The following is a 57,075-nucleotide window of genomic DNA, read 5'->3' on the forward strand; positions in this document are numbered from 1 at the left end:
GTGGCCAACCCGGACGAGAACATCGCCGACGTCTGGGCGCAGACCCTGAGCATCCTCGAGGCGAGCCCGGACATCACCCCGCGACAGATCGCGTTCATCCGGCTGGCCAAGCCGCTCGCGATCCTCGACGACACGGTGTTCATCGCGGTGCCGCACGAGCAGACCCGCACCTACCTCGAGACCCGCGTGCGCGACGAGCTCGTGACGGCGATGTCCTCGTGCCTCGGACGCGACGTCCGCTTCGGCATCACGGTCGACCCGGAGCTCAGCTCGGACCCGGTCGTCGCCCCAGCCTCCCGCCCCGCCGTGGAGCGGCCGTACATCGAGCCGGACGACGGTCTTCCCGATCTCCCGCCCCCTCCCCCGCCGCGCCCCCAGGCCGAGCCGAGCCGGCTCAACCCCAAGTACGTCTTCGAGACGTTCGTCATCGGGTCGTCGAACAGGTTCGCGCACGCGGCGGCGGTCGCCGTCGCCGAGGCGCCCGCCAAGGCCTACAACCCGCTGTTCATCTACGGGGACTCGGGCCTCGGCAAGACGCACCTGCTGCACGCGATAGGCCACTACGCGCACAACCTCTACCCGAACGTCCGCGTGCGCTATGTGAACTCCGAGGAGTTCACCAACGACTTCATCAACTCGATCGGTGAGGGCAAGGCGGGCGCGTTCCAGCGCCGCTACCGGGACGTCGACGTCCTCCTCATCGACGACATCCAGTTCCTCCAGGGCAAGGAACAGACGATGGAGGAGTTCTTCCACACCTTCAACGCCCTCCACAACGCCAACAAGCAGGTCGTCATCACGTCCGACCTGCCGCCCAAGCAGCTCAACGGGTTCGAGGACCGGCTCCGCTCCCGGTTCGAGTGGGGTCTCATCACCGACGTCCAGCCGCCGGACCTCGAGACGCGCATCGCGATCCTCCGCAAGAAGGCGTCGAGCGAGCGGCTCGCGGCCCCGGACGACGTGCTCTCCTACATCGGCTCCCGTATCTCGACGAACATCCGCGAGCTCGAGGGCGCGCTGATCCGGGTGACGGCCTTCGCGAACCTCAACCGCCAGCAGGTCGACCTCCCGCTCGCCGAGATCGTCCTCAAGGACCTCATCACCGACGAGGACAGCGCGGAGATCACCCCCGCCGCGATCATCGCGCAGACGGCCGCGTACTTCGGCCTGACGATCGACGACCTCTGCGGGAGCTCTCGCTCGCGCGTCCTCGTCACCGCACGGCAGATCGCCATGTACCTGTGCCGTGAGCTGACCGATCTCTCGTTGCCGAAGATCGGCCAGCAGTTCGGCGGGCGCGACCACACGACGGTCATGCACGCGAACCGCAAGATCACCGAGCAGATGGCGGAGCGACGGTCCACCTACAACCAGGTCACCGAGCTGACGAGCAGGATCAAGCAGCAGCACCGGGGCTGAGGCGCGTCGCTGTGGGCCGGCTCGCGCAGGCCGCCAGCCACGCCGGGAGGTCCGGTCCGTCGTTCGGCGGCCGTCTCCACACCTCCCGCGCGGGCGGCCGCTCGCTTCCGGCCGCCGGCACGCTCCCCGTCACACGCCGACGCCGTCGGGTGTCGACGCGATCCACGCGTCTCGCCGTGCCGACCCTCCGTCCGCGGCGCGCTCCCCTCAACGGTCCATGCCGGACTCCGGCGCGGGCAAGGCCGTCGCACGTTCCCGCAGCAGCGGGCCTCGGGCGCCCACGTACCCGAATTGCCATGCCGACGGCGGCCAGTGCCCCCGACGCGCGGACTCCCGACGTCAACCGCCTCGTCCACACCCATCCACAGAGATGCCCACCGGAGTGCATCAACCTGTGGATACACCCCTCGCGAGCGTCCCGACGCGGCCGGGAGAGCGGAGGGAATCGCTTCGTACACAGCGTGTGGGTCAAGTTGTCCACAGTCATCCACAGGACACCTGTGAGTTGTGACATCCGCGTGATCTGGGGAGCCACGATCGACCACAGCACCCAGTGCCTCGTCACAATCCGCGGGGTACCGAGCGTTTTTCCCGGGAGGGCTGTGGAAAGGGTGCGTCGTGCACAGTCTGTGGACGGCGCTCGGAGCCGTCCGCTGTGCACGCGTCTGTGGATAACTGTGGACGACCGGCCCTACGTTGTGGACGGGGAGGCTCCCAACGGTGGACGGCGTGTGGGGACAGATCGGTCGCCCACAGGCCGTGCGACTTTCCCACAGCGAGAGCACGGGTTCGTCCACACGCGTTTTCGCCTTCTGACCTGCGCTGACACCCGTTTTCCACGCATTCCACAACCCCTATGACGACGACGAAGGTTTGATCAAGGGGGAATTCCACACGCCTTCATCAGGCTCCGGCGGCCGACCCGCGCCACCTGCTCCGACCACGATCCCGTACCGGCCGCGGACCGGCCACCGGCGTGCCGACGGAGGGGCAGGCCACACGGGTCGCCGCCATGGCGACATCGCTCCACAGGACCGTCCCCAGGCACCTCGTTCCAGTTCCTCCGGACCTGCTCCTCGCGTAGGGTTCATGCACGACACGTGTGCGCGGACCTGCGACCCGAGCTCCTCGCGTCCCCCGCCACGGGCTTTCGCTCCAGCGGCCAGGACGTGCTCAGCCCGAGGACGAGCCGTGCGCCGAGGCGCAGCCGGACGGCACATGTGAAGATCGAGTCCGATCAGGACGTTGGGACGAGAGGGTGTGGGATGAAGTTCCGGGTTGAGCGTGATGTCCTGGCCGACGCGGTGACCTGGACGGCGCGGACCCTGCCGACCCGTCCACCCGCCCCGGTGCTCGCCGGTGTGCGGCTCGAGGCCGACGCGTCCGGGACGATCGGGCTCTCGAGCTTCGACTACGAGGTCTCGGCCCGCTCGGAGATCCCCGCCGAGGTGAGCGAGCCCGGCACGGTGCTCGTCTCCGGCCGCCTGCTCGCCGAGATCTCGCGCGCGCTCCCGGCGAAGCCGGTCGACGTCGTCCTCGAGGGCAGCAAGGTCACCGTGACCTGTGGCGCGAGCCGCTTCACGCTCCTCACCATGCCTGTGGACGAGTACCCCGCCCTGCCCGCCATGCCCGAGCTCTCCGGGACGGTCTCCGGCGACGAGCTGACGAACGCCGTCGCGCAGGTCACGGTCGCGGCGAGCCGCGACGACACGCTCCCGCTGCTCACGGGGGTCCGGGTCGAGATCGAGGGCGAGAAGATCACGCTGCTCGCCACGGACCGCTACCGCCTGGCGCTCCGCGAGCTCACGTGGACCCCCGTCACCCCCAGCTACTCGGCGGTCGCGCTCGTCCGGGCCCGCACCCTCAACGACGTGGCCAAGTCGCTCGGCAGCTCGGGTCTCGTGAACGTCGGCCTGAACACCGGGGCCGGGGTAGACCTCGTCGGCTTCGAGGCGGGCGGCCGCCACACCACGTCGCAGCTCGTCGACGGCGACTACCCCGCCGTGCGTCGGCTGTTCCCCGACGAGACCCCGATCCACGCGGTCGTCCCCACGGCTCCGCTCATCGACGCGGCCAAGCGCGTCTCGCTCGTCGCGGAGCGCAACACCCCGATCCGGCTGTCGTTCACGGACGGGCAGGTCGTGCTCGACGCGGGGCAGGGCGACGACGCGCAGGCGTCCGAGGCGCTGGAGGCCGTGCTCGTGGGCGAGGACATCTCGGTGGCCTTCAACCCGCAGTTCCTCCTCGACGGTCTCGGGGCTCTCGGGACGGACTTCGTGCGCCTGAGCTTCACGCACCCGAACAAGCCCGTGGAGTTCACCGGGCAGGACTCGCTGGACGGCGAGGACTCCTCGCACTACCGCTACCTGCTCGTGCCGATCCGCTTCGCGGGCTGACCGCGCGGACGGCTCCGCCCCCGTCTCTCGACCGCATCACCGCACCCCGGAGGACTCGCATGGTCACGCGCATCGGACTCGTCGGCCTCGGCAAGATGGGCAACAACATGCGGGCGCGCGTCCGCGCCGCCGGCATCGAGGTCGTCGGCTACGACCCTCGCCCGGAGGTCTCCGACGTCGCGACCCTCGCTGATCTCGTCGCGGCCCTGCCCGACGACGGTCCGCGCATCGTGTGGGTCATGGTGCCCGCGGGCGAGCCGACGCGGGGCGTCGTCACCGAGCTGGGCGCCCTGCTCGGCGCCGGGGACTTCGTCATCGAGGGCGGCAACTCGTACTACGCGGAGGACCAGGCACGAGCCGCCGAGCTGGCCGAGAAGGGCGTGGGCTACCTCGACGTCGGCGTCTCGGGCGGAGTCTGGGGCCTTGAGAACGGTTACGGCCTCATGGTCGGCGGCGACCCGGTCCATGTCGAGGCCGCCATGCCGATCTTCGACGCGCTGCGGCCCGACGGGCCGCGCGAGGAGGGCTTCGTCCACGCGGGTGAGGTCGGTGCCGGCCACTTCGCCAAGATGGTCCACAACGGTATCGAGTACGGCCTCATGCAGGCGTACGCGGAGGGCTACGAGCTCCTCGCCGCGAAGAGCGGGCTCGTCAAGGACGTGCACGGCACGATGAAGGCGTGGACGCGCGGCACGGTCGTGCGGTCCTGGCTCCTCGACCTGTTCGTCAAGGCGCTCGAGGAGGACCCTCAGCTCGCCGAGATCGACGACTGGGTCGACGACTCCGGCGAGGGTCGCTGGACGGTCGACGAGGCCATCGACAACGCCGTCCCGCTGCCGGTCATCTCGGCCGCGCTCTTCGCGCGCTTCGCCTCCCGGCAGGAGCAGTCCCCGGCGCTCAAGGCCGTCGCCGCCCTGCGGCAGCAGTTCGGCGGGCACGCCGTCAAGGCAGCAGGCCCGGCCTCCCCGGGGGCCGGCCCGCTCGAGCCCCCGGCCTGACCGGGGCGTCCGCCCGCCTCGTCCCCGACCTCACGCCGGACCCATGTACGTCTCGCACCTGTCCCTCGTCGACTTCCGGTCGTACGAGTCCGTCGACGTCGAGCTCGTCCCGGGCGTGAACGCCCTCGTCGGGCAGAACGGCCAGGGCAAGACGAACCTCGTCGAGGCGATCGGGTACGTGGCGACGCTCGCGAGCCACCGGGTCGCGGGGGACGCGGCGCTCGTCCGCGCCGGCGCCACACGAGCCGTCGTCCGGACGCGGGTCGTCCGGGGCGACCGGGCGAGCACGGTCGAGCTGGAGATCGCCTCCGGCCGCGCGAACCGGGCCCGTGTCAACCGCTCGCCCGCGCAGCGGCCGCGCGACGTCCTCGGCATCGTGCGGACCGTCCTCTTCGCGCCGGAGGACCTCGCCCTGGTCAAGGGCGACCCGGACGGTCGCCGCCGGTTCCTCGACCAGCTCGCCGTCCTCCTGGTCCCCCGGGTCGCGGCGCTCCTCGCGGACTACGAGCGCGTCCTGCGGCAGCGTGGCGCGCTCCTCAAGTCCGCGACAGCGCTCCGGGGTCGGAGCCGCGGGACCCGGCGTCCCGTGGCCGCGGAGCCGCCGCCGGACGACGATTCGCCCGAGGGCGCATCGTCCCCCCTCGCGACGCTCGAGGTCTGGGACGCGCGGCTCGCGAGCCTCGGCGCCGAGATCACGGCTCTGCGTCTCCAGCTCGTGGCGGCCCTCACGCCGTACGTCGCGGAGGCGTACGAGCAGGTCAGCGCCGGGCAGGGCGAGGCGCGGATCGCGTACCGCTCGTCGGTCGACGAGGCGCTCGACCCGGACGGGGCCGACGCCGCCGCCCCTGCCCCGGGCGCCACGGTCCCCGACGGCGACGGTCCGACGTCGGGCCTCCCCGACGCGCCGACGCTCGAGAAGCGCATGCTGGATGCCATGCGGGTGGTGCGGGCGAAGGAGGTCGAGCGCGGGGTGAACCTCGTCGGGCCGCACCGCGACGACGTCGTGCTCACCCTCGGCGGCCTGCCGGCGAAGGGCTACGCGAGCCACGGCGAGTCGTGGTCGTTCGCGCTCGCCCTGCGCCTCGCGTCGTACCGGCTCCTCAAGGACGGGGCGCCGGCGGGGCTCGACTCCCTCCTGTGGGCGGACCAGTGGGGTCCCGACGGCGAGCCCGTCCTCGTGCTCGACGACGTGTTCGCGGAGCTCGACGTCCGGCGGCGCGAGCGGCTGGCCGAGCTCGTCGCGGGCGCCGGCCAGGTGATCATCACCGCGGCCGTGCCCGACGACGTCCCCGCCCTCCTGGACGGGGCGCGGTTCGCCGTCCACGAAGGGACGGTGACCCGTGTCGAACCGTGACGGGTCGCGCGGCGCCGCGTCGTCCGACGCCCCTGGGCCACCCTGGGAGGGGGAGAGGGCGGCGGCCTCGCCAGGCGGCCCCACGTCGGCGCACCCGACTGCCGAGGACCGGGACGAGGTGGGGCCTCGGGCGACGGGGGTGCCCGTCGGGGACGTCGTGGAGCTGACGCCGCCCGCGGAGGTGGCACGGCAGGCGCTCAACCGGGCGAAGGCGGCGGCCCGGGCGAAGGGACTGCGGCCGGGGCAGGAGCCTCGCCGCCGGATCCTGGCCGACCCACCCACGTCGGGCGCCCGGCCGGGCGGCCGCGACCCCCAGCTCCTGGGCGACGTCGTCGCGCACCTGCTGCGGGAGCGCGACTGGGTCGCCGACGTGTCGGTGGGCGGCGTCGTCGGACGGTGGCGCGAGGTGGTCGGCGACCAGGTGGCGGACCACTGCGAGCCCGAGACGTTCGAGGACAAGGTCCTCGTGGTGCGTGCGGACTCGACCGCGTGGGCGACGCAGGTGCGTCTGCTCGCACCGCAGCTCCTCGAACGGCTCGCGCACGAGGTCGGCGAGGGCGTGGTGGAGACGGTCACGGTCCTCGGGCCGGCGGGGCCGAGCTTCCGGCGCGGCAAGAAGTCGGTCCGCGGGCCCGGCCCGCGCGACACCTGGGGCTGAGGCTCGACGGCGCCGGCCGCGTCGACCACAGGCGCACCAGCGGCGGTGGCGACGGACGACGAGGCCCGCCGTGACCGGGTCACGGCGGGCCTCGCGGGTGTGGTGACCGGGGCGCTGGTCACCACGTCATGGGGTCAGGACTGCACGCGACGGCGCAGCCAGAACACCAGCGCGCCGCCACCGACGAGCAGCGCGGCGAACGCCGCGGCTCCGGCGACGGTCGCACCGGTCGTTGCGAGCTCGGGACCGCTCGCCCCTGCGGGTGCGGGGACGTCCTCGGCCGCGACGGGCGTGACGGGAGGGTTGGCGCACGCGCTGGTCGCCGGCGGGTAGGACACGACCGTCGAGTACTCCGGGTTGACCTCGAAGAGGACCTCGACGCCGTCACGCGTCCAGGCGTAGTTGCCCTCGGTCTCGGTGTACGACCCGTCCTCGTTGCGGACGAACCCGGGCCACTGCTTCGGCTCCTCTGCCGACGCGCCGGGCCACAGGAGCGTGCCGCTGAGCGGCTGTCCGGTCACCACGTAGTCCTCGCCCCCGTTGGGGTGCAGGAACGTGATGGTGAGCGGGTTCTCCTCGTCGACGGTCACGCCCTCGGGCAGGGCGACCTCGTAGCCGAGGTAGGGGACGTCGCCCTGGCAGACCGCCTCGATCGCGCCCGGGACGAGCGCGCACTCCTCCTGCGCGGGCAGCAGGTCCTCCACCGGGAACAGGGCGCTGCGCCCGTCCTCGGCGACGACGTATCCGAGCTGCGCCGTCTCCTCCGAGAACTCGACGGAGGCATCCTTCGGCTCCGCGACGACGCCCTCGGCCGTGGTGGTGTACCGGAACTGCGCCGACTCGGCCGGGAGGTTCTGCTCGGTGAGCTCAGCACCGCACACCTCGACCGCGGCCGGGACGACCGGCGTCGCCGGGGCGACGACGGGCTCGTCGACCGGCTCCGGCGTGTCGCACGCGCCCTCGGGGAACAGGTTCGCCAGGTCCTGGTGGTCCCAGGCGATCAGCGTGCCGGCGGGGAAGTCGCCGAGGTGCTTGCCGTCCGGCGAGTAGAGGATGTCCGTCGGGAGGGCGTCGAGCCCGCCGGGAAGGTCGACGAGATCCTGCTGGACGCCCCACGCGGTGCACAGATCCTCGGTGGTCACGTCGGGCTCGATCGTCTTCGCGACCTCGCGCACGGCCTCCAGGTCGAGCGGCGCCACGAGCCAGGTCTTGTCCCACGGCTTCTCGGGCAGCGCGACCTCGTTGCTCGTGACGATCTTCTGCGGGCCCGAGTTCTCCCAGGCGGCAGGGTTCTTCGGGTCGAGCTTGGGGTAGACGTAGACGCCGACCTGGACGGGGCTCTCCTCCTCGGGAGCCTCGCAGGCGGTCGTGGAGCCCTTCCAGGACTTGTCGTACCGGCTGTTGTCCGAGGCGTCGACGGCGACGCTCCAGGTGTGGTCCCGGGTCGGGTCCAGCTCGTAGGTCTTCTTGAAGTGCCCGTCGAAGCTGCGGGGCTCGAGCGTCGTGCCGTCGACGACGACGGTCAGGCCGTTCCCGGGCGCATAGGCCCAGAGGTCGACCTTCAGGCTCTGGCAGTCGGCGACGGGTCCGCCGCTGTGGGCGGAGGCGGGTGCCGCGGTGGCCACGAGCAGGCCACCGAGCGCGAGCGCTGTCGTCGCGACGCTCGCGAGGAGTCTCTTCACGAGGTGAGGGTCCCTTCGGGGGTGAGGCCGCCCGCACGCGGATCACTCCTGCGCGGGACGACGCGCGAATCATGATTGTGTGTGGTATTAGACCACTTTCCTCGTGAAATACCGATTCCCGACTTGTCCCGAAGGGAGCGTTCCCACGGTGCGGACGGCCTGCCCCGCGCGGACGGCTGCGACGCCCGCGCCGAGGCGGCTCCCCGACCGGTGGACAACGCCTGTGGACAACTTTGTGGAGGAGTCTCGACGACGGCGCGCGGATCGAGTCGTGAAAGCCGGGGACGCCGTCCCCAGGAGGGCCACAATCCGCGGAATTCGGCTCGTGGCGGGTAGACTGGGGAGGTCATTCCGGGTCTGTTCACCACCCGTGCGCGCAGCCCTTCCGAGGAGGCGCGGCCGGCCGTCCACGGCCGACCGTCCGCCGTCGCGGAGGAGGCGACGCCGACCGTGGTGCGGGCCCGGAACCCTTGAGCAGCAGCGACCGCTTCCGCACGAACGCGGGCGCAGCGTGCACGACGACGAGGAGCAGTCCTGCCCGTGGCAGACCACACCGACACCGCCATCTCCGACCCGACGGCGTCCGCGGAGGCGGCACCCTCGGCGGGCGGCGGCTACGACGCGAGCAACATCACCGTCCTCGAGGGCCTCGAGGCGGTCCGCAAGCGTCCGGGCATGTACATCGGCTCGACGGGTGAGCGAGGCCTCCACCACCTTGTGTACGAGGTTGTGGATAACTCTGTGGACGAGGCTCTCGCCGGCCACGCGGACACGATCGACGTGACGCTCCTCGCCGACGGGGGCGTGCGCGTCGTCGACAACGGGCGGGGCATCCCCGTCGCGATCCACCCCACCGAGGGCCGGCCCACGGTCGAGGTCGTCATGACGATCCTGCACGCGGGCGGCAAGTTCGGCGGCGGCGGGTACGCCGTCTCGGGCGGTCTGCACGGCGTCGGCATCTCGGTCGTCAACGCGCTCTCGTCCCGCGTGGTCACCGAGGTCCAGCGTGACGGCTACGCCTGGCGCCAGGAGTTCGCCGACGGCGGCAAGCCCGTGGGCGAGCTGCACCGCGGGGAGGCGACGCAGGCGACGGGAACGACGCAGACGTTCTGGGCCGACCCGACCATCTTCGAGACCACCGAGTACGACTTCGAGACCCTGCGCGCGCGGTTCCAGCAGTACGCGTTCCTCAACAAGGGCCTGCGGATCACGCTCACCGACGAGCGCCCCGCGCACCTCGACACCGGGGACGAGGTCACGGGCGAGGCCGAGGACGGCACGCCCGCGAGCGGCGACGAGACGTCGTCGGGCGCGGCGTCCGCTGCGCGCACGGTGAGCTACAAGTACGACGGCGGCCTCATCGACTACGTGAAGCACCTCAACGGCGCCAAGAAGGTCGAGCTCGTCCACCCCGACGTCATCGACATCGAGTCGGAGGACACCGAGAGGCGGATCTCCGTCGAGATCGCGATGCAGTGGACCAGCGCCTACTCGGAGTCCGTCCACACGTTCGCCAACACGATCTCCACGACCGAGGGCGGCACGCACGAGGAGGGCTTCCGCGCGGCGATGACCTCGCTGGTCAACCGCTACGCGCGCGACAAGGGCATCCTCAAGGAGAAGGACGACAACCTCACGGGCGACGACATCCGCGAGGGCCTGACGGCGGTCATCTCCGTCAAGCTGGGCGAGCCGCAGTTCGAGGGGCAGACGAAGACGAAGCTCGGCAACACCGAGGCGAAGACGTTCGTCCAGCGCGTCGTCAACGAGCGTCTCAACGACTGGTTCGACTCGCACCCGAACGAGGCCCGCGACGTCCTGCGCAAGGCGATCCAGGCGTCGCAGGCCCGCCTCGCCGCGCGCAAGGCGCGCGAGGCGACGCGCCGCAAGGGCCTGCTGGAGTCGGGCGGCATGCCCGGCAAGCTGCGGGACTGCCAGTCGAACCGCGCCGAGGAGTGCGAGATCTTCATCGTGGAGGGTGACTCCGCCGGCGGCTCCGCCGTCCGCGGTCGCAACCCGCGGACGCAGGCGATCCTCCCGATCCGCGGCAAGATCCTCAACGTCGAGCGCGCGCGCCTCGACCGAGCCCTGTCCAACCAGGAGGTCCAGTCGATCATCACCGCGTTCGGCACGGGGATCGGCGAGGACTTCGACCTCACCAAGCTGCGGTACCACAAGATCGTCCTCATGGCAGATGCCGACGTCGACGGCCAGCACATCGCGACGCTCCTGCTCACGCTGCTCTTCCGGTACATGCGCCCCCTCATCGAGAACGGGCACGTCTACCTCGCGCAGCCGCCGCTGTACCGGCTCAAGTGGTCGAACGCCCCGCACGACTACGTCTACTCGGACAAGGAGCGCGACGCGTTCCTCGCGTCGGGGCAGGCCGCGGGCAAGCGGATCCCCAAGGAGAACGGGATCCAGCGCTACAAGGGTCTGGGCGAGATGGACTACTCGGAGCTGTGGGACACGACGATGGACCCCGAGCACCGCACGCTCAACCAGGTCACCCTGGACGACGCCGCCGCCGCGGACGAGATCTTCTCGGTCCTCATGGGCGAGGACGTCGAGTCCCGCCGCAGCTTCATCCAGCGGAACGCGAAGGACGTGCGGTTCCTTGACATCTGACCGGCCGGCGCCCGCCCCGCGCGGGCGACCGGCCCGCGAACGCGCCCCGGCGGCGCGGACCGCGGCAGACGACGAGCGCAGCGAGCACGCAGGAACGAACGAACGAGGTAGACCGTGACCGACGAGCAGAACCCCGAGACCGAGCCCACGGCTCCCGGCGACGGGGCCGAGGAGATCGTGCACGCCGACGGTACGGCGGTCGCCGTGCACCACGGGCGCATCGAGCAGGTCGACCTCCAGCTCGAGATGCAGCGGTCGTACCTCGACTACGCGATGAGCGTCATCGTCGGGCGTGCGCTGCCGGACGTGCGCGACGGCCTCAAGCCCGTGCACCGCCGCGTGCTGTACGCGATGTACGACGGCGGCTACCGTCCGGACCGTTCGTACTCGAAGTGCTCGCGCGTCGTCGGCGACGTCATGGGCAAGTTCCACCCGCACGGCGACAGCGCGATCTACGACGCGCTCGTGCGCCTCGTGCAGGACTGGTCGCTGCGCTACCCGCTGGTCGCCGGCCAGGGGAACTTCGGCTCGCCCGGCAACGACCCGGCGGCCGCCCCGCGGTACACCGAGTGCCGCATGGCCCCGATCGCCATGGAGATGGTCCGGGACATCGACAAGGACACCGTCGACTTCCAGGACAACTACGACGGCCGCACGCAGGAGCCGGCGGTCCTGCCGTCGCGGTTCCCGAACCTGCTGGTCAACGGCTCGGCGGGCATCGCGGTCGGCATGGCGACGAACATCCCGCCGCACAACCTGCGCGAGGTGGCCGAGGGCGTCCAGTGGCACCTGGACCACCCCGAGGCGAGCCGTGAGGAGCTTCTCGCGGCACTCCTGCTGCGCATCAAGGGTCCGGACTTCCCGACCGGCGCGACGATCCTCGGCCACAAGGGCATCGAGGAGGCGTACCGGACCGGCCGCGGCTCGATCACCATGCGTGCGGTGGTCAACGTCGAGGAGATCCAGGGCCGCGTCTGCCTGGTCGTCACCGAGCTCCCCTACCAGGTGAACCCCGACAACCTCGCGGCGAAGATCGCCGACCTCGTCAAGGACGGCCGCGTCCAGGGCATCGCGGACATCCGCGACGAGACGTCGGGCCGCACGGGCCAGCGACTCGTGGTCGTGCTCAAGCGCGACGCCGTGGCGAAGGTCGTGCTCAACAACCTGTACAAGCACACGCAGCTCCAGGACACGTTCGGTGCGAACATGCTCGCGCTGGTCGACGGCGTCCCGCGCACGCTGAGCCTCGACGCGTTCGTCCGGCACTGGACGACCCACCAGCTCGACGTCGTCGTGCGTCGCACGCGCTACCTGCTCTCCGAGGCGGAGCGCAGCATCCACATCCTGCGCGGCTACCTCAAGGCGCTGGACGCGCTCGACGAGGTCATCGCCCTCATCCGGCGCTCCCCCGACGTCGAGGTGGCGCGCTCGGGCCTCATGGAGCTGCTGGGCGTGGACGAGGTCCAGGCGACGGCGATCCTCAACCTCCAGCTCCGCCGTCTGGCCGCGCTGGAGCGGCAGAAGATCCTCGACGAGCACGACGAGCTCGAGCGCAAGATCCTCGACTACGAGGACATCCTCGCCAAGCCGGAGCGCCAGCGGACGATCGTCGGCGAGGAGATGGGCGAGATCGTCGCCAAGTACGGCGACGAGCGCCGCACGACGATCCTCCCCTTCGACGGCGAGGTCTCGATCGAGGACCTCATCGCCGAGGAGGAGATGGTCGTCACGATCACGCGCGGCGGCTACGTGAAGCGGACGCGCAGCGACAACTACCGCGCGCAGAAGCGTGGCGGCAAGGGCGTGCGCGGCGCGCAGCTGCGCGAGGACGACATCGTCGACCACTTCTTCGTGACGACGACGCACCACTGGCTGCTGTTCTTCACGAACCTCGGGCGGGTCTACCGCGCCAAGGCGTACGAGCTCCCCGAGGGCGGCCGCGACGCCAAGGGGCAGCACGTGGCCAACCTGCTCGCGTTCCAGCCCGGCGAGAAGATCGCGCAGGTGCTCGACCTGCGCGACTACGACGCCGCGGAGTACCTGGTCCTGGCGACCCGCCGCGGCCTCGTCAAGAAGACGCGGCTGTCCGAGTACGACTCGCCGCGCTCGGGCGGGCTCATCGCGATCAACCTGCGCGAGGACGAGGCGGGCACGCCGGACGAGCTCGTCGCGGCGCTGCTCGTGGACGCCGACGACGACCTCATCCTCGTCTCGCGCAAGGGCCAGTCGATCCGCTTCCCGGCGGGCGACGACACGATGCGGCCGCTGGGGCGCGCGACGTCGGGCGTGACGGGCATGAAGTTCCGCGAGGGCGACGAGCTGCTCTCGGCGGACGTGGTCGAGGAGGGTTCCGACCTCTTCGTCGTGACGGAGGGCGGGTTCGCCAAGCGCACGCGGATCGACGAGTACCGGGTCCAGGGGCGCGGCGGGCTGGGCATCAAGGTCGCGAACCTGGTGGAGGCTCGTGGAGATCTCGTGGGGGCTCTGGTGACAGAGGCCGACGACGAGGTGCTGGTGATCATGGAACGCGGGAAGATCGTGCGGTCCGCGGTCGACGAGGTGAACCTCACGGGCCGTAACACGCAGGGGGTGACGTTCGCGAAGCCCGACAAGGGCGACCGCATCATCGCGGTCGCGCGGAACGTCGAGCGTCGCCTCGGAGAGGATCGGGATACCGTGGAGGGCGAGGACGGGACCGGCACGGCCCCGGTCGGCACCGACACGAGCAGCGCACCGATCACCGACCCGACCGCCTCGTCCGACGGGGCGAGCGGGACCGAGCCGGCCCCCGGAACCACCGAGGAAACCAGATGAGCAGCGAGAACAACGCACCGCCGACGATCACGCCCCGGCTGACCGTGCCGCGCCCGGACACGGACACGACCTCGCGCGCCGGGGGTGCGTCCACGGCGAGCAAGCACGCGGAGTCGAACGGCGCGTCGAACGGTACGGCGTCCGGCGCCGTTCCCCCGCCGCCCCCGCCCCCGCCGCCGAGCCAGTCCGGGGGCCAGGCAGCGCCGGAGCGTGGCGTCGACGACGACGGGATGGAGCGCGCGTCGGGCGAGAGCCGCGTCGCCGTCGCCCGCGCCGGCGCCGTGAAGGCGGCCGCTGCGGCCATCGCCGCGGCGAAGACCGCGGCCAAGAAGGTCTCTGCCGCGGTCCCGGCCGCGCCGGCGGAGTCCGACCCGCAGCAGCCCGGTCACGACGAGATCGACGACGAGACGGTGAGGCGCGTGCCCACGACCACCTCGGCGGCCCCCAGCGCCTCGGCGGCTCCGGCCGCGACGACCGCCGCGGCGGCAGCCTCGCTGCACTACTCCGCGGCCGGCGTGTCCGGTTCCGCCACCCCGCTCACCGGCGCCACGCCCGCCGCGGGCCCGGCGACGGGCGCCACGCCCACGGTCCGGCACGACGGCGGCCCGCGCCGCGTCCGGCTCGCGGTCTCGCGCATCGACCCCTGGTCCGCGATGAAGCTCGGCTTCCTGCTCGCCGTCGCGATCGGCATCATGACCGTCGTCGCGACGGCCGTGGTCTGGTACGTCCTCGACGGCATGATGGTCTTCGCCAAGATCGAGGACCTGTTCACGCAGATCGTCGGCACCGAGACGGACGTGGACATCCAGCAGTACGTCGCGTTCGGCCGCGTGATCTCCATCGCCACGCTGCTCGGCGTGGTGAACGTGGTGATCATCACCGCGCTGTCGACGATCATGGCGTTCCTGTACAACATCGTCGCCGCGCTCGTGGGCGGCGTGCACCTCACGCTCACGGACGACTGACCCGGAGCGGCTCCCGGTCCGGGGGTCACAGGCCCCTCGGTTTGGGTCTGCGGCTCCCGGTGGGGTAACCTCAATCGCTGCCTGCGAGCGGAGCGGCCCCCCGGGGCTGTCCGGCGAGGCGCGTACGGGCCTATAGCTCAGACGGTTAGAGCGCTTCCCTGATAAGGAAGAGGTCAGAGGTTCAAGTCCTCTTAGGCCCACTGCCGAACCCACTCGAGGGGGAACGTCATGAAGAAGCTTCTCGTCCTGCTCCTCGCCGCCGGCGCCGGATATCTCCTGTGGCGCAAGTACACGGAGGACAACGCCGAGCGTGACCTCTGGGCAGAGGTCACCGACACCTTCGAGTGAGCACGTCTCACTCCTGACCGGCCCCGGCCGCGTCACCCGGGGCCATGGCGCAATTGGTAGCGCACCTGCTTTGCAAGCAGGGGGTTGGGGGTTCGAGTCCCCCTGGCTCCACCACCGAAGGGCCTCCGACGTCTGCCGTCGGGGGTCCTTCGCGCTGTCCGAGGACGACCGCCCAGATCTCCCCCGAGGACGGCGCGCGCAAGGGTGCCGCGTCGAGCGTGCGGCTACGCTCTCTCCTACTCCGCCGCTCGAGGTGGGGAAGGGGGCGAGGGCGTGACCCAGGCACAGCCTCGACGGACTCCGCGCTGGATCGTGCTGGGCTTCCTGCTGGCCAGCTTCGCGTGGGCGCCGATCATCGCGATGTCGTTCACCGAGCCGCCGACGCCTCTGCTCACGGTGGCCTTCGTCGGTGGTCTGGCGCTCCTCGGCCTCGCGCTGCTGCTCGTCCTTCTCGACGCCGTCGCTCCCGCCCCGGACCGGGCGTCGCGGAGGTGGAAGGTCGCCCTGCTGGTCGCGCTCAGCGTGGCGCTCTGGGCCCCGACGTTCTCGTGGGCCGAGCCGGGTGAGCAACCCTGGGCGTGGCTCGCGGGCTTCGTCGTCGCCGCCTCGGGCCTGGGCGGCTGGCGCAGCGGCGTCGTGGTGGCCGTCGTCCTGGGTGGTGCTGCCGCGGCCGGCGGCGCCGTCTTCGACGGTGCGCCCCTCCCCGGCGTCGTCACGACTCTCGGCGTCGCCCTCACCGTGTGGGCGATGTGCCAGGCGCTGGTGTGGTTGCACCGGCTGTGGTGGTCCGCGCAGGACGGCCGGGAAGCACAGGCACGCCTCGCGGTGGCCGAGGAACGGCTGCGCGTCGGCCGGGAGCTGCACGACGTGCTCGGGCGACGCCTCGCCGTGATCGCGCTCAAGGCCGAGCGTGCCGCCGACCTGGCCGCGCTGGACCCCGACGCGGCCGCGGGCGAGAGCCGGAGCATCCGCGACCTCGCGGCCGGCGCGCTCCGGGAGGCCCGGCGCACGATCCACGGAGAGGCCGTGACGGATCTCCCGTCGCAGCTGCGGTCGGCGGACCTCGTGCTCCGCTCGGCAGGGATCACCCCGTCGGTCGCCGCCGATCCCCAGATGCTCGCGGCCGTGCCGCCCTCGCTCGCCGGGCTCTTCGCGACGGTCGTCCGCGAGGCCGTCACGAACGTCCTGCGGCACAGCGACGCCCGCACGGCATCGATCCGCCTCGTGGTGCAGGGACCGGTGACGACGCTGAGCGTGGAGAACGACGGCGTCCGCACCGCAGCGGGGACCGACGCGGCCGGCGGGACCGGTCTGGCGGCCCTCGCAGCACGGGCCGGTGCCGTGGGTGCGGAGCTCGTCGCGGGCCCGGACGGGGACGACCGCTTCGTGGTGCGGGTGAGACACCCGACGCCGTCGGGGAGGTCGTGATGAGCGGACGGATCCGGGTGCTCCTCGCCGAGGACGACGAGCTGATCCGGGAGGCCCTGGTCGGACTTCTGGAGCGGGAGCCGGACGTGGACGTCGTCGCCACCGCCCGCGACGGCCGCCAGGCGATCGATCGTGCGCTGCTCCACGCGCCCGACGTCGCCGTCGTCGACCTGCACATGCCCGAGGTGGACGGGCTCGGCGTCATCGCGGAGCTGGCTCGGGCGCTCCCCCGGTGCGCGGGCGTGATCCTCACCGGGCACGGCCACCCGCACGTGCTGCGCGAGGCCCTCGCCTCGGGGGCGCGGGGGTTCCTCGCAAAAGGGGCGCCGGGCACGGCGCTGGCGGACGTCGTCCGGCGGGTCCACGAGGGGCAGCGCTACGTCGATCCCGTGCTGGCCGCGGACGCCCTGACCGTGGCCCCGTCGCCGCTGACCGTCCGAGAGACCGCCGTGCTGGCGGCCGCGCAGCAGGACCGTGCCGTGCGCGACGTGGCTCGAGAGCTGTTCCTCTCGCCGGCCACGGTGCGCAACTACCTGGCATCGGTCAGCCGCAAGCTCGGGGCGGACAACAGGTCCCAGGCCTACCGCATCGCCCGCGAGAACGGCTGGGTCTGACGAGCCCCGGTCAGCGTGTGCACGGGCGTTCCGTGCGGGAATCACGGGTCCGTCGTGCGAGGACCCGGCCCAGACTCACGACCATGGACACACAGCAGCCCCGTCTCGATCGCGCACAGCACGACGGCGCCCACCGTGAGCACGGTCCGGGCCGCCATCTGCTGGAACGGTGGCCGTCCCTCGTGGGACTGCTCGCTCTCCTCCTCAACGTCACGAACGGCGCCGACGCGCACGTGACCGCGATGATCATCGTCATCGCCTCGGCGTGCTACCTGGCGACGAGCGTGATCGGGTCACGGCGGAGCGGCTGGATCGTGGTCGGAGGTGCGATCGTCGCCGTCGTCCTCGCTCGCGTCACCGGGCTCGACCCCACCGTGACGGTGCTCGTCCTGGGCGCGGTGCTCGCGGTGCTGGGTCTCCTCCGGGGTGCCGACGTCGACCGCCGCGAGCTGGGCACCCAGGCCCTGGGGTTCCTGGGCTTTAGCGCGGTCGCGCTCACGGCCATGATGGTGGGTCCGCTCCCCGCTCTCTACCTCGCGGCGCTGGCCGCCGTCGGGCACGCCGCGTGGGACGTCGTCCACCTCGTCGGGGACCGGGTCGTGCCGCGCTCCCTCGCGGAGGCGTGCTTCGTGCTCGACCTCGGCCTCGGCGTCGCGATGCTGTGCCTCGCCGCCTTCGCATAGAGGAAGGTCGGCAGAATGGTGGGGACAGCACACCGGACGCGGAGGTCGGTCATGGGGCACGTCGTCGTCGCGAACTTCATCAGCATCGACGGCGTCATCCAGTCGCCGCTCTCTGCGACCGAGGACCCCGAGGGTGGGTTCAGGCACGGCGGGTGGGTGTCGGAGGGCAGCGACGACACCGTCGACGCGTTCATGCGTGACGTGACGCTCGGGGCAGCGGGGATGCTGCTCGGCCGACGCACCTACGACATCCTCAGGGACGCCTGGGCCGACGCCGACGAGTCCGAGCCCGCCGTCGCCGCGATGAACCGCATGCCGAAGCACGTGGTCTCCTCGTCCTCGCGAAACCTGGGATGGCAGGGGTCCCGACTGCTCGAGGGCGACCTCGCGGACGCGGTGCGAGACCTCCGGGAGCGCACCGACGGCACGCTCGTCGTCCTCGGGTCCGGCACCCTGGTCAGCAGCCTGGCCGAGCACGACCTCGTCGACGAGTACCGGCTCCTCGTCTTCCCCGGGTGCCCCGGGCCGCAGCTACCTGGTCGGCCGCACGTCCCCGGGACGACGAAGGGCCCCACCACGAGGTGGGGCCCTTCGGCTGCGCTCACGGCACGCTGTCCGAGAGGTCAGACGTCGTCGGCCTTCTTGGCGGCGTCCTCCGCGGCGGACTCGGCTGCCTCGCGGGCCTTCTTGCCGGCGTCGCCGAGGTCGTCCTTCGCGTCCGCGGCGGCGTCCTTGGCGGACGAGGCCGTGCTGCGGGTGGTGCTGCGCGCGCGGCTGGTGGCCTTCTTGGCGGCGTCCTTGGCGTCGGAGACGGCGTCGCTGACGCGGTCGCTGACGTCGTCGCGGACCTCGGCGGCGCGCTCGGCGAGCTTGTCGGTCGCCTCGCGACCCTTCGCCACGGCGGCTCCGGCGGCCTCGCCCAGCGACTCGGCGGCGTCCCCGACGGCGTGGCGGGCGTCGCCGACGACGTCGTCGAAGTGGACCTGCTGCTCCTCCTGCTCCCACGGCTCGGCCCAGGGGTCGGTCGTGGGCTGCGCGCGGCGGTAGAGCACGTAGCCGACGCCAGCCGCGGTGACGCCGCCGGCGATCCACCACAGGGTGCGGCCCTTGCCCTTCGAGGCGTCGGCCTCGGCGGCCTTCGCCGCTGCCTTGTCGGCCGCGGCGGCGAGCTTGGCTGCCGCCTTCTCCGCCGCCTTGTCCGCGTGCTTCGAGGCCTTCTTGCCAGCCTTGCCCGCGGCCTTCTGCGCCTGCTTCGCGGCCTCGGCGGCGGCCTTCTGCGCCTCCTTGGCGAGCTTGCGCGCCTTCTTGCCGGTCGCGACCGCCGTGGCCGTGGCCGCGGCGGCGGTCGCCTCGGCCGCGTTGTCGGCCGCGCGCTGGGCGGAGTCGGCGGCGCTGGCGGCAGCGGCGTTGAAGCTCGCGACGATCTTCGGCAGCACGTCGTCGACGAGCTTGTCGTGCGCGGTGTCGATGGCGGGCGCGGCCTTGCCCGCGGCCTTCTCGACGCGCGGCGCGGCGGCCTGGATGCTGTCCTGCCAGGCCTTCTCGACGCGCGGCTGGAGCCATTCGAGGAAGGCCTCGACCTTGGGTGAACCCCACTCCTTGGCCTGCACGGCGGCGTCCTTGGCCTGGTCCGCGAGCTGGCTCGCCGCGCTCTGCGCGGTCGCGGCGGCCTGCGCGGCCTGGTCCTTGAGCTTCTCGGTGTCGATCGACTCGAGCGTGTCCTTGACGGAGTCGCTCGCTGAGCGAGAACGGGTCATGCGTGCTCCCCGGGGTCGTCGTCCGACGGGACGAAAGGGCGGATGCGATGGGCGTTTCCGACCACTCTGCCACCACCGTGCCCGCCCCGCGAGACATCGCGTCGGACGGGTCGCGCGCGGGTCTCGTGGGAGGATGGTGCCCATGTTCGCAACCCTCCACACGACCGCAGGTGACATCCGGATCGAGCTCCTGCCGAACCACGCCCCGAAGACGGTGGCGAACTTCGTCGGGCTCGCCCAGGGCACCACGACGTGGTCCGACCCCCGCACCGGCGCAGAGCGCACCGAGCCCTTCTACGACGGCCTGATCTTCCACCGCGTGATCCAGGACTTCATGATCCAGGGCGGCTGCCCGCTGGGCACCGGGACCGGTGGCCCCGGCTACACGTTCAACGACGAGATCCACCCCGAGCTCCAGTTCGACCGCCCCTACCTCCTGGCGATGGCGAACGCGGGCCTGCGCCGCAACCCGGTCACGGGTGAGGTCGAGGGCACCAACGGGTCGCAGTTCTTCATCTCGACGGTCCCCACCACCTGGCTCAACGGCAAGCACACGATCTTCGGCGAGGTCGCGGACGACGCGTCCCGTGCGGTGGTCGACGCGATCAACACGACGCCGACCCGCCCGGGCGACCGCCCGCAGGAGGACATCGTCATCACGTCGGTCACCATCGAGGACTGACCATCTCGACCACACCTCCCGGGCCCCCCGGCCCGCCCGCGTACGGGACGGCCGGACCGCACGACGGTCCCGCCGTCCCGCCCGTGTGCCCGCGGCACCCGGACCGGGTGTCGTACGTGCGCTGCCAACGCTGCGGCCGCCCCGCGTGCCCCGAGTGCCAGCGACCGGCGGCCGTCGGCGTGCAGTGCGTCGACTGCGTGCGCGAGGCGGCCCGGCAGGCGCCGACGCAGCGCAGCGCGCTCGGCGGCAAGGTCCACGGCGGCCCGCCGGTCGTGACGTTCACGATCATCGGACTGTGCGTCGTGAGCTGGATCCTCCAGCTCGTCACGGGCGGGACGTGGACGAGCATGCTGGCGTTCGCCCCGTGGATCGGGGAGCTCCAGCCCTACCGCTTCCTCACGGCGGCGTTCCTGCACTCGACGAGCCCCGTCCACATCCTCTTCAACATGTACGCCCTGTGGGTGACGGGACCGTTCCTCGAGCAGCAGCTCGGGAGGCTGCGGTTCACGGCGCTGTACCTGCTGTCCGCGCTCGGCGGGTCGGTCGGGTACCTCGTCCTCGCGGGCGGCCCCACGTCGGACGCCTGGGTGACCCCGGTCGTCGGCGCCTCGGGCGCGGTGTTCGGGCTGTTCGGCGCGATCCTGCTCGTGCTGCGGCGCACCGGCCGCAACGCGATGCAGATCGTCGTGCTCATCGGTATCAACTTCGCGATCGGGCTGTTCTTCGCCAACATCGCGTGGCAGGCACACCTCGGTGGCCTCGTCACCGGCCTGGTGCTCGGCGCTGCGTACGCCTACGCGCCGAAGGATCGGCGCACGCTCGTGTCCGTGGGGGCGACGGTCGTCGTCGCGGTGGCCCTGGTCGCGGCAGCGTGGCTGACGTACGCCTCGGTGGACCAGTTCGGTCACCTCGTCGGCTGAGGCCAGCCGGACGAGTTATCCCCAGGGTTACTCACAGGTGTGGAACTACACCGGTGTCGTTCCTCGCACACCTCCGGGCGCGACGGCGGCCGGGAATCCCCGAACGCCGTCGTGCCCGCTACTTCCAGCGTGTGGTGAGCGCGAAGCCGGCGATGATGAACGCGAAGCCGACGCCGAGGTTCCAGGCGCCCAGCGCCGGGATCGGGAGCTGCGCGGACCCGCTGAGATAGAACAGCACGATCCACGCCAGCCCGACGAGCATGAGCCCGAGCATCGTGGGCACGAGCCAGCGCGGGTTGCCCGACTCGGGCTTGGGCACGCTCGGCGGACGCTGCGGCTTGGGCTTCTTGCGCGACTTCGACTCGGGCACGAGGGAGGGCTCCTGTCCTGGTGGGGTCCGCTGCCGACGGCGTCGGGACGCACCGCGGGAGCGGACGCCTGCCGTCGTCGTGCAGGAACCGTGCATGGCTCGGGCGAAGGTCGTCGACGCGCCGCGAGGCTCCGTAGGAGCACGGGTCCGTCACGATCGTGGACGACGTTCGTCGACTAGCGTAGTGGGCGCACACAATAGGCACGGACACCGCGCGCGGGCAACGCCCCTGTCGCGGCGACGACGACACGACAGACGCACGGCCAGGACACATCGGCGAGACGGTCGACGACCTCGTCCGCCCAGGAAGGAGACGGTCGCGTGAGCAGCACCGACCCCGCCTCCGCGACGCCGGACGAGCCCGCCGAGGCGGTCGCGGCCGGTCCCGCGCCGTCGCCCGCCGCTCCTGCCGCGCCCCCGCGCTCACGCAGGGTCCGGTCCGCCGTGACCGTCGCGCTCGTCCTCGCGCTCGCCGGCGTGATGTTCACGGCGAACGCGCGCCTCGCGCGGGGCGAGGACTCGCGTCACCCCGAGAACCTCGCGCAGCTCGTCGACCGTGAGTCGGACCGCGTGGCGAACCTCTCGGCCCAGGTCGACGCGCTCACGGAGGAGATCGCGGGACTGTCGCAGACCGGCGACGCGCCGGCCGGCGTCGACCCCGACCTCGCGTCGCGCACCGCGGTGGCGGCCGGCACGACGCCGGTCAGCGGCACGGGCCTGTCCGTCTCGCTCGACGACGCGCCCCCGGAGGGCAACTACCCGCCGCAGATCCGTCCGGACGACCTGGTCGTGCACCAGCAGGACATCCAGTCCGTCGTCAACGCGCTGTGGGCCGGCGGCGCGGAGGCGATGACGCTCCAGGGTCAGCGCGTCACCGCGACGTCGGCGTTCCGCTGCGCGGGCAACATCCTCCTGCTGCACGGCCGCGTGTACTCGCCGCCCTACGTCGTGGAGGCCGTGGGCGACCCCGACGCGCTGCGCGACGCCCTGGAGCGCTCACCCGGCGTGCAGGTCTACCAGGAGTACGTCGACGCCGTGAACCTGGGCTGGTCCGTCGAGGACAAGTCGGACCTCGAGCTCCCCGGCTACGAGGGCGCGCTCGAGCTCCGCTACGCCCGACCCTCCGACGCGGTGGCGTCGTGACGGCCACCGCCCCCGCGCCGGTGCGGCACGCGGGCCGCCGCTCCTCGGGGCGCGGCGCGGTCTCGACGGTCGTCGGCATCGTCGGGGAGCTGCTCATCACGCTCGGGATCCTGCTGGGCCTGTACGTCGTCTGGCAGCTCTGGTGGACGGACGTGCAGGCGGACCGCGTGCAGGCGCAGGTCCTGGAGGAGATGGACGCTCCGACGCCGGACGCCGCGGACGTCGCGACGGCCGTGCGCCGGGACGAGCCGCCGGTCATGGAGGCGCCCGCCCTCGGCGAGGTGTGGGGCACGCTCTACGTGCCGCGCTGGGACGGCAAGATGATGCCGATCGCCGAGGGGACGGACAAGCGCTCGATCCTCGACCAGGGCCAGGCGGGGCACTACCCGGAGACCGTCATGCCGGGTGACGTCGGCAACTTCTCGCTCGCGGGGCACCGGCAGACGTACGGCAAGATCTTCCACGACGTGGAGGAGCTCGAGATCGGCGACCCGATCGTCGTGGAGGCCGGCGGGGTCTGGTACGTGTACCGCGTGGACCACATGCAGGCCGTGAAGCCCGACCAGGTGGAAGCCGTGGCGCCCGTCCCGTGGCAGCCCGGCGTCGAGCCGACGGAGCGGTACCTCACCCTGACGACGTGCCACCCGATCGGGCTGAACTCGCTCGTGGCGCGGTTCATCGTCAACGCGAAGCTGGACTACTGGATGCCCGTCGAGGACGGCACACCGCCCGACCTGGTCGGCCAGGCGGCACCTGCGGCCGAAGGGAGCGCGTGATGTACGGGGCGCTGTGGCGCGTGCTGCCCGGGCCCGCGTGGGTCCGGGTGCTGATCCTGCTCGTCCTCGCGGCCGCCGTCGTGCTCGCGTGCTTCGAGTGGCTGTTCCCGATCGTGTCCGAGTACATGCCGTTCAACGACCCCAACATCCAGACCGACGCCGCCGGCGCAGTGTCCGTGGAGGCCCCGCGATGACCCACCAGACCCGCATCCTCGTCGTGGACAACTACGACTCGTTCGTCTACACGATCGTCGGCTACCTCGACCAGCTCGGCGCCCAGACCGTCGTCGTGCGCAACGACGCCGTGCCCGAGCCCGACGCCGAGGGGCGGTTCCACGACGCCGACGGGACCGTGTTCGACGGCGTGCTCGTCTCCCCCGGGCCGGGGACCCCGAAGGAGGCGGGCCAGAGCGAGCAGGTCATCCGTGCGTGCGCGGCGTCGCGCACGCCGATGCTCGGCGTGTGCCTGGGCCACCAGGCGCTCGCCGAGGTGTACGGCGCGACGGTCACGCACGCTCCCGAGCTCATGCACGGCAAGACGAGCCTCGTCGAGCACGAGGGCGAGGGCGTCCTGGCCGGGCTCCCCGCCCCGTTCACCGCGACGCGCTACCACTCGCTCGCCGTCGTGAGCGACACCGTGCCCGCCGAGCTCGAGGTGACCGCGTCGACCTCCGGCGGCGTCATCATGGGACTCCAGCACAAGGACCTGCCCCTGCACGGCGTCCAGTTCCACCCCGAGTCCGTGCTCACCGAGGGTGGCCACCGCCTGCTCGCGAACTGGCTCGAGGCCTGCGGGCTCGACGGCGCCGTCGCGCGTTCGGCGGGCATGGCGCCGCTCGTCCGGCAGTAGCCCGGCAAGACCCGGCGCCGCCTCTGCCAGCACGACGAACGGGCCCCCACCTCGCGAGGTGGGGGCCCGTTCGTCAGGGTGCTCGGGGCACGGCGACCGATCAGCCGTCGCCGTTGCCCCCGCCGTTGCCCCCGCCCGGTCCGCCGCCGCCGTTGTCTCCACCGGTCGACGGGCCGGGACCGGTCGAGACGATGAGCGACACCTCCGTGCCGACCTCGACCTCGGTGCCGCCCCCGGGGTCGGAGCCGATGACGACCCCGGCCGGCCACTGGTCGGACTCCTGGTTCTGCTGCGTCCCGGGGTTGAGCCCAGCACCTCCGAGGGCGTCCTGCGCCTGGTCCAGGGTCATGCCGACGAGGTTGTTCGGGACGTTCGTGGTCTCCGCTGCACGCGGGATCGCGACGTCGATGGTCACCTCCGAGCCCTGCGGCACGCTGCCGGCGTTGGGTCGCTGCGCGACGACCTGACCTTCGGGCTCGTCGGACTCCACCTCGTTGACGACCGGCTTGAGGCCGAGGTCCGTGATCTTCTGCTCGGCGCTCTGGCGCTGGTCGCCCACGAGCTCAGGAAGGGCGACGAGTCCGGACGAGACGTAGAGCGTGACGGTCGAGCCGCCGGCGACGGACTGACCGGCCGCGGGATCGGTGCGCGTCGCCGCGTCCTTCGGGACGTCCTTGGAGTCCTCGGAGCCGCCCGACGTGACGGTCAGCCCCTGTCCCTCGAGGATCTGGCGCGCCTCGTCCTGGGTCTTGCCCTTGACGTCCTGGATCACGACGGCGTCGGGACCGGCGGAGAAGAAGGCCGTGACGGTCGAGCCGAGGTCGGCCTCGGTGCCGCCCGCGGGATCGGTCTTCGTGAACGTCCCCTCGGCCTCGGTCGACTCCTGGTCGATCGCCTGGGCGTACTCGAAGCCGGCGTCGGTGATCGTCTTCTCGGCCTCCTCGGGCGTGACGCCCGCGGACAGGGTCGGGACCGTGGCGGTCGTCGGTTCCTCCTCGCCCTGGCTGTTGATGACGAGCATCGTGATGATCGCGGCGAGGGCGAGCACGCCGATCGCGATGAGGGTCCACATGAGGCCCTTGCGGCTCTTGGGCTCCTCCTCGTCCTCCCCCGGGACCTCGTCGCCGGGCGGGACGGCCGGGGCCACGCTCGTCGCCCACGGGTTCGGGGCGGCGGCCGTGGGGGCCATGACCTGCGTGGCGGACTCCACCATCGTGGGCTGGAGGTCCGCGGCCGCGGCGGCGGCACCGAGGCCGGCCGCGGCGGCGGCGACCCCGAGCGCGGGCGCCGTGATCGCCCCGCCGCGCACGGCGTTCTCGAGGTCGGCGCGGAACTCCGCCGCGTTCGAGTACCGGGCCGTGCGGTCCTTGGCGAGCGCCTTGAGCGTGATGCGGTCGAGGACCTCGGGCACGTCGGGCGCGACGGCGCTCGGCGTCGCCGGGGCCTCGCGCACGTGCTGGTAGGCCACCGCGACGGGCGAGTCGCCGATGAACGGCGGGCGGCCGGTGAGCAGCTCGTAGAGCAGGCAGCCGGTGGAGTACAGGTCGGAGCGCGCGTCGACGGTCTCCCCGCGCGCCTGCTCCGGCGAGAGGTACTGGGCGGTGCCGATCACGGCCTGGGTCTGCGTCATCGTCGCGGCCGAGTCCGCCATGGCGCGGGCGATGCCGAAGTCCATGACCTTGACGGCGCCCGTGGGCGTGATCATGACGTTCGCGGGCTTGATGTCGCGGTGCACGATGCCGGCGTGGTGCGAGTACTCGAGGGCCGCGAGCACGCCCGCCGTGATCTCGACCGCCTCGTCGATGGGGACGGCCTGGCCGTCGCGGAGGATGTCGCGGACGGTGTGGCCCTCGACGTACTCCATGACGATGAACGGGACGTGCACCGAGTTGCCGGTGGCGTCCGCGTGGACGTCCTCGCCGGTGTCGTACACCGCGACGATGGCCGGGTGGTTGAGGGACGCCGCCGCCTGGGCCTCGCGACGGAAGCGCGCGAGGAAGGTGGGGTCGCGGGCGAGGTCGGACCGCAGGATCTTGATCGCGACGGTGCGACCGAGGCGGTTGTCGTGCCCGATGTGCACCTCGGCCATGCCACCACGGCCGATGAGCTCACCGACCTGGTAGCGCCCGGCAAGCACTCGGGGAGCGTTGTCCACCACTCATTCGTCCTTCGGTGTCGTCGGAGCCGCGGGCGCGTCCGCGCGCGGCACATCTGGCGCAATCATCCCACTGGAGGGCGTCCGGGAAAGCCGGGAACACAACGATGTCGTCACGATGTCACCCGTCCGGAGGGAGGCGGGGTTCCTGGCGGTGCGGCGTCGGACACGGTCTCGACGACGGTCGCGGGAGCCGCGTCCGCATCGCCCCCGTCCCGGTCGCCCAGGGAGGCGATCGTCGCGACGACGAGCACGAGGAGCAGCCCCAGCAGGGCCACCAGGGGCCACGTGAGGCCGTTCGGCAGCCCGCCGAGGCGCCGCCCCGTCGTCGTGGACGTGCGGCGGCCGGCGGACGACCGCGACGGGGCCGCCTGGGACTGCCGTCGGGCCTCGGCCCGCGTGGCCGGAGCTGCTGACGGGGTGCTCGCGGCCGAGCCTGCGCCCGGCCGCGCGCCGCCGCGAGCGGGCTGCGGGCGTCGGGACGAGCGGGTGCCGCCGTGCATCTCGCGGCGCGGCGGGTAGGCGCGGGGACTGGCAGGGTCCTCGCCGGCCGGCGCGGGGACCGGGCGCTCCCATGGCAGGGCGGGCCCTGGGGCGGGCGGCGTGTCGGACGGCGGAGCGGCCGTCCGACCGACGGGCTCGGCACCGTCCCCGGCGGAGGGCCCGTCGGCGGGCTCCGCGGCGTGGGCACCGGGTCGCGGCTCGGGAGCGACCCAGGGCGTCGCCGGGTCCACGGGGTGCGGGTCGCGCACGGCGGCCGGGATGACGAGCGGCGTGATGACGGGAGCGGGGTCCGGCTCGGGCGCCGGAGGGGCGTCGTCCGCCGTCGCGCGCGCACGACGACCGCGCCGGGTGTTGGCGGCCGCGCCGGCACGGGCGGACCACGGGTCGGCTGCGAGGCGCCCCTGGATCTCCTCGAAGACCCGCGCGAGGGCGTCGGCCGGGTGCGGCCGCGCCAGCGGGTCCTTGGCGAGCATGATCATGACGAGCTCGGAGAGCTCCGGGTCGACCGACGACGGGAGCGGCGGCACGGGCTCGTTGACGTGCGCGACCGCGATGTCGACCGGGGTGGACCCGGTGAACGGCCGGTTCCCGATGATCGACTCGTACGCGACGATGCCCAGCGCGTAGATGTCCGACGCCCCCGTGGCCGCCTGCCCGACGGCCTGCTCGGGTGACAGGTACTGGGCGGTGCCCATCACCATGCCGGTCGCGGTCATCGGGACCTGGTTGGCCGCGAGCGAGACGCCGAAGTCGGTGATCTTCACCGTGCCGGATCGGTCGATGAGGATGTTGCCCGGCTTGACGTCGCGGTGCACGACGCCGGACAGGTGCGCCGCGTGGAGGGCGCGTGCCGTCTGGGCGAGGATCGGCAGGAGCCGGGCGGGCGGGAGCACGGGCTCGCGCTCCAGCAGGTCCGCCATGGGCTCGCCCACGACGAGCTCCATGACGAGGTACCCGGAGCCGTTGGTCTCGCCGTAGTCGTACATCTGGGCGATGTTGGGGTGCGAGAGCGCGGCGCTGTTGCGGGCCTCGGTCCGCAGCCGGTTGAGGAAGTCCTCGTTGCCCGCGTACTCGGTCCGCAGGACCTTGACGGCCACCTCGCGCCCGAGCGCGTCGTCGGCCGCGACCCACACCTCGCCCATGCCGCCGACGGCGATGCGCCGCACCAGGCGGTAGCGGTTGCCGAGCGTCAGCCCCCTCACGGGCTTCATCCGTTCAACACCGCCTCCATGACGGCGCGCGCGATCGGCGCGGCGATCGCGCCGCCGGTCGCCTCGTTGCCCAGCGAGCCGCCGTTCTCGACGATGACCGCGACCGCGACCTGCGGGTCGTCGGCGGGCGCGAAGCTCGTGAACCACGCGTGCGGTGCGGCCTCGCCGCCCGTCTCGGCGGTCCCGGTCTTCCCGGCGACCGCCACGCCCGGGATCTGCGCCGCCTTCCCGGAGCCGTTCTCGACGACGCCCCGCATCATCTGCGTGAGCTGGTCGGCCGTCGACGGCGACACCGAGGTGCGGAGGCGGCGCGGCTCGGACTGGCGGACGACGTCGAGGTCGGGGTTGCGGATCGTCTCGACCGTGTACGGGGCCATCTGCACGCCGTCGTTCGCGATCGCGGCGGCGACCATCGCCATCTGGAGCGGCGTGACCTTGACCTCGCCCTGCCCGATGCCCGCGCGCGCGATGCCGGCCGGGTCCGCGCCGGGGGTGCCCTCCGCGGGGAACTGGCTGGGGGTGACGTCCATCGGGATCTCGAGCGGCGCGTCGAAGCCGAAGTCCTCGGCCTGGTCCCGCATCGCGTCCTCCCCGAGCGTCATGGCCAGGTCGCCGAACGCGGTGTTGCAGGAGATGCGCAGCGCGTCCGCGAGGGTCATCTCGCCCGTCGGCGAGCAGCGGGTACCGCCGAAGTTCTTCATCGTCTGCGTCGACTGCGGGTAGGGGAGCTCGTCCGGGGCCGGGATCACGGTCTCGGCCGTGTACTGCCCGCTCTCGAGCGCCGCGGCGGACGTGACGATCTTGAACGTCGAGCCCGGCGGGTAGGTGTTGCCGCGGATCGCCCGGTTCGACATCGGGTTGCCGTCGGCGTTGAGGAGCTCCTGGTAGCGCTCGCGCGCGAGGGCGGTGTCGTGCGTCGCGAGCTCGTTGGGGTCGTAGCTCGGCTTGGACACGAGCGCGAGGACGCGGCCGGTCTTCGGCTCGATCGCGACGACGGCGCCGCGCTGGTCGCCCAGCGCGTCCCAGGCGGCCTGCTGCGCCGCGGGGTCGATCGTCAGCTCGACGGACGCGCCCTGGGGCTGCTTGCCGGTGAACAGCGCGCTGAGGCGGTCGAGCCACAGCGAGCTCGCCTCGCCGTTGAGGTAGTCGTTCTCCTTGTCCTCGATCTCCGTGCGCCCGTTGGTGAGCGAGAGGAAACCGGAGACCGGCGCGTAGAGCGGGCCGTTCGAGTACTGCCGCTGGAAGCCGAACGCGTCGTCCACCGGGGTCGAGGACGCGATCGCGTCGCCCGCGACGACGATCGGGCCACGGAACTTGTTGTACTCGCGGTAGATGGTGCGGGCGTTGCGCGAGTCGTTGTTGAGCGAGTCCGCCTGGACGAACTGGATGTACGTCGTCGACACCATGAGCGCGAGGAACATGACGAGGACGACCGTCGCGACGCGACGCAGGGGGACGTTCACCGGGCTCCTCCCCAGGGGTCGGTCTCGGGGTGGGTGCCGTCGGGACCGGGGCGCCGCACGACCTCCGTGCGCAGCTCGTCGGGGTGGGCGGAGACGTCGCCCGTCTGCCCGACGGCGGGCTGCACGCCCGTCGTCGCGCGCGTCGGACCGGTGGGCGGCCCGACGGCGGCGGGCGCGCCGACCGTGGTGGGCGCGTCGTCGGGCCGGGCACCGACGGCGGGAGCCCCGCTACCCACGACCTCGACCGGGTCGGAGTCGGGGCGCGTGCGCGCCCCGCCGGGGGCCACCTGTCCGCGCACGGGCAGGGACGAGGGCCGGCGCGCGTCGTCGGAGATGCGCAGCAGCAGGCCCACGACCAGCCAGTTCGCGAGGAGCGACGACCCGCCCTGGGCGACGAACGGCATGGTGAGCCCCGTGAGCGGGATGATCCGGGTGATCCCGCCGACAACGACGAAGAGCTGCCACGCCATGACGAACGCGAGCCCGCCGGCGAGCAGCTTGCCGAACCCGTCGCGCACGCCGATCGCGGTGCGCAGGCCGCGCTCCACGAGGATGAGGTAGGCGAGCAGGATGCCGATGAGGCCGGTGAGGCCGAGCTCCTCGCCGAGCGAGGCGTAGATGAAGTCGGAGAAGGCGTACGGCACCGTGCGCGGGTAGCCCGCGCCCCACCCGGTGCCGAACAGGCCGCCGTTGCCCAGGGAGAACAGGCCGCCCACGAGCTGGCCCGAGCCACCGGGGCTGCGGCCGAAGATCTCGGGGTCGAACGGGTGGAGCCACACGTCGACGCGCGCCTGCACGTGGCCGAACGTCGACGCCGCGAGGACCGCGCCGACCGCGATGAGCAGCAGACCGATGACGACCCAGCTCACGCGCTCGGTCGCGATGTACAGCATCGCGACGAACAGGCCGAAGAACAGGAGCGACGTGCCGAGGTCGCGCTCGAACACGAGGATCGCGAGCGAGACCAGCCAGACGATGATGATCGGCCCGAGGTCGCGCAGGCGCGGGAGCTGGAGCCCGAGCACCTTGGGCCCGGCGAGGGCGAGCGTGTCGCGGTTCGTCACGAGGTAGCCGGCGAAGAAGATCGCGAACGCGATCTTCGCGAACTCCGCGGGCTGGAGCGAGAAGCCGAAGACGTTGATCCAGATCTGCGCGCCGTTGATGCGCGTCCCGAGGCCCGGGACGAGCGGCAGCGCGACGAGCACGATGCCCGCGATCATCGCGGTGTACGTGTAGCGGCGCAGGGTCCGGTGGTCGCGCAGGAACCAGATCACCGCGAACGCGCAGAGGATGCCGAGCGCCGTCCACTGGAGCTGGCGCGGCGCGAGGTCCTGGGTGCCGCCCGTGACCTGCGAGCCGAGGTCGAGGCGGAAGATCATGGCGAGCCCGATGCCGTTGAGCGCGACGGCGATCGGCAGGATCACCGGGTCCGCGTACGGTGCCTTGAAGCGCAGCAGGAGGTGCGCGGCGCCCGCGAGCACCACGGTGCCGATGCTGTACACGTAGAAGCGGCCCGGGAGCTCGCCCGTGAGCTGGAGGCCCACGAGCGCGTACGCCCCGATCCCCAGCGCGAGCGCGAGGACGAGCAGACCGAGCTCAGCGCCCCGGCCGGGGCGCACCTCGGTGGTCTCCACCGTGGCCATCAGGCCCCCGAGCCGGCGCCGTCGGTGGGTGCCGGGGTCACGTCGGGCGCCCCGGCCTCCGGGGTCTCGGTCGCGCCCTCGGTGGGCGCCTCCGTGGTGCCGTCGGTCGCGGGGGCGTCGGTGGACTCCTCCGCGGCCTCGGCGACGAGGCGCTCGGCGCGCGCACGGGCATCCTCGAGCGACTGTGCGGGAATGGTGGTCTCCAGGCGGTCGACGACGTAGCCCGGCAGGTCCGCGACGCGCGTCCCGGTGAGCTCGATCGGCGTCGACAGCGTCACCGGGCCGGCGTTCTCCGGGATGCCGCGGAACACGGCCACCTGGCCGTCGGCGACCCCGACGTAGTACTGCGTCTGCGTCCAGCGGTAGCCCGCCCACCCGGCCACGCCCAGGCCGGCGACGACGAGGAGGATCGCGACGACGGTGATCCAGCGGCGCGGCGCACGGCCGGGTCGCACGTCGTCGTCGCCGTCCTCCGCGACGTCGCCCGGTGTCGCCTCGCCCTCGGCGGGCTCGGGTGCGCCGTCCGCGGCGGGCTCCTCGGTCGGGGCGGGGGCGTTCGCGCTGGCCATGAGGGCTGCCGCCCGCGCGGCGGGGCCGTCCGCGGCCGACGTCGGGGCGTCGCGGTCGATCGCCGCGGAGCCGACGACCTGCGCCCCGGTGCCGGGCGCCGTGCCGTCGGGCAGGACGTCGAGGTCCACGATGTCCGCGACCACGACCGTCACGTTGTCCGTGCTGCCGGCACGCAGCGCGAGCTGCAGAAGGTGGTCCGCGCACTCGTCGACGTCGGGGGTGTCCGTGAGCGTCTGGGCGATCGTCTCCGGGCTGACGAAGCCCGAGAGGCCGTCGGAGCACAGGAGCCAGCGGTCCCCCGGCTTCGCCTCCCGCACCGACATGTCCGGCGTGAGGTCGATGTCGAAGTCGCCGAGCACGCGCATGACGACGTTGCGCTGCGGGTGCGTCTCCGCCTCGTCGGGCGAGATGCGGCCCGTGTCCACGAGGTGCTGCACGAACGTGTGGTCGGTCGTGACCTGGGTGAGCTCGCCGTCGCGCAGCAGGTACGCGCGCGAGTCGCCGAGGTGCGCCATCGCGAGCTTGTTGCCCGCGCGCAGGATCGCGGTGACGGTCGTGCCCATGCCCACGAGCTCGGGGTCGGTCACGCTGCGGTCCACGAGGTCCTGGCGGGCGTGGTCGATCGAGCGCTCGAGCTCGGCGAGCGCGTCGTCCGGGCCGTGCGACTCGCCGTCGAGCGGTGCGAGCGCCGCGATGGCGATCGACGAGGCCACGTCCCCCCCGGCGTGGCCGCCCATGCCGTCGGCGACGACCAGCAGGTGCGGCCCGGCGTAGCCGGAGTCCTGGTTGTTGGAGCGCACGAGCCCGACGTCGGAGCGCGCGGCGTAGCGCAGGGCGATGTTCACTGCGGGCTACCTCTGCAGCTCGACGACGGACTGACCGATCCGCACCCGCGTGCCCGGACCCAGCGGCGTCACCTGGGCGATGCGCTGGTCCTCGACGTAGGTGCCGTTGGTGGAGCCGAGGTCCTCGACGAACCAGGACCCGTGCTGCGGGAAGATGCGCGCGTGGCGCGACGAGGAGTAGTCGTCGTCGAGCACGAGCGTGCAGCTCGGTGCGCGGCCGATGAGGATCGACGACGTCGTGAGGGGGATCGTCGTGCCCGTCAGCGGGCCGGCGGTGACGACGAGCCGGGACGGTCCGGCGGGTGCGGCGGGGCGCGCGGGCTCCGCCGCCGCGGCAGGCGTGGGGCCCGACGTCGGGCGCGCGGGCTGCGCAGCGCCCTTGCGGCCCCGGCGTGGCGTGATCTTGGTGCCGTACAGGTCCCGACGCAGCACCCCGATCGCGGAGAGCACGAACACCCAGAGCAGCACCAGGTAGCCCAGCCGCAGCAGGGTGAACGTGAGGTCGGTCATGCGGGCCGGATCACCACTCCTCGTTGTCGGACGCGCCGGTCCAGAACATGATGCGGGTACGGCCGATCGTCAGGGAGTTGCCGTCCAGCAGCGTCGCGGCCGGCACCTGGTGGCCCTCGACGAACAGGCCGTTGGTCGAGCCGAGGTCCGTCGCGATGACGCCCTCCGGCGTCACGCGGATCTCGAGGTGGCGGCGCGAGACGCCCGGGTCGTCGACGACGATGTCGGCCTCGGAGCCACGCCCGATGACGGTGACCGGACCCGTGAGCAGGTAGCGCTGCCCGTCGATGTCGACGAGCGGGTGCCGCGTGCTCGGGGACGCGGACGTCGCGGGGGCGACGTTGCCGCGCACGCTCGCGGAGCGGAGCTGGAAGCGGCCGACGTCGAGCGTGTCGTTCTGCTCGAAGCTCACGCTCACGGGGCCGACGAACGCGTAGTGCTGCGAGGCCGCGTACTGCGTGACGTTCGACGCCAGCTCGTCGGCGAGCGTCTCCGCTCCCCAGCCCTCGACCTGACCGAAGTCGTCCACCGACAGCTCGATGGTGAACTCGTTGGGCACGACCGTGCGCTCGCGGTCCACGACGGCGGCGCGGTCGTCGACCTCGCGCCGCAGCGCGCTCGCGAGCTCGACGGGCTTGACCTCGCTGCGACCGACCTTGGCGAACGCGTTGTTCACCACGCGCTCGACGCCCTTCTCGAAGCGGTCCAGGACTCCCATGCCACCTCCTCCCTCGTGCTCGCTCGTGCTGCGGCTCGTGCCGCGGTCCTCGTCTGCGTCTCCCGGACGTGCTCCGGTGGCTCGCTGGTGCACACCTGCGTCCCGGGCAGACTACCTAGATCGTATCGATCACGTCTGCGACGGAGGCCCGATTCGTCGCACGATCTCCGGACGGATGTGGCGCGTTCGTGGTGGACAGTGTGAACGTCGGGCGTGCAGCCGTCGGGTCACCTCGTCGGTGCGCGACGACCGGCACGTGGCGGCCGTCACGTCCGTCCGCGCGGTTCCAGGCGTCCTCGTGCGCCGTGCTAGTCTTCTGCGGCACGCGCGAGTGGCGGAATGGCAGACGCGCTGGCTTCAGGTGCCAGTGTCCGAAAGGGCGTGGGGGTTCAAGTCCCCCCTCGCGCACGTGAAGAGGGTTTCGACTTCTGAGTCGGACGACCTTCGGAAAGTCCCGGTCAGGTGATCCTGGCCGGGACTTTCTGCGTTACGGGGTCTGTGCCGAGCGGTGGACGACGGCGTTCGCCGGCTCTGGGCGTGGCCGGCCAGGCTCCAGGGGGTTCCTGGGGTGGGTCGGGCGGTGTGCGGAGCCGTCGGAGGGCACGTCAGAGCGTCGCGCGGGCCGTTGTTCGACGCCCGTTGCTGCGGCGTGTGCGCGAGGCTGTCATTGGTGTCTAGTGCGGAGCGGGTTGGTCCCCTTCGCCGGGTGGTCCGCGGCGGTGTCGCCGCAGTGACCGGGTGCTTCTGCCGAGGGGTCGGCTGTCCGCGGGTTCGTTCAGCTGTGTGGCCCAGGGGTCGGGTTCGTCGTGGCGGGTGTACCAGCGGCGGAGCTCGATGGTGTTGTGGGCGGCGAGGTAGATCGCGAGGAGCAGCGCGGTGGCATGCCGATCGAGGATCTGGATGAAGCCGCGGTTGAGGTTGGCATCGGTGAAGCGGATGTGGGCGTTGAAGGTCTCGGCGTAGGTGCGCCTGTTGGAGGAGATGGCCCAGGCTGTCGACTGCCAGGGCAAGGTCTGGCGGTCGCGCTCGTGGGTGGTGTCCGCGACGGTGACGGTGATCCGCCATGGCCACACGAGCGCGGTCCCGAGTTTCTCAGAGTTTCTATGTCGGGAGTGGCGGCAAGCGTGCTAGAAACTCTGTATGAAACTTGACCTGCTGGGCGACGCGTTGCAGCAGATTCACGCGGGTGCCACCGCGGACTCGCTCGAGACCGAGGCGCTCGATTTCAAGCGTGATCCACACACGGTGACGGGTCGCGGGGCGCCTGGCAACCCACAGGCGCGTCTGATCGAGGAGCTCGTGGACACCGTGGTCTGCTTCGCCAACGGGCGCGGAGGGCGCATCGTCCTTGGCATCGACGACCGGACTCCCGGACCCGGTGCGTTCTACGGCACGCAAGCGGACATGGGGTTCCTGCGCAACCGGATCTACGGCAACACCAGGCCCCAGCTCACGGTCCCCATCGATGAGATTGAGTTCCACGGCACCCGGATCCTGGTGATCACGGTCCCGGAAGGGCTGGACCTGATCACCGACAGCAAGGGCAAGGCGCTGGGACGGTCAGGTACATCATGCGCACCCCTGACGGAGGACGCGCGTCGAGCTTTGGCGCACCAGCGAAGGAACCCGGACCTGACAGCGCGACCCTCGGACCGCGCCCCGGAAGACGTGTCACCGGCCGCGATCAGCGAGGCGCGGCGTCTTCTGGGCCGGCTGGTGGACCTGCGTAGCCAGATGGCGGATCTCGACGATGCAAGTCTCCTGCGTGCACTGAACCTGGTTGATCGAGAGGGTCGTCTCTTGCTCGCCGGAGAGATCCTGCTCTGCACGCCCGAACAGGATGTGCTGGATATTCTTGGCCGTCCTGCGGCTGGGGCCGAGCCATCGGTGCGGCGGCTCAGGGAGCCGCTAGTTCAGCTCCTGCCGCACGCCCTCGATTCGATCCGTTCGACCATCGACCCAGAGGTTGCCCACATCGCCCTCGCCGGTGGGCAGGAGGTCGCCCTCCCCGATTTCTCACCGATTGCCGTCGACGAGGCGGTGACCAACGCGCTTGTCCACAGGGACTACTCCCGGCCAGAGCGGGTCGTGATCGACCACTCGCCGAACGCACTGCGCATCTGGTCGCCTGGTGGGCTCCCATTCGGTGTGACGGAAGACCGCTTGCTCAGCACGGTCTCGACACCCCGCAACACCACGTTGATGTCAGCCATGCAGCAGCTCGGGCTCGCTGAGCGTGCGTCTCGAGGGATTGACCGCATGTTCCGGGAACAGGTTCGAGTCGGTCAGCAGGTGCCGGGCATTCGGGCGGATGAGTTCTCGGTGGAGGTTTATTTCACGAGCGGCGCTCCGAACCGAGCTTTCGCCGGCTATGTCGCAACGCTGCCGCGTGCACTTCGAGAGAACGTGGATGCCATGCTCACCCTGGTGCACCTGTGCGAGCGGTCGACGCTCACGCTGGCGGACGGTGCGCAACTGCTTCAGGTGACCGAAGGCGAGGCGAAGGACCGACTTGACGCCCTCGGTGCAGGTGACGAGGCCTTGGTCGAGCGAGACGGAGACGCTCGTCGCGGTGTGCGGTGGCGACTCCGGCCATCTGTCGCCACCGCCCTTGGAACCGCCGTGAAGCATCGCACCCGTGCCGATTCCGCTCGCCCTCGAGTTGAGGCGCATCTCAAGGAGTACGGCTGGATCACGAACAAGACGATCCGGAACATGTTCGACCTCGATGTTCAGCAGGCAACTCAGATCCTGAACGAGCTTCGGTCGGCCAACGTTGTGGTGAAGGATCCAGATGGTCCCCAGCGCGGACCTTCGATCAGGTGGCTCCCCGCTGAGCAACATCAGGGGCGCGGGCCACGCCGGCCCTGATCCGCCATCACCGTCGGAACTCACGGTAGGGGCGAGGGTGTGCTTGGACGCCGCATCGGGGTGTGCGTGAGCCGCGACGGAGCGTGGGATTCCGCCTGGTGAGCGACTTTCCGGAACCACCCACGTGACGTGAGGGGTTTCCCGGGTGGTCGGGATCCCACATGACGGAAAGTCCCGGTCGAGTTCAGCTCGGCCGGGACTTTCGTCGTTTCCGAGGTCGACGACCGGCTCGACGCTTTCAGCGCAGGCTGCGGAAGAACCCGCGGATGTCGTCGACCAGCAGGTCGGGCGCGTCGTGCGCCGCGAAGTGGGAACCGGTGTCGTAGACGTTCCACGACACGATGTTCTTGTGGTCCCGCTCGGCGAACGCGCGGATCGAGTGGAAGTCCCAGGCGAAGTTGGCCAGCCCCAGCGGCACGGTGGTCGGCTCTGTCGGCTTGTCCGTGGCGTGGAAGTCCTCGTAGTAGAGGCGCGCGGACGACGCAGACGTGTTGGTGAGCCAGTAGATCATCGTGTTCGTGAGCACGTAGTCGGGGTCGAGGTTCGGGCCGAGCAGCTGCGCGTTCCAGCCGAGCTGTCCGACCGGCGAGTCCGCGAGAGCGTGCGACAGCGTCTGCGGGGCGGTCGACTGCAGCTTGTCGTACGCACCCCCGTTCTCCAGCCACCACCCCAGGAACTCGACGTTCTTCTGGTCCTCCGGCGACAGGTTCTCCAGCTCGGCCGGATCGCCGGACGGGAACGAGAAGACCTGGGTGACGTGCACCCCGATCACGTGCTCGGGGTCGCAGCGTCCGACCTCCGGCGAGATGAGGGAGCCGCCGTCGTTGCCGTGCGCGCCGTACCGCTCGTACCCGAGGCGGTGCATCAGCTCGGCCCACGCCTTCGCGATCCGGTATCGGCTCCAGCCCCGGTCGGTGGTGTGGCCTGAGAAGCCGAAGCCGGGCACCGAGGGGATCACGAGGTGGAACGCGTCGGCCGGGTCGCCGCCGTGGGCCCGCGGGTCGCTCAGGCGGTCGATCACGTCCAGGTACTCGACGACCGTCGTCGGCCAGCCGTGCGTCAGCAGCAGGGGAGTCGCACCCGGCTCGGGGGAGCGGACGTGCATGAAGTGCACGTTCTGCCCGTCGATGGTCGTGGTGAACTGCGGGTACCGGTTGAGCCGCGCCTCCCAGGCGCGCCAGTCGTACTCCTCGCGCCAGCGCCGGACGAGGCCCTGCAGGTACTCGAGCGAGACGCCGTAGTCGGCGCCGCCGTCGGGAAGCTCGTTGGTCCAGCGCACGCGGGAGAGGCGCTGGTCGAGGTCGTCGAGGTCGGCCTGGGGGATGTCGATGCGGTACTCGGTGATGTCCATAGAGCCCACCCTGGCCGCTTATTAGGAAGAGTGGCTTCCTCATGACGTGCGAATCTTGGGCCATGCTGGAAACCTCTGCGCGGCTCCTGCGCCTGCTCTCTCTCCTGCAGCTCCCGCGCGAGTGGGCAGGTGCCGAGCTGGCCGAGCGGCTGGGGGTGAGCGGACGGACCGTGCGCACCGACGTCCAGCGCCTGCGCGACCTCGGCTATCCGGTCACGGCCACTCGCGGGAACGTGGGCGGGTACCGTCTCGGCGCCGGTGCGGACCTGCCGCCTCTGCTGCTCGACGACGACGAGGCGGTCGCGATCACCGTCGGGCTCCGTACGGCGACGGGCGGCGCCATCGCGGGGATCGAGGAGGCGTCGCTCCGGGCGCTGGCCAAGCTGGAGCAGGTGCTGCCCTCCCGGCTGCGCCGCCGGGTCAGCACGCTGCAGGCCTATACGGTGCCCGTGCCCCGCGACGACACGGGGCCGACCGTCGACACGGAGGTCCTGACGGCGCTCGCCGCCGTCTGTCGCGACCGCGAGCGGCTCCGGTTCGACTACGCGGACCACTCCGGCGCGGCCACCGTGCGCGCCGTCGAGCCGTACCGGCTGGTGAGCTGGGGCCGCCGCTGGTACCTCTTCGCGTGGGACCTGGACCGGGACGACTGGCGGACCTTCCGCGTCGACCGGATCGCGCCGCGCATCCCTACCGGCCCGCGGTTCGCCCCGCGCGAGCTGCCCGACGACGTCGCGGCGTACGTGTCGAGCCGGGTCTCGGCCGCCGCCTGGCGATACCGTGCGCGGGTCACCGTGCACTCCCCCGCGGCGGTGGTGGCCGAACGGATCAGCCCGGCGGTGGGCGTCGTCGAACGTGTCGACGAGCGCACGTGCGTGCTGGACACCGGAGCCGACACCGTGGAGACGCTCGGCACGTACCTGGGGCTGCTCGACGCGGACTTCGAGGTCACCGGCCCGCCGGAGCTCGTCGCGCACCTCCGCCGCCTGACCGCGCGCTATGCGCGCTCGACCCCACCCACCCCCGACCGGTGAGTGCCGGACCAACCAGTCGACGCGGCAACCACCCCACGTGACCCGATCTCCTCACGCCAGGGCATGGAGCGCTCCCCCGCCCCCAGCACGACGGAGGTCAAGTACTGGTCAAGTACTGGTCAAGTATTTCGGGCTTGCGCAATGGGAAACCGGTATCCTACGATCGGGAAACCGGTTACCCAGATCTCGACCCCATCCGAGCGCCTCGACGAGCTCTTCCGAGGCGGGCTGCCCGACGTCGTCGTCGGTCGCCGCGCAGGGCGCACGACCCAGCACCCGCGCACCAGGACGAGGTCGTCGCGTCGACCGATGCGAACGCGGACCTGGAGCCGTGAGTCACCACGCACTGCCCCCAGTTCGATGACGAAAGGTGAGGCACCACGATGAGACGACCCGTCGCACGACGACTGCTCGCGGCCACCGCCGCGACGGCCCTGGCGGCCACGATGGGCGTGACCGCCCTGACCACGACCGCGAGCGCGGCCGTGGCCGGCAGCCCGACCGGCTACGCGACCCAGAACGGTGGGACGACCGGTGGCGCCGGCGGCCAGACCGTCCGCGCCACGACCGGCACCCAGATCCACGCGGCCCTGTGCAACAGGGCCAGCGACGACACCCCGATCGTCATCGAGGTCGAGGGCACCATCAACCACGGCAACACGGCCAAGGTCTCGGGCGACAGCTGCAACACGGCGGCCGGCGTGATCGAGCTCAAGCAGATCAGCAACGTGACGATCGTCGGCGTCGGCAACGGCGCGACGTTCGACCAGCTGGGCATCCACATCCGTGAGGCCAGCAACATCATCATCCAGAACGTCACCGTGAAGAACGTCAAGAAGTCCGGCTCGCCCACCTCGAACGGCGGCGACGCGATCGGCATGGAGAGCGGCGTCCGCAACGTGTGGGTGGACCACGTGACGCTCGAGGCGTCGGGCGGGGAGTCCGAGGGCTACGACGGCCTCTTCGACATGAAGGCGGGCGTCCAGTACGTGACGCTGTCCTACAGCATCTTGCGCAACTCCGGCCGCGGCGGCCTCATCGGCTCGAGCGAGAGCGACACGTCCAACGGGTTCGTGACGTTCCACCACAACAAGTACGAGAACCTCGACTCGCGCACGCCGCTGCTGCGCGGCGGCATCGCCCACATCTACAACAACCACTACGTGCAGCTCAACGAGTCCGGGATCAACTCGCGGGCCGGGGCGAAGGCGAAGGTCGAGAACAACTACTTCGAGGACTCCAAGGACGTCCTCGGCACGTTCTACACGGACCAGAAGGGCACCTGGCAGGTCGCCGGGAACGTCCTCGACAACGTCACGTGGTCCAGCCCGAGCGGTGACATCCAACCGGCCGGTCCGAACCTGACCTCCACGACGTCGGTCAGCATCCCGTACTCCTACACGCTCGACGGCGCGAGCTGCGTGCCGAACCTCGTGAACCAGACCGCGGGCGCGAACAAGGGCCTCAAGGTCTCGGACGGCTCGTGCACGCCGCAGACGCCGGACCCCGACCCCACCGACCCGACGGACCCGACCGACCCGACGGACCCGGGTCCCGTCGACCCGACGGACCCGACGGACCCGCCGGAGCCGGGAGCCGAGACGATCTACGTCGCGCCGAACGGCAGCGCGAGCGCGGCCGGCACGCTGTCGGCGCCGACGACGCTCCCCGTCGCGATCGAGCGCGTCGCCTCGGGCGGCGAGATCTTCCTGCGCGGTGGCACGTACAACCTGTCGTCGACCGTGACGATCGAGCCTGGCAACGACGGCACGTCGGGCGACCGCACCCTGCTGTCCGCGTACCCCGGGGAGCGGCCGGTGCTGAACTTCTCGGCGCAGGCCGAGAGCTCGGCGAACCGCGGTCTCGCGATCGGCGGCGACTGGTGGCACGTCTACGGCATCGTGGTCGAGCACGCGGGCGACAACGGCATCCTGCTCGGCGGCAGCAACAACGTCATCGAGCGCGTCGTGACCCGCTACAACCACGACACCGGCCTGCAGCTGTCCCGTCTCGTGGCGGGCGCCCCGGCGAGCGAGTGGCCGTCGAACAACCTCATCCTCAGCAGCGAGTCGCACGACAACGCGGACTCGGACGGCGAGGACGCGGACGGCTTCGCCGCCAAGCTCACGTCCGGCTCGGGGAACGTGTTCCGGAACACCGTGGCGCACAACAACATCGACGACGGCTGGGACCTGTACACGAAGTCCGACACCGGGCCCATCGGGCCCGTGACGATCGAGAGCTCGCTCGCCTACGAGAACGGCACGCTCTCCGACGGCGGCCAGGCCGGGGCGGGCGACCGCAACGGGTACAAGCTCGGCGGCGAGGACATCAAGGTCGACCACGTCGTGCGCAACTCGTTCGCCGTGGACAACGGCAAGCACGGGTTCACGTACAACTCGAACCCAGGCTCGATCACGGTCAGCGGCAACGTCGCGGTCGGCAACGAGGAGCGCAACTTCAGCTTCGACGCCGGGACCCACCGCTTCAGCGGCAACGTGTCCTGCGACTCCGGGGCGAACGACAAGACGGTCGGCACGGACGCGGGCGGCAACTCGTTCTGGTCCGGCTCGAACGGGTCGGCCTGCTCCGCGTACGACGGCGAGCTCGGCTGGTCGTTCGCGGCGGACGGCTCGCTCCGGGTCACCTTCGGCGGCGAGCCGACGAACCCGACCGACCCGACCGACCCCACGGACCCGACGGACCCGACGGACCCGACCGGCCCGCCGTCGGGCACCAACCTCAGCATCGGCGCCGGCGCGGACGGCTCGAGCAAGGGCAGCGGGACGAGCTACGGCAACGCGATCGACGGCAGCACCGCGACCTGGTGGTCGCCCAGCGGCTCGACGGGGACCATCTCCGTCAAGTGGGGCACCGCGACGACCGTGGGCCGGGTCGTCGTCAAGGAGGCCGCCGGCGGCGGCAGCATCGGGGCGTGGCGCCTCGTGAACAACGACACGGGCGCCGTCCTCAAGTCAGGGAGCGGTGCGGGGACCATCACGTTCACCGCGACGTCGCTCAAGAAGATCAACCTCGAGATCACCGGCGCCTCGGGGACTCCCCGCGTCGCCGAGCTCGAGACCTACGCCGGGTAGCCCGACCCTCCTCCGGGAGACCCGTGCACGACCCCGGGCGGGACCACTTGGTCCCGCCCGGGCTCGACGACGGCCCCGCCGCGCCGTCCGCGGCGGGGCCGTCCTTCTGCCGGGGCGTCGTCCGGTGCCCCGTAGCGTCGCGCGGTCGCGACGGCGCGGTCCCGCAGCAGGTCGCGCAGCGGTGCTGGGTCCAGCACCTCGGCGTCCGGCCCGAGCTGCCACACGGCCCAGACGGCGTGCCGGAGGTCCTGGAAGCTCACGTCGAGCACCATCAGGCCGTCGTCGGCGACGGACTCGGCGTGGACGGAGACCGCGGTGCCCACGAGCACTTCCCGTCGGTCCGGCGCGAGCCGGACGCGCGCGACGACCTGGCCGTCACCCGCCCGGAACCGGGCGCTGCGCTCGCGCCAGAGCTGCTCGAGGTCGACGACGTCGGGACGGTCCGCCGGTTCGGCGAGCGCCTCGGCAGCAAGGATCCGGGAGAGGCGGTAGGTGCGGTCCGCCCCGCCGGCCGTGGCGAGCAGGTATCCCGTGCCGCGGGCGGTGACCATGCCCACCGGGTCGACCTCGCGCGCGGTCGGCGTCCGGCCGACGGCGGCGTAGCGGATCCGGAGCTTCCGCCCGCGGAGCACGGCGCGCCGGACCTCGCGCAGGACTGCCACGGGGACCTCCTCGGCGGCCTGCCGGCGAGCGAGCAGGTCGATCTCCGGCTCGACGAGGATCCGCCGGGCCGCGTCGACGGCCGCGTCACGGTGAGCGTCGGGAAGCGCGTCGACGACCTTGCGGACGGCCGACGCGAGCGCGGGCCCGAGGCCGAGCACCTGCTCGCCCCGCCCCGACGTGGCGGCGAGCACGGCGAGCGCCTCGTCCGGATTGAGGCCAGTGAGCTCCGTGCGAAAGCCGGGCAGGAGCGCGAAGCCTCCATGCCGGCCGCGCTCGGCGTAGATCGGCACGCCTGCGGCGGAGAGCGCCTCGACGTCCCGCAGGACCGTCCGGGTCGACACCTCGAGCTCGCGCGCCAGGGCGGTCGCGGACAACCGGCCCCGCTGCCGGAGCAGCAGCACCAGGGAGACCAGCCGGTCGGCGCGCACCACAGAAACGTACCGGGATACATGACAGAGGGTGTCGTCATTCCCCGCGAGGCTCGAAGACGGGCGTGCGGGACGTCGGCCACGAGGGTCGACGCGCGCCCGGGCAGGACGAGTCGGACGGAGTCGGCATGGCAGCGGAACGAACGGCGATCAACCCCGTGACGTGGTCGCAGGAGCTGGGGTTCAACCAGGCAGAGCTGGTCTCCGGGCACACCCGGACGCTCTTCTGTTCCGGGCAGACGGCGATGTCCCCCGACGGCCGTCCCCAGCACGAGGGCGACCTCGCGGCGCAGCTGGCACTGAGCCTGGACAACCTGGAGGCGGTGCTGACGGAGGCGCGCATGACGCTCGCGGACGTCGTCCGGTTGAACGTCTACACGACGGACGTCGACGCGCTCCTCCAGCACTACGGGATGCTCGCCGCGCGGCTCGGGGCCGCGCGCGTGGCTCCGGCGACGACGATGCTGGGGGTGACCCGCCTGGCGGTCCCCGGACAGCTCGTCGAGCTGGAGGCGACCGCCGTCGCCTGACCGAGCGCGGCGCCGGCCCCTCCCGTCGTCCAGCGCCTCGAGCGGGCGCTCTCACGCGCTTCGCCCAGGCCGAGGGACAGGGCCGTCGGGTCAAGGCTCCAGCGCGAGCGGGACGCCGGTGCCGTACCCGTCGTGCCCCTCCACGCGGCCGGGGACGCGCGAGCGTCCCCGCGCCGCGGTGTCCCACACCTCGACGACCCACGCGGCGGCCGTGTCGACGACGAGGTCGCGCGCGTCGTAGACCGCGCGTCCAGGGGCGACGAGCGGCACGGCGGGGACCGGGCCGTCGGCGCCGTGCACGACCGCGAAGAGCGTGCGGAACGGCTCGACGGCGCGGTCGAGGACGAACGCGTCGGGACCGTCGAGCGAGACGACGACGTCGAGCGTGCCCTCGCCGTCCTGGTCGGGGAACACCGTCACGACGACCTCCTCGGAGGCGGCGGGCAGCGCGTCGACGACGGCGCGCAGGCGACGCACGGCGTCCGGCGTCGCGGCGTCGAGGTGGGCGCGCAGGCGGCGGGCGTGGGTCTCGGCGTCCATCGGGTCACCGTAGCGGCGGTGCGGAGCCCTGGGAGCCGAGGTCCTCGAGCTCGGCGACGAGCGTGCTGTGCTCGGCGTCGCGCCGGACCGCGTCGCCGAGCGCGGCGGCCCGGCGCGTGTACGCGGGGTCGTCGAGGACCTGCCGGACGGCGCGCGCGAGCCGCTCGGCGGAGGCCTTCCGCGAGAGCGCGACGCCCGCGCCGCGCAGCGTGACGCGCACGGCGTTGTCGCCCTGGTCGCGCCCGTGCGGCAGGACGACGACGGGGCAGCCCGCCGCGAACGCCTTGAGGAGCGTGCCGTGCCCGCCGTGCGTGACGACGAGCGCGGCGTCGCGCAGCACCTCGTGGTGGGGAGCGGAGGCGACCACGGCGACGTTCGCCGCGCCCGGCACGGCGTCGGGCGCGAGGCCCTGCCCGGTCGTGACGACCCCGCGCACGGGCAGCGTCGCGAGCGCCGCGACGATCCGCCGCAGGAGCGCGGCCTGGTCCTGGAACGTGGACGACAGCGCGACGAGGACGAGCGGGTCGTCGCCCGGCGGGGCGGCCCACGGGATGTCGTCCGCCCACGCCGGGTCGTCGAGCACGGGCCCCACGTACCGGGCGTTCGCCGGGAGCGGGCCGGGGAGGTCGAACGCGGGGCTCGTCATGACGAGCTGGCGCCGCGCGGCGCTCATCTGCTCCCACGAGCGCGCGAGCGGGTCGAGGCCCAGGTCGGCGCGCAGGGCGTTGAGCCGGTCGCGCGTGTAGCGGTCGAACACGCGCGTCGAGAGGCCGGTGATCGCGCGGTCGCGCAGCCGGCCGAGCGGACCGCGCGCGGGCTTCAGCCCTGCGCCGAACGGCGTGCGGCCGGGCGTGGGCAGGGCGTAGACGTTGGGGATCAGGACGTCGAACGGGATCCCGCGCGACTGCGCTGCGACCATCGCGCCGAACGCGAAGACGGACGTGACGACGAGGTCGGGCCGCTCGTCCTCGACCGCCGCGAGGACGTCCCGCGCGTAGTCCGGTGCCGGACCGGCGATCAGGTGGTCGCCCATGTCGCGCGCCTGCGCCAGGAGGCTCGGTGCGGCCCAGTCCTGGAGGGGGTCGTGCGCCGGGTCGCGGTCGGGCCGGTTCGGCGCGGTGGCCCACGGGACGAGAGTCGCGCCCGTGGCGCGGACCTCTGGCGCCATCGAGTCCTCGGCCAGCACGCGGACCCGGTGCCCGCGCCCCACGAGCCGACGCACGGCCCCCACCTCGGGCGGGACCGTCCCACCGCCGTCGGTCAGGGCGAAGAGGTACGTGCGAGGCATGGGCCCTCCCCTGTCGAGGCCGGCGCGAGGCACGCACCGGCCGGGACGTCACGACGGCGTCGGCAGGAACCACGCTAGACCGCACGGCGGCCCCGCCAACCCTAGATCTGCTAGGGTCAGTATCCCTAGAACAACTAGGCATAGGAGTGCCATGCGTATCGACAAGGACCTCGTGGCCGCGTCGGCCACCCCGCTCGTGCTCGGGATCCTCGCCGACGGCGAGTCGTACGGCTACGCGATCCTCAAGCGCGTCGACGAACTCTCGGGCGGCCGCATGCAGTGGACCGACGGCATGCTGTACCCCCTGCTGCACCGGCTGGAGCGGCTCGGGCTCGTCGAGGCGTCGTGGGGCACGTCCGACGTCGGGCGGCGCCGCAAGCACTACGCGATCACGGCGGCCGGTCGCGAGGCGCTCGTCGAGCGCCAGGCGCAGTGGGACGTCGTCGCGCACGCGCTCCACCAGGTCTGGCGCACGGCCCAGGGCGGGGTGCCGACCCCGCCGCGCGTCGCGGAGGGGTGGGCCTGATGGGCGCCGCGACCGCGCCGACCGACGGGGCAAGCCCGGGGCCGCACGCCGCGCTCGAGGCCCAGATCGACCAGTGGCGCGGGTACGTCCGCCGCCGCGAGGCCATCTCCGCGGCGGACGTCGACGAGATGGAGGACCACCTGCGCGAGCGGGTCGAGGACCTGCGCGCGACAGGGCTCGACGACGACGAGGCGTTCCTCGTCGCGGTGAAGCGCATGGGCACGCTCGACGACCTGTCGCGCGAGTTCGCGCAGGAGCACTCCGAGCGGCTGTGGAAGCAGCTCGTCCTCGTCGGCGAGCAGCCGGGCCGCACGCGCTCGTGGCGCGAGCTCGCGGTCGTCCTCGCGCTCGCCGTGGCCACGGGGATCACGGTCAAGGTCGCGACCGCCGTCCTCGACCCGGAGACCGTCGGCCTCAACGTCGGGCTCCTCGTGCTGCCGTTCCTCACGGCCTACCTCGCGTGGAAGCGGCAGGTCACGGCGCGCGTCGTCGGGGCGCTCGCCGTGCCGTTCGTGGTGCTGGGGGTCGTCCTCAACGTGTACCCGTTCGAGCCCACGGGCTCGACGCTCGTGCTCGCGGCGCTCGCTGCGCCGGTGACGCTGTGGGCCGTCGTCGGGCTCGCGTACGTCGGGGGCCGCTGGCGCTCGGACGCGCGTCGCATGGACTTCGCGCGCTTCACCGGCGAGCTCGCCGTGTACTACACGCTGCTCGCGCTCGGCGGCGGCGTCCTGCTCGGCCTCACGGCCGGCGTCTTCTCCCTCGCCGACGTCGACCTCGAGCCGTACCTCGAGGACTGGATCCTGCCGCTGTGCGTCCCGGCCGCGCTCATCGTCGCCGCGTGGCTCGTCGAGGCCAAGCAGAACGTCGTCGAGAACATCGCGCCCGTGCTCACGCGCGTCTTCACGCCGCTGACGCTCGTCATGCTCCTCGCCGTGTTCGTCGTCCTCGCGACCGCGGGGAACCTCGCCGCCGTCGACCGCGAGCTGCTCATCCTCATGGACGCGATCCTCGTCCTCGTCCTGTGCCTGCTCCTCTACTCCGTCTCGGCGCGCGACCCGCTCGCACCCCGGTCGTTCTTCGACGGGCTCCAGGTCGTCCTCGTCGTCGCGGCGCTCGCGGTCGACGCCGTCGCGCTCACCGCGATGCTCACGCGCATCGCGGAGTTCGGCGTCAGCCCCAACAAGGCCGCCGCGCTCGGGCTCAACCTGCTCCTCCTCGTCCACCTCGTGTGGTCCGCCGTGCTCGCGACGGCGTTCCTGCGCGGGCGCCGCCCGTTCGCCGACCTCGTCGCGTGGCAGACCCGGTTCCTGCCGGTGTACGCGGCGTGGGCCGCGATCGTCGTCGTCGTGTTCCCCCCGGTCTTCGGGTTCGTCTGAGGGGCGGCGGGCGGCCCTGCCCGGGCGTAGCGTGGCCGGATGGCCGACGGCACTCCCGGAGGGCCGCCCGACGGCGGGCTGGTCGACTGGCTGCTCGACTCCGACCCGGCGCTGCGCTGGCGGGTCGAGCGCGACCTCGTGCACGCGCCGCCCGAGGTGTGGGAGGAGACGCGGGCGCGGGTCGCGACCGAGGGCTTCGGCGCCCGCCTGCTCGGGCTCCAGGACCCGGACGGGCAGTGGGCGGGTGGCGCGTACTTCCCCGCCGACGCCGGAGTGGTCGACGCGGGCGGCGCGCCCGAGGAGGGCCAGCCCTGGACCGCGACGACCTGGTCGCTCGTCGCGCTCCGTGAGTGGGGGCTCGACCCGGGCGTCCTGCGAGCGCGTCGCACCCCCGAGCTGCTCGCCGCGCACAGCCGCTGGGAGTACGACGACCTGCCCTACTGGGGCGGCGAGGTCGACTGGTGCATCAACGGGTACACGCTCGCGGCCGGCGCGTGGCTCGGGGTCGACGTGTCGGAGCTCCTCCGCGCGGTCCTGGACGGACGCCTGCCCGACGGCGGGTGGAACTGCGAGTGGGTCGAGGGCGCCACGGTCTCCTCGTTCCACTCGACGCTCAACGCGCTCAAGGGGCTGCTCGCCTACCAGGAGCTCGCCGGGGGCGACGACGAGCTGCGCGCGGCGCGCCGATCCGGCGAGGAGTACCTGCTGCGCCGGGGGCTGTACCGCCGCCTGAGCACGGGCGAGCCCGTCGGCGACTGGGTGTTCCGCCTCGCCTACCCGTTCCGCTGGTACTACAGCGTGCTCAACGCGCTGGTCTACCTCCGCGAGGCGTCGCTGCTCGACGGCACGCCGCCGGACCCGCGCGCGGCGGACGCCGTCGAGCACGTCCGCCGCGCCCGCCGCCCGGACGGCACCTGGCTCCAGGGCCGGCGCCACCCGGGCCGGGTGTGGTTCGAGGTCGACGCGCCCGCGGGCGAGCCGTCACGCTGGCTCACGTACCACGCGACCGTCGTCCTCGACTGGTGGGACGGTGCGGGCCGTCAGGACGCGGGCGTCCCGGACACGACCTCCGCGCCGTCGAGCACCGCGATCAGCTCGTCGAACCACTCGACGTAGCTCGCGTACGTGAACGGGCGCTTGTCGTCCCAGCCGACGACCTGACCCGCCTGCACCGCGGGCAGCCCCGCGTAGACCGGGTTCGCGGCCATCGCCTCGTCGGAGCCCGTGTAGCTCAGCACGACGTCGGCCGGGTAGTCCGGCACGCGCTCCCAGCTCAGCTCGGCCCAGGCCTCCTGGTCCTGCGGCCCGCCGATCGTGAAGCCCAGCTCCTCGAGCAGCGCGAGCTGGCCGAGCGTCTTCTGGCCCACCCACAGCTCCTCGGCGCCGTTGAGCGGCAGGATCGTCAGCGGCTTCTCCGCCGCGATGCCGCGCAGGGTGTCGAGGCGCTCGTCGAACGCGGCCCGGGCCTCCGTGACCTCCGGCGAGTCGACGTCGCCGCCGAGCGCCTCGGCGAGCGACGCGTAGTCCTCGATCACCTCGACGACCGGGCGGCCCGCGAACTTCATGCCGACGAACGGCGCGACCGCCGTCGCCTCCTCGGTGACCTTGTCGTCCCACCAGGTCCATGCGGTGCCGTCCTCGTTGCCGAACCCGATCACCAGGTCGGGCTCGAGGGCGAGCAGCTTCTCCAGGCTGAGCTCCGCGTCGGCACCGACGACCTCCATCTCGTCGACCTGCGCGTTCCCGATCGACAGCGCGCCGGCGTCCGAGAAGCCGTAGCCGAACACCCCGGCGGGCCGCACGCCGTAGTCCCACAGCGCCGCGGCGCTGTAGCCGTCCACGACGACGCTGTCGGGCGCCGCGTCGAGCTCGTACGTCGTGCCGTAGCCCGACGACGTCCAGGACCAGCCGTCGGCGCTCGCCGCGGGCTGCGCGTCGTCGTCGGCCCCGGCTCCGGGGTCGGTGCCGGTCGAGCACGCCGCGAGCGTGGCCGCGAGCCCGACGGCGAGCGTGCCGGCCGCGAGCGAACGCACCGGGCGGGTCGTGCCGGGCAGGGTGGACGAGGGACGGGTGGTGCGGGTCATGCGTTGCTCCTCCGACGAGGCGGTGCGGGCGAGCGCAGGACGGTGGGGGGCCGGTCGGGCGGGTGGGTCGACCGGCTGGGGAACGGGGCCGCGCGCTCAGGCGCGGCGGGGACGACCCTCGGGCACGACGAGCGGGGTGCCCGTCACGGGGTCGGCGATGATGCGGCACGGCAGGCCGAACACGTCCTCGACGAGCTCGGCCGTCACGACGTCGGCCGGCGCGCCCTCGGCGACGATCGCGCCGTCCTTCATGGCGATGAGGTGGGTCGCGTAGCGGCACGCGTGGTTGAGGTCGTGCAGCACGGCGACGAGCGTGTGGCCTCGGTCGCGGTTGAGGTCGGCGCACAGCTCCAGCAGCTCGATCTGGTGCGCGATGTCGAGGAACGTCGTCGGCTCGTCGAGCAGGAGGATCGGGGTCTCCTGCGCGAGGACCATGGCGACCCACACGCGCTGGCGCTGGCCGCCGGAGAGCTCGTCGACGAGGCGGCCCGAGAGCGCGGTCGTCCCGGTCGCGGCGAGCGCGCCGACCACCGCGGCCTCGTCCTCGCGCGACCACTGCCGCAGGAGCTTCTGGTGCGGGTAGCGACCGCGCGCGACGAGGTCGGCGACGGTGATGCCCTCGGGCGCGATCGACGTCTGCGGCAGGAGGCCGAGGCGGCGCGCGACCTCCTTCGCGGGGATCGACGAGATCGAGCGGCCGTCGAGCACGACCTGCCCCCGCGACGGCTTGAGCAGGCGCGACAGCGCGCGCAGCAACGTCGACTTGCCGCACGCGTTCGGCCCGACGATCACCGTGAACGACCCGTCGGGGATGCTCACGTCGAGGTCGGCGGAGATGACACGGTCGTCGTACCCGATCGTGACCCCCTCGGCGTGCAGGCGGTCCGCGGGGTGCACGCGGTCCGCGCGCGCGTCGGTCGACGCGGCGGCGAGGGCGCCGCTCGGGGCGTCCGCGAGGTTCGTGAGAGCCACCGGGGTCCTTCCGGTCTGCGGGTTCGTGGTCACTTGCGGGCCTCGCGCACGAGGAGCCAGACGAGGTAGGCGCCGCCGACGCTCACGGTCACGACGCCGACGGGGAGCTGGGTGGGCGCGAACGCGCGCTGGGCGACGAGGTCGCTCGCAGCGAGCAGCACGGCGCCCATGACGGCGGCCGGGAGGATCCGCACCCCGGCGGCGCCCGTGAGGCGGCGCGCGAGCTGCGGGGCGGCGAGGGCGACGAACGCGATCGGTCCGGCGGCGGCGGTGACGAGGGCCGTGAGCGCGACGCCGACGATCACGAGGGCGAGGCGCACCCGCTCGCTGCGCAGGCCGAGGGCGGCCGCGGCGTCGTCCCCGAGCTCGAGCAGGCCCATGCGAGGCGCGAGCCACACGAGGGGCAGCGCGAGGAGCGCGGCCAGCACGGCCGCGGGGACGGCCTGCGCCCACGTCATGCCGTTGAGCGAGCCGGCGCCCCACACCGCGGCCGCCATCGCGGTCTCGAGGTCGGCCTTGATGATGAGCCACTGGTTGACGGACGCGAGCATCGCGGACACCGCGATGCCGACGATGATGAGCCGGAAGCCCTGGACGCCGCGCCGGTACGCGAGCACGTACACGACCCCCGCGGTGACGATGCCGCCGACGAGCGCACCCGCCGCGACGCCCACGTACCCGCCGCCGAGCAGCATGATGACGACGAGCGCGCCCGTGTACGCACCGGTGTTGAAGCCGATGACGTCGGGGCTGCCGAGCGGGTTGCGCGTGAGCGACTGGAAGATCGCGCCGCTCGCGCCCAGTGCAGCGCCGAGCACGAGCGCCATGAGCGCGCGCGGCAGGCGCCACTCGACGACGACCATGTGCACCGGGCCGTCGGCCGCGCCGACGAGCGCCTGGAGCACCTGCGGCACGGTGAGCGGGTAGTCGCCCGTGGTCAGCGCGACGATCCCGACCGCGAGCGCGACGAGCAGCAGGACCCCGCACACCGCGAGGGTACGCAGGTCGAGCCAGTGGCTCACGCGGCCGCCGAGCCCGCGCACGACGCGCGTGGGGCGGCCGAAGTCCACGCGGTGCGCGCCGCCGTCGGGCACGCGCGGGCCCACGGGAGCGTCGTCCCGGACCGGGGCGCTCACAGCCCGCTCGCCTTCGAGCGGCGCACGAGCGCGATGAGCACCGGCGCCCCGACGAACGCGGTGACGATGCCGACCTGCAGCTCGCCCGGCATGACGACGACGCGGCCGACGACGTCGGAGACGAGGAGCAGGACCGGTGCGAGCACGGCCGAGTACGGGAGGATCCAGCGCTGGTCGGGGCCGACCGTCCAGCGCGCGACGTGCGGGACCATGAGCCCGACGAACCCGATCGGCCCGGCGGCCGCCGTCGCGGCGCCGCACAGGAGCATGACCGCGACGCCGACGAGGATGCGCGTGCGCCCGACGTGCGCGCCGAGCGAGCTCGCGAGGTCGTCGCCGAGCGCGATGGTGTTGAGCGGGCGGGCGACGACGAGCGCGATGACGAGCCCGATCACGACGAACGGCGCGATCGTGCCGGCCATCTCCATCGTGCGGCCGGCCAGCGAGCCGGCGCCCCAGAAGCGCATGCGGTCGAACGCCGCGGGGTCGAGCAGCGTGATGCCCTGCGAGATGCCGCCCAGGACGGCGCCCAGCGCGACGCCCGCGAGGGTCAGGCGCACCGGCGTCGCTCCCCCGCGACCCTGCGACCCGATGGCGTATACCGCGACCGTCGCGACGACCGCTCCCGCGAACGCGAACCAGATGAAGGACTGGATGTCCGTGAACCCGAGGAACGCGACCGCGAGCACGACGGCGAACGCCGCCCCGGCGTTGACGCCGAGGATGCCCGGGTCCGCCAGCGGGTTGCGCGTCATGGCCTGGATGAGGGCGCCCGAGACGCCGAGCGCGGTCCCGACGAGGAGGCCGACGAGGGTCCGGGGCAGGCGCAGGTCGCGGATGATCACGTGGTCGCCGGAGCCGTCGTAGCCGGTCAGCGCGTCCCACACCGTGCCGAGCGGCACCGGCTTGGAGCCGACGACGAGGCTCAGGGCGATCGCGAGGACGAGCACCGCGACCGCCACGAGGAGCCCGAGGCTGCGACCGGCGTTGGTGCGGGCGAGCCCGGCGGGACGGTCGTCGCGGTCCGTCGTGGGCCGACTGGTCCCGTCGGGGACGCCGGCCGGCGCGTCGGCGGTCGCGGGCGAGGTCATGGTGCTCGGATCTTTCGGGGGCGCGTGCCCGGTCGGTCGATTGCCTAGTGAGGTTACCCTCACCTTAATTCACGGCGGGGTGGGCCCGGCAAGACGGTGCGGCGGCCTGCCCGGGTGACACCCCTCACGATCCCACGTCGGTAAGGCTTACCTCACCTACGATGTGCCGGTGCCTCCGCTCCCCGACCCGCAGCCTGCCCCGTCACCCGACCCGCGACGGCGTCACGACGCCTCCGACGCCCTGCGCGTCGTCCTCGGCGGGCGGCGCGGACGCCTCCTCGTCCTCGCCGCTGGCGGGCTGGTGCTGCACCAGGTCACGGAGGCGCTCGTCCCGGTCGTCATCGGCAGGACGGTCGACGCCGCGATCGCGACGTCCGACCCGCGCGCGCTGGCGGCGTGCCTCGGGCTGCTCGCCGCGCTGTTCCTCGTCCTCACCGCCGCGTGGCGCCTCTCCTTCCGGCTCACCGCGCGCGTGTTCGAGACGTCGGCCCACGCGCTGCGCACACGCGTCGTCGGGCACGCCCTGCGACCCCTGCGCCGTCCGCGGCTGCCCGGCGAGGTGCTGTCCGTCGCGGGCTCGGACACGCAGCAGGTCGCCGGGATCGTCTGGGTCGTCGGGGAGAACGCCGCGGCGGCCGCCGCGCTCCTCACGGCCGCGGTCTCGCTGCTCGTCGTCTCCGTCCCGCTGGGGCTCGGCGTGCTCGTCGTGACGCCGCTCGCGCTCTGGGCGATGCACGCGCTCTCCGGTCCGCTCGAGCGGCGCAGCGCGCGCGAGCAGGAGGAGGTCGCCGCGGCCGGCGCGCTCGCGACCGACACCGTCACCGGCCTGCGCGCCCTCAAGGGCCTCGGCGCGGAGGACGAGGCCGGGCGCCGGTACGCGACCGCGAGCCGCGACGCGCTCGCCGCCGCGCTGCGCGCCGCGCGGTCGCGCGCGGGCCACCGGGCGACGAGCTCCCTGGTCGGCGGGCTGCTGCTCGCCGCGGTGGTGGGCGCCGCGGCGTGGATGGCGCTCGAGGGGCGGATCACGGTCGGGGAGCTCGTCGCCGTCGTCGGGCTCGCGCAGTTCGTGCAGTGGCCGCTCACCGGCCTGGCGTACCTCGGCGCGGAGGCCGCGGGCGTCCGCGCGTCGCTCGGCCGCGTGCGCGACTGGCTCGCGGAGCCCTCCGCCGACGGGCCGGTCGTCGGGGCCGGCGCGGACGTCCCGGCCACGGCCGGGGCGAGCACCCGGGGCGGGGAGGACCCCGAGGTCGCCCCGTGGCACGTCGAGCTCGACGCCGTCTCCACCGACGTGCTGCGCGACGTGTCGTGGCGCAGCGACCGCCCGGGGCTGGTCGGCGTCGTCACGGACGACCCGGCCGCCGCGGCGTCCCTCGCGGGGCTGCTCGCGGGCACCGAGCCCGTGCACCGGGGGGCCGTGCGGGTCGGCGGGCACGACGTCCGCGCGCTCGACGCCCTGGGCCGTCGCGCCCGCGTCCTGGCCGTCCCGCACGAGCCGGTGCTCCTCGACGGCAGCGTCCACGACAACGTCGCGGTGGTCCTCCCGCGCGCCGCCACGGACGCCGCCACGGGGACGTCGGACGACCCGGCCGGTGCCGTGGCAGCGGCGCTCGCCGTCGCGCAGGTGCACGACGTCGCGCCCGGCACGCCGGTCGGGGAGCGCGGCGGCGCGCTCTCCGGAGGACAGCGCCAACGCGTCCTCCTGGCACGGGCGCTCGCGACGCGGCGTCCGGTCGTCGTGCTCCAGGAGCCGACGTCGGCCCTCGACGCCGCGACCGAGCTCGGCGTGACCGAGGCGGTGCGCGCGCACCGGGCGGACCTGCTGACGGTGGTCGTCACGACGAGCCCCGTCGTGCTCGGGACGTGCGACCACGTGCTCCTGCTCGACGACGGCCGCCTGGTCGCGCGCGGCACCCACCGGGAGCTCCTCGACCACGACGGCTACCGAGAGGCGGTGCTCGCATGACCGCGGCGCTCCCCCGGGACCCGGGCGCCTCGGCGCCCGCCGGTCCGCGCGAGCCCCTGCCCACGGCGAGCGCGCGGGAGACGTGGCGCGCGGCGCGCGGCCTCCTCGGGCGCCACCGCGCTCTCGCGGTGGGCGCGTTCGCCGCGCTCCTGGCGACGAGCACGGCGGGCCTCGCGGTCCCGTGGCTGCTCGGCCGCGTCGTGGACGCGGTCACGGTGCGCGACGGGCGCGCGGTGGCCGTCCTCGTCGCGGCGCTCGTCGTGGTCGGGCTGGTGACCGCGGCGCTCACGCACGTCTCGACGCGCGCCGTCGCCGCGCTCGGCGAGCGCCTGCTCGCCGACCTGCGCGAGCGCGTCCTCGACCGGGCGCTGCACCAGCCGCTCGGCCGGCTCGAGCGCGCCGGGACCGGCGACCTCGTGGCGCGCGTGTCGGGCGACGTCCGGGTCGTCGCGGACGCCGCGTCGCAGGTGCTGCCGGGCACGACGGGGGCCGCCCTGACGATCGGCGTGACGCTCGCGGGGCTGGGTCTGCTCGACTGGCGCTTCGCCGTCGCGGCGCTCGTCGCGGTTCCGGTACAGGTCTTCGCCACGGTGATGTACATCCGCCGGACCTCGCCGATGTACCGCGCGACCCGGGTCGCCGAGGCCGCGCGCACCCAGCGCAGCCTCGACGCGCTCGTCGGCGCCGAGACCGTGCGCGCGTTCGGGATCGAGGAGCACGCACGCACCGCCGTGGACCGCGCGTCGCTCGACTACGTGGACCACTCGCTGCGCGCCGCGCGCTCGATGACCCGCTTCTACGGGCGTCTCAACGTCGCCGAGCTCCTCGGGCTCGGCTCGGTGCTCGTCGTCGGGTTCGTCCTCGTGCGTGACGGCGCGGCGACGCTCGGCGCGGCGACCGCGGCGGCGCTCTACTTCCACCGGCTCTTCGGCCCGATCAACACGCTCCTGGGCGGCGCGGACGAGCTCCAGCGCGCCGGGGCGGGGCTCGCCCGCCTGGTCGGCGTCCTGGATCTCCCGGACGCGACGGCGGGCGGACGGGGGGCGGGCCCCGCGCCTCGACGGCCGGGCCGCGGGATCCCCGACCGGGCCCGCGCGGCCGAGGGCGCGACCGTCCGGCTGCGCGGCGTGCGCTTCGCGTACGACGGCGCCGACGTGCTGCACGGCGTGGACCTCGACGTCGCCCCGGGCGAGCACGTGGCGCTCGTGGGTCCGAGCGGGTCCGGGAAGTCGACGATCGCGCGCCTCGTCGGGGGGATCGAGGAGCCCCGCGCGGGCTCGGTCACGGTCGACGGGGCGCCGCCGCGCACCGGTCCGGGCGGAGACGTCGCGCTCGTGACGCAGGACGTGCACGTCTTCGCGGGCACGCTCGCGGACGACCTGCGCCTCGCGCGCCCGGACGCCACGGACGACGACCTGTGGGACGCGCTCCGGACCGTGGGCGCCGCGCGCTGGGTGCGCGCCCTCCCGGACGGTCTCGCGACCCGTGTCGGGGCGACCGCGCACCCGCTGGGCGGGGACCGCGCGCAGCAGCTCGCGCTCGCCCGGCTCCGGCTGCGCGACCCCCGCGTCGCCGTGCTCGACGAGGCCACCGCCGAGGCGGGCAGCCGCGGGGCGCGCGGCCTCGACGCCGCGGTGGCGGCCGTCGCGCGCGGGCGCACGTGCGTCGTCGTCGCGCACCGCCTCAGCCAGGCCGTGACCGCCGACCGCGTGGCCTACGTCGCCGACGGCCGCGTGGTCGAGCAGGGCACGCACGTGGAGCTCGTCGCCGCGGGAGGGCGTTACGCGCACCTGTGGTCGGCCTGGTCGGCCGGGCGGGACGCGGGCAGCGGCTCGGGGGCCGACACCTGACCGGCACCCCGGCCGGCACCGGCCCGACGAGGACTCCTGACAGCGGTTCCCCGTCCCGGACGGCCGTGTGCGAGAGTGGCCGCATGACCTCGCACGTCCCCGTCGCCGCCGACCACGTCGTCACCGTCGACGACCAGGGTCGCCGGACCGGCACCTTCGAGCGCGCCGCGGTC

At 72.8% G+C, this 57,075-nt stretch carries 47 protein-coding genes, 3 tRNA genes and 1 pseudogene (1 of these 51 only partly in view); 32 read left to right on the forward strand and 19 right to left on the reverse strand.

Features of this window, described 5'->3' with window-relative positions; translation table 11 throughout:
* The 5 genes from dnaA (at position 1) to ACN9MS_RS00025 (ending at position 6,825) form a co-directional block, all read left to right on the forward strand.
* A complete protein-coding gene (dnaA, locus tag ACN9MS_RS00005; RefSeq protein ID WP_053370370.1) occupies positions 1 to 1,419 on the forward strand; it encodes a chromosomal replication initiator protein DnaA in 1,419 nt (472 codons plus the stop codon).
* Between the two features lie 1,265 nt (positions 1,420 to 2,684).
* Positions 2,685 to 3,815: a DNA polymerase III subunit beta gene (gene dnaN / locus ACN9MS_RS00010; protein WP_426310152.1), complete on the forward strand. Its 1,131-nt coding sequence runs from the start codon at positions 2,685 to 2,687 to the stop codon at positions 3,813 to 3,815.
* 59 nt (positions 3,816 to 3,874) lie between these two features.
* Positions 3,875 to 4,813, forward strand: a complete 939-nt coding sequence (gene gnd / locus ACN9MS_RS00015) for a phosphogluconate dehydrogenase (NAD(+)-dependent, decarboxylating) (protein ID WP_426310153.1) — start codon at positions 3,875 to 3,877, stop codon at positions 4,811 to 4,813.
* A gap of 43 nt (positions 4,814 to 4,856) precedes the next feature.
* On the forward strand, positions 4,857 to 6,167 hold the full coding sequence (recF, locus tag ACN9MS_RS00020) for a DNA replication/repair protein RecF (protein ID WP_426310154.1): 1,311 nt from the start codon (positions 4,857 to 4,859) through the stop codon (positions 6,165 to 6,167).
* A gap of 139 nt (positions 6,168 to 6,306) precedes the next feature.
* Complete coding sequence (locus ACN9MS_RS00025; RefSeq protein ID WP_426310155.1) at positions 6,307 to 6,825, forward strand: DUF721 domain-containing protein; 519 nt, start codon at positions 6,307 to 6,309, stop codon at positions 6,823 to 6,825.
* Positions 6,826 to 6,959: 134 nt separating this feature from the next.
* Here ACN9MS_RS00025 and ACN9MS_RS00030 read toward each other — a convergent pair whose 3' ends face one another.
* A complete protein-coding gene (locus ACN9MS_RS00030; protein WP_426310156.1) occupies positions 6,960 to 8,507 on the reverse strand; it encodes a hypothetical protein in 1,548 nt (515 codons plus the stop codon).
* A gap of 564 nt (positions 8,508 to 9,071) precedes the next feature.
* Here ACN9MS_RS00030 and gyrB point away from each other — a divergent pair.
* The 10 genes and pseudogenes from gyrB to ACN9MS_RS00080 all read left to right on the forward strand — a co-directional run.
* Positions 9,072 to 11,135: a DNA topoisomerase (ATP-hydrolyzing) subunit B gene (gene gyrB / locus ACN9MS_RS00035; protein ID WP_426311940.1), complete on the forward strand. Its 2,064-nt coding sequence runs from the start codon at positions 9,072 to 9,074 to the stop codon at positions 11,133 to 11,135.
* A 174-nt stretch (positions 11,136 to 11,309) separates the two neighbouring features.
* Complete coding sequence (gyrA, locus tag ACN9MS_RS00040; RefSeq protein WP_426311941.1) at positions 11,310 to 13,949, forward strand: DNA gyrase subunit A; 2,640 nt, start codon at positions 11,310 to 11,312, stop codon at positions 13,947 to 13,949.
* A complete protein-coding gene (locus tag ACN9MS_RS00045; RefSeq protein WP_426310157.1) occupies positions 13,946 to 14,914 on the forward strand; it encodes a DUF3566 domain-containing protein in 969 nt (322 codons plus the stop codon). Before gyrA ends, ACN9MS_RS00045 begins: the two co-directional genes overlap by 4 nt.
* Before the next feature lie 126 nt (positions 14,915 to 15,040).
* Positions 15,041 to 15,114 (forward strand) — tRNA-Ile (locus tag ACN9MS_RS00050).
* 28 nt (positions 15,115 to 15,142) lie between these two features.
* The gene (locus tag ACN9MS_RS00055) at positions 15,143 to 15,262 is read left to right on the forward strand and encodes a DLW-39 family protein (RefSeq protein ID WP_208863433.1); all 120 of its coding nucleotides are present in this window, start codon (positions 15,143 to 15,145) and stop codon (positions 15,260 to 15,262) included.
* 38 nt (positions 15,263 to 15,300) lie between these two features.
* A tRNA-Ala gene (locus ACN9MS_RS00060) sits at positions 15,301 to 15,376 on the forward strand.
* A 159-nt stretch (positions 15,377 to 15,535) separates the two neighbouring features.
* Positions 15,536 to 16,690 (forward strand): sensor histidine kinase, encoded by a 1,155-nt coding sequence (locus ACN9MS_RS00065; protein ID WP_426310158.1) that lies wholly within the window; start codon positions 15,536 to 15,538, stop codon positions 16,688 to 16,690.
* A complete protein-coding gene (locus ACN9MS_RS00070; RefSeq protein WP_426310159.1) occupies positions 16,690 to 17,304 on the forward strand; it encodes a response regulator in 615 nt (204 codons plus the stop codon). Before ACN9MS_RS00065 ends, ACN9MS_RS00070 begins: the two co-directional genes overlap by 1 nt.
* A gap of 83 nt (positions 17,305 to 17,387) precedes the next feature.
* Entirely contained in the window at positions 17,388 to 17,987 is a 600-nt protein-coding gene (locus tag ACN9MS_RS00075; protein WP_426310160.1) for a hypothetical protein, read from the forward strand.
* A gap of 51 nt (positions 17,988 to 18,038) precedes the next feature.
* A pseudogene (locus ACN9MS_RS00080) lies at positions 18,039 to 18,446 on the forward strand (dihydrofolate reductase family protein); the annotation flags it as partial.
* Positions 18,447 to 18,610: 164 nt separating this feature from the next.
* On the opposite strand, the gene ACN9MS_RS00085 reads toward ACN9MS_RS00080, so the two are convergent.
* Positions 18,611 to 19,744: a hypothetical protein gene (locus ACN9MS_RS00085; protein ID WP_426310161.1), complete on the reverse strand. Its 1,134-nt coding sequence runs from the start codon at positions 19,742 to 19,744 to the stop codon at positions 18,611 to 18,613.
* A gap of 142 nt (positions 19,745 to 19,886) precedes the next feature.
* On the opposite strand from ACN9MS_RS00085, the gene ACN9MS_RS00090 reads away from it, so the two are divergent.
* Complete coding sequence (locus tag ACN9MS_RS00090; RefSeq protein ID WP_264028979.1) at positions 19,887 to 20,426, forward strand: peptidylprolyl isomerase; 540 nt, start codon at positions 19,887 to 19,889, stop codon at positions 20,424 to 20,426.
* Between the two features lie 83 nt (positions 20,427 to 20,509).
* The gene (locus tag ACN9MS_RS00095) at positions 20,510 to 21,346 is read left to right on the forward strand and encodes a rhomboid family intramembrane serine protease (protein WP_426310162.1); all 837 of its coding nucleotides are present in this window, start codon (positions 20,510 to 20,512) and stop codon (positions 21,344 to 21,346) included.
* 118 nt (positions 21,347 to 21,464) lie between these two features.
* Here ACN9MS_RS00095 and ACN9MS_RS00100 read toward each other — a convergent pair whose 3' ends face one another.
* A complete protein-coding gene (locus ACN9MS_RS00100; protein WP_047230891.1) occupies positions 21,465 to 21,716 on the reverse strand; it encodes a cell division protein CrgA in 252 nt (83 codons plus the stop codon).
* Between the two features lie 321 nt (positions 21,717 to 22,037).
* Between ACN9MS_RS00100 and ACN9MS_RS00105 the strand changes: the two genes are divergently transcribed.
* Genes ACN9MS_RS00105 through ACN9MS_RS00120 form a run of 4 tightly spaced genes read left to right on the forward strand, consistent with a single transcriptional unit; the run spans position 22,038 to position 24,485 of the window.
* Positions 22,038 to 22,859, forward strand: coding sequence for a DUF881 domain-containing protein (locus tag ACN9MS_RS00105; protein WP_426310163.1), 822 nt, complete (start codon positions 22,038 to 22,040; stop codon positions 22,857 to 22,859).
* On the forward strand, positions 22,856 to 23,635 hold the full coding sequence (locus tag ACN9MS_RS00110) for a class E sortase (RefSeq protein WP_426310164.1): 780 nt from the start codon (positions 22,856 to 22,858) through the stop codon (positions 23,633 to 23,635). Before ACN9MS_RS00105 ends, ACN9MS_RS00110 begins: the two co-directional genes overlap by 4 nt.
* On the forward strand, positions 23,635 to 23,829 hold the full coding sequence (locus tag ACN9MS_RS00115) for a hypothetical protein (RefSeq protein WP_253051602.1): 195 nt from the start codon (positions 23,635 to 23,637) through the stop codon (positions 23,827 to 23,829). The genes ACN9MS_RS00110 and ACN9MS_RS00115 overlap by 1 nt, the downstream gene beginning before the upstream one ends.
* A complete protein-coding gene (locus ACN9MS_RS00120; RefSeq protein ID WP_426310165.1) occupies positions 23,826 to 24,485 on the forward strand; it encodes an aminodeoxychorismate/anthranilate synthase component II in 660 nt (219 codons plus the stop codon). Before ACN9MS_RS00115 ends, ACN9MS_RS00120 begins: the two co-directional genes overlap by 4 nt.
* Positions 24,486 to 24,585: 100 nt before the next feature.
* On the opposite strand, the gene pknB is transcribed toward ACN9MS_RS00120, so the two are convergent.
* From pknB to ACN9MS_RS00155, 7 genes are all read right to left on the reverse strand, one after another.
* The gene (pknB, locus tag ACN9MS_RS00125; protein WP_426310166.1) at positions 24,586 to 26,643 is read right to left on the reverse strand and encodes a Stk1 family PASTA domain-containing Ser/Thr kinase; all 2,058 of its coding nucleotides are present in this window, start codon (positions 26,641 to 26,643) and stop codon (positions 24,586 to 24,588) included.
* 110 nt (positions 26,644 to 26,753) lie between these two features.
* Positions 26,754 to 28,355, reverse strand: coding sequence for a protein kinase domain-containing protein (locus ACN9MS_RS00130; protein ID WP_426310167.1), 1,602 nt, complete (start codon positions 28,353 to 28,355; stop codon positions 26,754 to 26,756).
* Positions 28,352 to 29,818, reverse strand: a complete 1,467-nt coding sequence (locus ACN9MS_RS00135; protein ID WP_426310168.1) for a peptidoglycan D,D-transpeptidase FtsI family protein — start codon at positions 29,816 to 29,818, stop codon at positions 28,352 to 28,354. The genes ACN9MS_RS00130 and ACN9MS_RS00135 overlap by 4 nt, the downstream gene beginning before the upstream one ends.
* The gene (locus ACN9MS_RS00140) at positions 29,815 to 31,461 is read right to left on the reverse strand and encodes an FtsW/RodA/SpoVE family cell cycle protein (protein ID WP_426310169.1); all 1,647 of its coding nucleotides are present in this window, start codon (positions 31,459 to 31,461) and stop codon (positions 29,815 to 29,817) included. Before ACN9MS_RS00140 ends, ACN9MS_RS00135 begins: the two co-directional genes overlap by 4 nt.
* Positions 31,461 to 32,876, reverse strand: coding sequence for a Stp1/IreP family PP2C-type Ser/Thr phosphatase (locus ACN9MS_RS00145; RefSeq protein ID WP_426310170.1), 1,416 nt, complete (start codon positions 32,874 to 32,876; stop codon positions 31,461 to 31,463). The genes ACN9MS_RS00140 and ACN9MS_RS00145 overlap by 1 nt, the downstream gene beginning before the upstream one ends.
* 6 nt (positions 32,877 to 32,882) lie before the next feature.
* Positions 32,883 to 33,386: an FHA domain-containing protein FhaB/FipA gene (locus ACN9MS_RS00150; RefSeq protein ID WP_426310171.1), complete on the reverse strand. Its 504-nt coding sequence runs from the start codon at positions 33,384 to 33,386 to the stop codon at positions 32,883 to 32,885.
* A 10-nt stretch (positions 33,387 to 33,396) separates the two neighbouring features.
* Entirely contained in the window at positions 33,397 to 34,104 is a 708-nt protein-coding gene (locus ACN9MS_RS00155) for an FhaA domain-containing protein (protein ID WP_047230883.1), read from the reverse strand.
* 325 nt (positions 34,105 to 34,429) lie between these two features.
* Between ACN9MS_RS00155 and ACN9MS_RS00160 the strand changes: the two genes are divergently transcribed.
* Positions 34,430 to 34,512 (forward strand) — tRNA-Leu (locus ACN9MS_RS00160).
* A 266-nt stretch (positions 34,513 to 34,778) separates the two neighbouring features.
* On the opposite strand, the gene ACN9MS_RS00165 is transcribed toward ACN9MS_RS00160, so the two are convergent.
* Positions 34,779 to 35,177 (reverse strand): hypothetical protein, encoded by a 399-nt coding sequence (locus ACN9MS_RS00165; protein ID WP_426310172.1) that lies wholly within the window; start codon positions 35,175 to 35,177, stop codon positions 34,779 to 34,781.
* Positions 35,178 to 35,244: 67 nt separating this feature from the next.
* On the opposite strand from ACN9MS_RS00165, the gene ACN9MS_RS00170 reads away from it, so the two are divergent.
* Complete coding sequence (locus tag ACN9MS_RS00170; protein WP_426310173.1) at positions 35,245 to 36,975, forward strand: RNA-binding domain-containing protein; 1,731 nt, start codon at positions 35,245 to 35,247, stop codon at positions 36,973 to 36,975.
* 238 nt (positions 36,976 to 37,213) lie between these two features.
* Here ACN9MS_RS00170 and ACN9MS_RS00175 read toward each other — a convergent pair whose 3' ends face one another.
* A complete protein-coding gene (locus ACN9MS_RS00175; RefSeq protein ID WP_426310174.1) occupies positions 37,214 to 38,326 on the reverse strand; it encodes an epoxide hydrolase family protein in 1,113 nt (370 codons plus the stop codon).
* Between the two features lie 62 nt (positions 38,327 to 38,388).
* On the opposite strand from ACN9MS_RS00175, the gene ACN9MS_RS00180 reads away from it, so the two are divergent.
* Together ACN9MS_RS00180 and ACN9MS_RS00185 are read left to right on the forward strand one after the other, a co-directional pair.
* Positions 38,389 to 39,360: a helix-turn-helix transcriptional regulator gene (locus ACN9MS_RS00180; RefSeq protein ID WP_426310175.1), complete on the forward strand. Its 972-nt coding sequence runs from the start codon at positions 38,389 to 38,391 to the stop codon at positions 39,358 to 39,360.
* Between the two features lie 383 nt (positions 39,361 to 39,743).
* Positions 39,744 to 42,455 carry a pectate lyase family protein gene (locus ACN9MS_RS00185; RefSeq protein WP_426310176.1) on the forward strand — a complete coding sequence of 904 codons (2,712 nt, stop codon included), beginning with the start codon at positions 39,744 to 39,746 and terminating at the stop codon, positions 42,453 to 42,455.
* On the opposite strand, the gene ACN9MS_RS00190 is transcribed toward ACN9MS_RS00185, so the two are convergent.
* Complete coding sequence (locus ACN9MS_RS00190) at positions 42,443 to 43,546, reverse strand: helix-turn-helix transcriptional regulator (RefSeq protein WP_426310177.1); 1,104 nt, start codon at positions 43,544 to 43,546, stop codon at positions 42,443 to 42,445. The two genes, ACN9MS_RS00185 and ACN9MS_RS00190, sit on opposite strands and share 13 nt — an antisense overlap.
* Positions 43,547 to 43,674: 128 nt before the next feature.
* On the opposite strand from ACN9MS_RS00190, the gene ACN9MS_RS00195 reads away from it, so the two are divergent.
* Positions 43,675 to 44,076, forward strand: coding sequence for a RidA family protein (locus ACN9MS_RS00195; RefSeq protein WP_426310178.1), 402 nt, complete (start codon positions 43,675 to 43,677; stop codon positions 44,074 to 44,076).
* 90 nt (positions 44,077 to 44,166) lie between these two features.
* Here the strand turns inward: ACN9MS_RS00195 and ACN9MS_RS00200 are convergent, their stop codons facing one another.
* Both ACN9MS_RS00200 and ACN9MS_RS00205 read right to left on the reverse strand, forming a co-directional pair.
* A complete protein-coding gene (locus tag ACN9MS_RS00200) occupies positions 44,167 to 44,616 on the reverse strand; it encodes a DUF6389 family protein (protein WP_426310179.1) in 450 nt (149 codons plus the stop codon).
* Between the two features lie 4 nt (positions 44,617 to 44,620).
* On the reverse strand, positions 44,621 to 45,904 hold the full coding sequence (locus tag ACN9MS_RS00205; RefSeq protein WP_426310180.1) for a glycosyltransferase: 1,284 nt from the start codon (positions 45,902 to 45,904) through the stop codon (positions 44,621 to 44,623).
* A gap of 151 nt (positions 45,905 to 46,055) precedes the next feature.
* On the opposite strand from ACN9MS_RS00205, the gene ACN9MS_RS00210 reads away from it, so the two are divergent.
* From ACN9MS_RS00210 to ACN9MS_RS00220, 3 genes are read left to right on the forward strand one after another with little or no spacing between them, the layout of a single operon-like run.
* Positions 46,056 to 46,430 (forward strand): PadR family transcriptional regulator, encoded by a 375-nt coding sequence (locus ACN9MS_RS00210; protein ID WP_426310181.1) that lies wholly within the window; start codon positions 46,056 to 46,058, stop codon positions 46,428 to 46,430.
* A complete protein-coding gene (locus ACN9MS_RS00215) occupies positions 46,430 to 47,806 on the forward strand; it encodes a permease prefix domain 1-containing protein (protein WP_426310182.1) in 1,377 nt (458 codons plus the stop codon). The genes ACN9MS_RS00210 and ACN9MS_RS00215 overlap by 1 nt, the downstream gene beginning before the upstream one ends.
* A gap of 39 nt (positions 47,807 to 47,845) precedes the next feature.
* Positions 47,846 to 48,922: a squalene cyclase gene (locus ACN9MS_RS00220; protein WP_426310183.1), complete on the forward strand. Its 1,077-nt coding sequence runs from the start codon at positions 47,846 to 47,848 to the stop codon at positions 48,920 to 48,922.
* Here the strand turns inward: ACN9MS_RS00220 and ACN9MS_RS00225 are convergent.
* The 4 genes from ACN9MS_RS00225 to ACN9MS_RS00240 all read right to left on the reverse strand — a co-directional run bounded on the left by ACN9MS_RS00225 (position 48,847) and on the right by ACN9MS_RS00240 (position 53,089).
* Positions 48,847 to 49,890 (reverse strand): ABC transporter substrate-binding protein, encoded by a 1,044-nt coding sequence (locus ACN9MS_RS00225; protein WP_426310184.1) that lies wholly within the window; start codon positions 49,888 to 49,890, stop codon positions 48,847 to 48,849. The genes ACN9MS_RS00220 and ACN9MS_RS00225 overlap by 76 nt on opposite strands.
* 96 nt (positions 49,891 to 49,986) lie before the next feature.
* Complete coding sequence (locus ACN9MS_RS00230; RefSeq protein WP_426311942.1) at positions 49,987 to 50,787, reverse strand: ABC transporter ATP-binding protein; 801 nt, start codon at positions 50,785 to 50,787, stop codon at positions 49,987 to 49,989.
* A 104-nt stretch (positions 50,788 to 50,891) separates the two neighbouring features.
* Complete coding sequence (gene fepG, locus ACN9MS_RS00235; protein ID WP_426311943.1) at positions 50,892 to 51,968, reverse strand: iron-enterobactin ABC transporter permease; 1,077 nt, start codon at positions 51,966 to 51,968, stop codon at positions 50,892 to 50,894.
* 26 nt (positions 51,969 to 51,994) lie between these two features.
* Positions 51,995 to 53,089 (reverse strand): iron chelate uptake ABC transporter family permease subunit, encoded by a 1,095-nt coding sequence (locus ACN9MS_RS00240; RefSeq protein ID WP_426310185.1) that lies wholly within the window; start codon positions 53,087 to 53,089, stop codon positions 51,995 to 51,997.
* Positions 53,090 to 53,258: 169 nt separating this feature from the next.
* Here ACN9MS_RS00240 and ACN9MS_RS00245 point away from each other — a divergent pair, with 169 nt between their 5' ends.
* From ACN9MS_RS00245 to idi, 3 genes are all read left to right on the forward strand, one after another.
* Positions 53,259 to 55,052, forward strand: coding sequence for an ABC transporter transmembrane domain-containing protein (locus ACN9MS_RS00245; RefSeq protein WP_426310186.1), 1,794 nt, complete (start codon positions 53,259 to 53,261; stop codon positions 55,050 to 55,052).
* On the forward strand, positions 55,049 to 56,902 hold the full coding sequence (locus ACN9MS_RS00250; RefSeq protein ID WP_426310187.1) for an ABC transporter ATP-binding protein: 1,854 nt from the start codon (positions 55,049 to 55,051) through the stop codon (positions 56,900 to 56,902). Before ACN9MS_RS00245 ends, ACN9MS_RS00250 begins: the two co-directional genes overlap by 4 nt.
* 83 nt (positions 56,903 to 56,985) lie before the next feature.
* Positions 56,986 to 57,075, forward strand: partial view of an isopentenyl-diphosphate Delta-isomerase gene (gene idi, locus ACN9MS_RS00255; protein WP_426310188.1) — the start only. The gene runs 507 nt beyond the window's last position; only the first 90 of its 597 coding nucleotides appear in the window; the start codon lies at positions 56,986 to 56,988; its stop codon lies off the right edge, out of view.

It is taken from the genome of Cellulosimicrobium sp. E-16 (assembly GCF_049913115.1).
Taxonomy (GTDB): domain Bacteria; phylum Actinomycetota; class Actinomycetes; order Actinomycetales; family Cellulomonadaceae; genus Cellulosimicrobium.

What these genes read in the sequence shown, in the direction of transcription:
- ACN9MS_RS00120 (WP_426310165.1), top strand. Translation starts at nt 23,826, where the DNA reads ATGACCCACCAGACCCGCATCCTCGTCGTGGACAACTACGACTCGTTC.
- ACN9MS_RS00195 (WP_426310178.1), top strand. Translation starts at nt 43,675, where the DNA reads ATGGCAGCGGAACGAACGGCGATCAACCCCGTGACGTGGTCGCAGGAG.
- ACN9MS_RS00085 (WP_426310161.1), bottom strand. Translation starts at nt 19,744, where the DNA reads ATGACCCGTTCTCGCTCAGCGAGCGACTCCGTCAAGGACACGCTCGAG.
- ACN9MS_RS00220 (WP_426310183.1), top strand. Translation starts at nt 47,846, where the DNA reads ATGGCCGACGGCACTCCCGGAGGGCCGCCCGACGGCGGGCTGGTCGAC.
- ACN9MS_RS00150 (WP_426310171.1), bottom strand. Translation starts at nt 33,386, where the DNA reads ATGACCGACCTCACGTTCACCCTGCTGCGGCTGGGCTACCTGGTGCTG.
- dnaN (WP_426310152.1), top strand. Translation starts at nt 2,685, where the DNA reads ATGAAGTTCCGGGTTGAGCGTGATGTCCTGGCCGACGCGGTGACCTGG.
- ACN9MS_RS00055 (WP_208863433.1), top strand. Translation starts at nt 15,143, where the DNA reads ATGAAGAAGCTTCTCGTCCTGCTCCTCGCCGCCGGCGCCGGATATCTC.
- ACN9MS_RS00180 (WP_426310175.1), top strand. Translation starts at nt 38,389, where the DNA reads ATGCTGGAAACCTCTGCGCGGCTCCTGCGCCTGCTCTCTCTCCTGCAG.
- recF (WP_426310154.1), top strand. Translation starts at nt 4,857, where the DNA reads ATGTACGTCTCGCACCTGTCCCTCGTCGACTTCCGGTCGTACGAGTCC.
- ACN9MS_RS00115 (WP_253051602.1), top strand. Translation starts at nt 23,635, where the DNA reads ATGTACGGGGCGCTGTGGCGCGTGCTGCCCGGGCCCGCGTGGGTCCGG.
- ACN9MS_RS00210 (WP_426310181.1), top strand. Translation starts at nt 46,056, where the DNA reads ATGCGTATCGACAAGGACCTCGTGGCCGCGTCGGCCACCCCGCTCGTG.
- ACN9MS_RS00090 (WP_264028979.1), top strand. Translation starts at nt 19,887, where the DNA reads ATGTTCGCAACCCTCCACACGACCGCAGGTGACATCCGGATCGAGCTC.
- ACN9MS_RS00250 (WP_426310187.1), top strand. Translation starts at nt 55,049, where the DNA reads ATGACCGCGGCGCTCCCCCGGGACCCGGGCGCCTCGGCGCCCGCCGGT.
- ACN9MS_RS00185 (WP_426310176.1), top strand. Translation starts at nt 39,744, where the DNA reads ATGAGACGACCCGTCGCACGACGACTGCTCGCGGCCACCGCCGCGACG.
- ACN9MS_RS00170 (WP_426310173.1), top strand. Translation starts at nt 35,245, where the DNA reads ATGAAACTTGACCTGCTGGGCGACGCGTTGCAGCAGATTCACGCGGGT.
- gnd (WP_426310153.1), top strand. Translation starts at nt 3,875, where the DNA reads ATGGTCACGCGCATCGGACTCGTCGGCCTCGGCAAGATGGGCAACAAC.
- ACN9MS_RS00155 (WP_047230883.1), bottom strand. Translation starts at nt 34,104, where the DNA reads ATGGGAGTCCTGGACCGCTTCGAGAAGGGCGTCGAGCGCGTGGTGAAC.
- ACN9MS_RS00200 (WP_426310179.1), bottom strand. Translation starts at nt 44,616, where the DNA reads ATGGACGCCGAGACCCACGCCCGCCGCCTGCGCGCCCACCTCGACGCC.
- ACN9MS_RS00045 (WP_426310157.1), top strand. Translation starts at nt 13,946, where the DNA reads ATGAGCAGCGAGAACAACGCACCGCCGACGATCACGCCCCGGCTGACC.
- ACN9MS_RS00130 (WP_426310167.1), bottom strand. Translation starts at nt 28,355, where the DNA reads ATGAAGCCCGTGAGGGGGCTGACGCTCGGCAACCGCTACCGCCTGGTG.
- ACN9MS_RS00075 (WP_426310160.1), top strand. Translation starts at nt 17,388, where the DNA reads ATGGACACACAGCAGCCCCGTCTCGATCGCGCACAGCACGACGGCGCC.
- ACN9MS_RS00240 (WP_426310185.1), bottom strand. Translation starts at nt 53,089, where the DNA reads ATGACCTCGCCCGCGACCGCCGACGCGCCGGCCGGCGTCCCCGACGGG.
- ACN9MS_RS00215 (WP_426310182.1), top strand. Translation starts at nt 46,430, where the DNA reads ATGGGCGCCGCGACCGCGCCGACCGACGGGGCAAGCCCGGGGCCGCAC.
- ACN9MS_RS00140 (WP_426310169.1), bottom strand. Translation starts at nt 31,461, where the DNA reads ATGGCCACGGTGGAGACCACCGAGGTGCGCCCCGGCCGGGGCGCTGAG.
- ACN9MS_RS00175 (WP_426310174.1), bottom strand. Translation starts at nt 38,326, where the DNA reads ATGGACATCACCGAGTACCGCATCGACATCCCCCAGGCCGACCTCGAC.
- ACN9MS_RS00225 (WP_426310184.1), bottom strand. Translation starts at nt 49,890, where the DNA reads ATGACCCGCACCACCCGTCCCTCGTCCACCCTGCCCGGCACGACCCGC.
- ACN9MS_RS00070 (WP_426310159.1), top strand. Translation starts at nt 16,690, where the DNA reads ATGAGCGGACGGATCCGGGTGCTCCTCGCCGAGGACGACGAGCTGATC.
- ACN9MS_RS00205 (WP_426310180.1), bottom strand. Translation starts at nt 45,904, where the DNA reads ATGCCTCGCACGTACCTCTTCGCCCTGACCGACGGCGGTGGGACGGTC.